62 protein-coding genes and 3 tRNA genes (2 of these 65 cut by a window edge) are annotated in these 53,574 nt (G+C 64.6%); 43 read left to right on the forward strand and 22 right to left on the reverse strand.

What is annotated here, in order from left to right:
• Together minD and ABY42_RS19675 are read left to right on the forward strand one after the other, a co-directional pair.
• Positions 1-1,412 carry the 3' portion of a cell division ATPase MinD gene (gene minD / locus ABY42_RS01450; protein ID WP_050458517.1) on the forward strand. It extends 433 nt beyond the left edge of the window, so the window shows 1,412 of its 1,845 coding nt (coding positions 434-1,845); the start codon falls outside the window, past its left edge; its stop codon occupies positions 1,410-1,412.
• Between the two features lie 39 nt (positions 1,413-1,451).
• Positions 1,452-1,589: a hypothetical protein gene (locus tag ABY42_RS19675; protein ID WP_193492883.1), complete on the forward strand. Its 138-nt coding sequence runs from the start codon at positions 1,452-1,454 to the stop codon at positions 1,587-1,589.
• A 45-nt stretch (positions 1,590-1,634) separates the two neighbouring features.
• On the opposite strand, the gene argS is transcribed toward ABY42_RS19675, so the two are convergent.
• Complete coding sequence (gene argS, locus ABY42_RS01455; protein ID WP_050458518.1) at positions 1,635-3,398, reverse strand: arginine--tRNA ligase; 1,764 nt, start codon at positions 3,396-3,398, stop codon at positions 1,635-1,637.
• 211 nt (positions 3,399-3,609) lie between these two features.
• On the opposite strand from argS, the gene ABY42_RS20160 reads away from it, so the two are divergent.
• From ABY42_RS20160 to ribB, 3 genes are all read left to right on the forward strand, one after another.
• Positions 3,610-3,762 (forward strand): DUF7563 family protein, encoded by a 153-nt coding sequence (locus ABY42_RS20160; RefSeq protein ID WP_425492066.1) that lies wholly within the window; start codon positions 3,610-3,612, stop codon positions 3,760-3,762.
• A gap of 331 nt (positions 3,763-4,093) precedes the next feature.
• A complete protein-coding gene (locus ABY42_RS01460) occupies positions 4,094-4,834 on the forward strand; it encodes a DUF120 domain-containing protein (RefSeq protein WP_004973619.1) in 741 nt (246 codons plus the stop codon).
• The gene (gene ribB / locus ABY42_RS01465) at positions 4,831-5,520 is read left to right on the forward strand and encodes a 3,4-dihydroxy-2-butanone-4-phosphate synthase (protein WP_004973617.1); all 690 of its coding nucleotides are present in this window, start codon (positions 4,831-4,833) and stop codon (positions 5,518-5,520) included. Before ABY42_RS01460 ends, ribB begins: the two co-directional genes overlap by 4 nt.
• 33 nt (positions 5,521-5,553) lie before the next feature.
• Here the strand turns inward: ribB and ABY42_RS01470 are convergent, their stop codons facing one another.
• Entirely contained in the window at positions 5,554-6,444 is an 891-nt protein-coding gene (locus ABY42_RS01470) for an NAD-dependent epimerase/dehydratase family protein (RefSeq protein WP_050458519.1), read from the reverse strand.
• Positions 6,445-6,534: 90 nt separating this feature from the next.
• On the opposite strand from ABY42_RS01470, the gene ABY42_RS01475 reads away from it, so the two are divergent.
• Complete coding sequence (locus ABY42_RS01475; RefSeq protein WP_004044594.1) at positions 6,535-7,473, forward strand: branched-chain amino acid transaminase; 939 nt, start codon at positions 6,535-6,537, stop codon at positions 7,471-7,473.
• Positions 7,474-7,551: 78 nt separating this feature from the next.
• Here ABY42_RS01475 and ABY42_RS01480 read toward each other — a convergent pair whose 3' ends face one another.
• Both ABY42_RS01480 and ABY42_RS01485 read right to left on the reverse strand, forming a co-directional pair.
• A complete protein-coding gene (locus ABY42_RS01480; protein ID WP_050458520.1) occupies positions 7,552-8,196 on the reverse strand; it encodes a DUF502 domain-containing protein in 645 nt (214 codons plus the stop codon).
• 79 nt (positions 8,197-8,275) lie between these two features.
• Positions 8,276-9,115, reverse strand: a complete 840-nt coding sequence (locus ABY42_RS01485; protein ID WP_004973608.1) for a proline dehydrogenase family protein — start codon at positions 9,113-9,115, stop codon at positions 8,276-8,278.
• Between the two features lie 126 nt (positions 9,116-9,241).
• Here ABY42_RS01485 and ABY42_RS01490 point away from each other — a divergent pair, with 126 nt between their 5' ends.
• The 6 genes from ABY42_RS01490 (at position 9,242) to ABY42_RS01515 (ending at position 14,652) form a co-directional block, all read left to right on the forward strand.
• A complete protein-coding gene (locus ABY42_RS01490; protein WP_004973607.1) occupies positions 9,242-9,784 on the forward strand; it encodes a CDP-2,3-bis-(O-geranylgeranyl)-sn-glycerol synthase in 543 nt (180 codons plus the stop codon).
• 228 nt (positions 9,785-10,012) lie between these two features.
• Positions 10,013-11,209, forward strand: coding sequence for a glycosyltransferase family 2 protein (locus ABY42_RS01495; protein ID WP_004973604.1), 1,197 nt, complete (start codon positions 10,013-10,015; stop codon positions 11,207-11,209).
• 156 nt (positions 11,210-11,365) lie between these two features.
• Positions 11,366-11,896 carry an orotate phosphoribosyltransferase gene (pyrE, locus tag ABY42_RS01500; protein ID WP_004973603.1) on the forward strand — a complete coding sequence of 177 codons (531 nt, stop codon included), beginning with the start codon at positions 11,366-11,368 and terminating at the stop codon, positions 11,894-11,896.
• A gap of 74 nt (positions 11,897-11,970) precedes the next feature.
• Positions 11,971-12,684 carry a phosphoribosyltransferase family protein gene (locus ABY42_RS01505; protein ID WP_004969046.1) on the forward strand — a complete coding sequence of 238 codons (714 nt, stop codon included), beginning with the start codon at positions 11,971-11,973 and terminating at the stop codon, positions 12,682-12,684.
• Between the two features lie 189 nt (positions 12,685-12,873).
• Positions 12,874-14,286: an NCS2 family permease gene (locus tag ABY42_RS01510; RefSeq protein ID WP_050458521.1), complete on the forward strand. Its 1,413-nt coding sequence runs from the start codon at positions 12,874-12,876 to the stop codon at positions 14,284-14,286.
• A gap of 111 nt (positions 14,287-14,397) precedes the next feature.
• A complete protein-coding gene (locus ABY42_RS01515; protein WP_004973596.1) occupies positions 14,398-14,652 on the forward strand; it encodes a glutathione S-transferase N-terminal domain-containing protein in 255 nt (84 codons plus the stop codon).
• A 40-nt stretch (positions 14,653-14,692) separates the two neighbouring features.
• On the opposite strand, the gene ABY42_RS01520 is transcribed toward ABY42_RS01515, so the two are convergent.
• Together ABY42_RS01520 and ABY42_RS01525 are read right to left on the reverse strand one after the other, a co-directional pair.
• The gene (locus ABY42_RS01520) at positions 14,693-15,076 is read right to left on the reverse strand and encodes a hypothetical protein (protein ID WP_050458522.1); all 384 of its coding nucleotides are present in this window, start codon (positions 15,074-15,076) and stop codon (positions 14,693-14,695) included.
• Between the two features lie 70 nt (positions 15,077-15,146).
• Positions 15,147-16,121: a transcriptional regulator gene (locus ABY42_RS01525; protein WP_004973594.1), complete on the reverse strand. Its 975-nt coding sequence runs from the start codon at positions 16,119-16,121 to the stop codon at positions 15,147-15,149.
• A gap of 142 nt (positions 16,122-16,263) precedes the next feature.
• Here ABY42_RS01525 and ABY42_RS01530 point away from each other — a divergent pair, with 142 nt between their 5' ends.
• Positions 16,264-17,532 (forward strand): tRNA(Ile)(2)-agmatinylcytidine synthase, encoded by a 1,269-nt coding sequence (locus ABY42_RS01530; RefSeq protein WP_050458523.1) that lies wholly within the window; start codon positions 16,264-16,266, stop codon positions 17,530-17,532.
• Between the two features lie 24 nt (positions 17,533-17,556).
• Here the strand turns inward: ABY42_RS01530 and ABY42_RS01535 are convergent, their stop codons facing one another.
• On the reverse strand, positions 17,557-18,000 hold the full coding sequence (locus ABY42_RS01535) for a DUF7382 domain-containing protein (protein WP_050458524.1): 444 nt from the start codon (positions 17,998-18,000) through the stop codon (positions 17,557-17,559).
• A gap of 75 nt (positions 18,001-18,075) precedes the next feature.
• Between ABY42_RS01535 and ABY42_RS01540 the strand changes: the two genes are divergently transcribed.
• The 3 genes from ABY42_RS01540 to ABY42_RS01550 are packed head-to-tail and all read left to right on the forward strand — an operon-like array spanning position 18,076 to position 19,834.
• Positions 18,076-19,125 (forward strand): ATP-binding protein, encoded by a 1,050-nt coding sequence (locus ABY42_RS01540; RefSeq protein ID WP_004973587.1) that lies wholly within the window; start codon positions 18,076-18,078, stop codon positions 19,123-19,125.
• 20 nt (positions 19,126-19,145) lie between these two features.
• Positions 19,146-19,481 carry a CrcB family protein gene (locus ABY42_RS01545; RefSeq protein ID WP_050458525.1) on the forward strand — a complete coding sequence of 112 codons (336 nt, stop codon included), beginning with the start codon at positions 19,146-19,148 and terminating at the stop codon, positions 19,479-19,481.
• Entirely contained in the window at positions 19,478-19,834 is a 357-nt protein-coding gene (locus ABY42_RS01550) for a fluoride efflux transporter FluC (protein ID WP_050458526.1), read from the forward strand. Before ABY42_RS01545 ends, ABY42_RS01550 begins: the two co-directional genes overlap by 4 nt.
• A gap of 9 nt (positions 19,835-19,843) precedes the next feature.
• On the opposite strand, the gene ABY42_RS01555 is transcribed toward ABY42_RS01550, so the two are convergent.
• The 3 genes from ABY42_RS01555 to ABY42_RS01565 all read right to left on the reverse strand — a co-directional run bounded on the left by ABY42_RS01555 (position 19,844) and on the right by ABY42_RS01565 (position 21,162).
• Positions 19,844-20,635, reverse strand: coding sequence for an SDR family NAD(P)-dependent oxidoreductase (locus ABY42_RS01555; protein ID WP_082220632.1), 792 nt, complete (start codon positions 20,633-20,635; stop codon positions 19,844-19,846).
• A gap of 351 nt (positions 20,636-20,986) precedes the next feature.
• A tRNA-Asp gene (locus ABY42_RS01560) sits at positions 20,987-21,059 on the reverse strand.
• Positions 21,060-21,089: 30 nt separating this feature from the next.
• Positions 21,090-21,162 (reverse strand) — tRNA-Asp (locus ABY42_RS01565).
• A 267-nt stretch (positions 21,163-21,429) separates the two neighbouring features.
• Here ABY42_RS01565 and ABY42_RS01570 point away from each other — a divergent pair.
• From ABY42_RS01570 to ABY42_RS01610, 9 genes are all read left to right on the forward strand, one after another.
• Entirely contained in the window at positions 21,430-21,657 is a 228-nt protein-coding gene (locus tag ABY42_RS01570; protein WP_004044577.1) for a DNA-directed RNA polymerase subunit H, read from the forward strand.
• Positions 21,654-23,219 (forward strand): DNA-directed RNA polymerase subunit B'', encoded by a 1,566-nt coding sequence (locus tag ABY42_RS01575; RefSeq protein WP_004969057.1) that lies wholly within the window; start codon positions 21,654-21,656, stop codon positions 23,217-23,219. The genes ABY42_RS01570 and ABY42_RS01575 overlap by 4 nt, the downstream gene beginning before the upstream one ends.
• Position 23,220: 1 nt before the next feature.
• On the forward strand, positions 23,221-25,050 hold the full coding sequence (rpoB, locus tag ABY42_RS01580) for a DNA-directed RNA polymerase subunit B (protein WP_004973581.1): 1,830 nt from the start codon (positions 23,221-23,223) through the stop codon (positions 25,048-25,050).
• 12 nt (positions 25,051-25,062) lie between these two features.
• Complete coding sequence (locus ABY42_RS01585) at positions 25,063-27,987, forward strand: DNA-directed RNA polymerase subunit A' (protein ID WP_004973579.1); 2,925 nt, start codon at positions 25,063-25,065, stop codon at positions 27,985-27,987.
• Positions 27,980-29,239 (forward strand): DNA-directed RNA polymerase subunit A'', encoded by a 1,260-nt coding sequence (gene rpoA2 / locus ABY42_RS01590; RefSeq protein WP_050458527.1) that lies wholly within the window; start codon positions 27,980-27,982, stop codon positions 29,237-29,239. Before ABY42_RS01585 ends, rpoA2 begins: the two co-directional genes overlap by 8 nt.
• 2 nt (positions 29,240-29,241) lie before the next feature.
• A complete protein-coding gene (locus ABY42_RS01595) occupies positions 29,242-29,661 on the forward strand; it encodes a NusA-like transcription termination signal-binding factor (RefSeq protein ID WP_004973575.1) in 420 nt (139 codons plus the stop codon).
• A 54-nt stretch (positions 29,662-29,715) separates the two neighbouring features.
• Positions 29,716-30,609, forward strand: coding sequence for a mechanosensitive ion channel family protein (locus tag ABY42_RS01600; protein WP_004973574.1), 894 nt, complete (start codon positions 29,716-29,718; stop codon positions 30,607-30,609).
• Between the two features lie 225 nt (positions 30,610-30,834).
• Positions 30,835-31,263 carry a 30S ribosomal protein S12 gene (locus ABY42_RS01605; protein ID WP_004044570.1) on the forward strand — a complete coding sequence of 143 codons (429 nt, stop codon included), beginning with the start codon at positions 30,835-30,837 and terminating at the stop codon, positions 31,261-31,263.
• A gap of 2 nt (positions 31,264-31,265) precedes the next feature.
• A complete protein-coding gene (locus ABY42_RS01610) occupies positions 31,266-31,880 on the forward strand; it encodes a 30S ribosomal protein S7 (RefSeq protein WP_050458528.1) in 615 nt (204 codons plus the stop codon).
• Between the two features lie 105 nt (positions 31,881-31,985).
• On the opposite strand, the gene ABY42_RS01615 is transcribed toward ABY42_RS01610, so the two are convergent.
• Complete coding sequence (locus tag ABY42_RS01615) at positions 31,986-32,741, reverse strand: DUF5781 family protein (RefSeq protein WP_004973570.1); 756 nt, start codon at positions 32,739-32,741, stop codon at positions 31,986-31,988.
• Positions 32,742-32,931: 190 nt separating this feature from the next.
• Here ABY42_RS01615 and ABY42_RS01620 point away from each other — a divergent pair, with 190 nt between their 5' ends.
• From ABY42_RS01620 to ABY42_RS18930, 9 genes are all read left to right on the forward strand, one after another.
• Positions 32,932-35,115, forward strand: a complete 2,184-nt coding sequence (locus ABY42_RS01620) for an elongation factor EF-2 (protein WP_004973569.1) — start codon at positions 32,932-32,934, stop codon at positions 35,113-35,115.
• Positions 35,116-35,455: 340 nt separating this feature from the next.
• Positions 35,456-36,025 carry an amino acid-binding protein gene (locus ABY42_RS01625; protein ID WP_050458529.1) on the forward strand — a complete coding sequence of 190 codons (570 nt, stop codon included), beginning with the start codon at positions 35,456-35,458 and terminating at the stop codon, positions 36,023-36,025.
• Entirely contained in the window at positions 36,022-36,975 is a 954-nt protein-coding gene (locus tag ABY42_RS01630) for a homoserine dehydrogenase (protein WP_050458530.1), read from the forward strand. The genes ABY42_RS01625 and ABY42_RS01630 overlap by 4 nt, the downstream gene beginning before the upstream one ends.
• A gap of 190 nt (positions 36,976-37,165) precedes the next feature.
• The gene (gene tuf / locus ABY42_RS01635; RefSeq protein WP_004969067.1) at positions 37,166-38,431 is read left to right on the forward strand and encodes a translation elongation factor EF-1 subunit alpha; all 1,266 of its coding nucleotides are present in this window, start codon (positions 37,166-37,168) and stop codon (positions 38,429-38,431) included.
• A gap of 2 nt (positions 38,432-38,433) precedes the next feature.
• Positions 38,434-38,742, forward strand: a complete 309-nt coding sequence (rpsJ, locus tag ABY42_RS01640; protein WP_004044563.1) for a 30S ribosomal protein S10 — start codon at positions 38,434-38,436, stop codon at positions 38,740-38,742.
• A gap of 252 nt (positions 38,743-38,994) precedes the next feature.
• Positions 38,995-39,066: transfer RNA gene (locus tag ABY42_RS01645), tRNA-Ala, on the forward strand.
• Between the two features lie 308 nt (positions 39,067-39,374).
• A complete protein-coding gene (locus ABY42_RS01650) occupies positions 39,375-39,557 on the forward strand; it encodes a hypothetical protein (protein ID WP_050458531.1) in 183 nt (60 codons plus the stop codon).
• A complete protein-coding gene (locus tag ABY42_RS01655) occupies positions 39,554-40,219 on the forward strand; it encodes a hypothetical protein (RefSeq protein ID WP_050458532.1) in 666 nt (221 codons plus the stop codon). Before ABY42_RS01650 ends, ABY42_RS01655 begins: the two co-directional genes overlap by 4 nt.
• A gap of 294 nt (positions 40,220-40,513) precedes the next feature.
• The gene (locus tag ABY42_RS18930; RefSeq protein ID WP_082220633.1) at positions 40,514-41,326 is read left to right on the forward strand and encodes a toll/interleukin-1 receptor domain-containing protein; all 813 of its coding nucleotides are present in this window, start codon (positions 40,514-40,516) and stop codon (positions 41,324-41,326) included.
• Positions 41,327-41,460: 134 nt separating this feature from the next.
• Here ABY42_RS18930 and ABY42_RS01660 read toward each other — a convergent pair whose 3' ends face one another.
• The 9 genes from ABY42_RS01660 to ABY42_RS01700 are packed head-to-tail and all read right to left on the reverse strand — an operon-like array spanning position 41,461 to position 44,672.
• Positions 41,461-41,652, reverse strand: a complete 192-nt coding sequence (locus ABY42_RS01660) for a hypothetical protein (protein WP_050458533.1) — start codon at positions 41,650-41,652, stop codon at positions 41,461-41,463.
• Positions 41,645-42,085: a hypothetical protein gene (locus tag ABY42_RS01665; protein WP_050458534.1), complete on the reverse strand. Its 441-nt coding sequence runs from the start codon at positions 42,083-42,085 to the stop codon at positions 41,645-41,647. The genes ABY42_RS01660 and ABY42_RS01665 overlap by 8 nt, the downstream gene beginning before the upstream one ends.
• On the reverse strand, positions 42,082-42,645 hold the full coding sequence (locus tag ABY42_RS01670) for a hypothetical protein (RefSeq protein ID WP_050458535.1): 564 nt from the start codon (positions 42,643-42,645) through the stop codon (positions 42,082-42,084). The genes ABY42_RS01665 and ABY42_RS01670 overlap by 4 nt, the downstream gene beginning before the upstream one ends.
• A 3-nt stretch (positions 42,646-42,648) precedes the next feature.
• Entirely contained in the window at positions 42,649-42,867 is a 219-nt protein-coding gene (locus ABY42_RS01675; RefSeq protein WP_050458536.1) for a hypothetical protein, read from the reverse strand.
• Positions 42,867-43,175: a hypothetical protein gene (locus ABY42_RS01680; protein ID WP_050458538.1), complete on the reverse strand. Its 309-nt coding sequence runs from the start codon at positions 43,173-43,175 to the stop codon at positions 42,867-42,869. Before ABY42_RS01680 ends, ABY42_RS01675 begins: the two co-directional genes overlap by 1 nt.
• Positions 43,172-43,516, reverse strand: a complete 345-nt coding sequence (locus ABY42_RS01685; RefSeq protein WP_050458539.1) for a hypothetical protein — start codon at positions 43,514-43,516, stop codon at positions 43,172-43,174. Before ABY42_RS01685 ends, ABY42_RS01680 begins: the two co-directional genes overlap by 4 nt.
• A complete protein-coding gene (locus ABY42_RS01690) occupies positions 43,516-43,941 on the reverse strand; it encodes a hypothetical protein (protein WP_050458540.1) in 426 nt (141 codons plus the stop codon). The genes ABY42_RS01685 and ABY42_RS01690 overlap by 1 nt, the downstream gene beginning before the upstream one ends.
• A gap of 18 nt (positions 43,942-43,959) precedes the next feature.
• Complete coding sequence (locus tag ABY42_RS01695) at positions 43,960-44,469, reverse strand: hypothetical protein (RefSeq protein WP_050458541.1); 510 nt, start codon at positions 44,467-44,469, stop codon at positions 43,960-43,962.
• 2 nt (positions 44,470-44,471) lie between these two features.
• Entirely contained in the window at positions 44,472-44,672 is a 201-nt protein-coding gene (locus tag ABY42_RS01700; RefSeq protein WP_050458542.1) for a hypothetical protein, read from the reverse strand.
• Between the two features lie 454 nt (positions 44,673-45,126).
• On the opposite strand from ABY42_RS01700, the gene ABY42_RS01710 reads away from it, so the two are divergent.
• The 4 genes from ABY42_RS01710 (at position 45,127) to ABY42_RS01725 (ending at position 47,945) form a co-directional block, all read left to right on the forward strand.
• Positions 45,127-45,441: a hypothetical protein gene (locus ABY42_RS01710; protein ID WP_082220683.1), complete on the forward strand. Its 315-nt coding sequence runs from the start codon at positions 45,127-45,129 to the stop codon at positions 45,439-45,441.
• Positions 45,434-45,844, forward strand: a complete 411-nt coding sequence (locus ABY42_RS01715; protein WP_050458545.1) for a hypothetical protein — start codon at positions 45,434-45,436, stop codon at positions 45,842-45,844. Before ABY42_RS01710 ends, ABY42_RS01715 begins: the two co-directional genes overlap by 8 nt.
• The gene (locus tag ABY42_RS01720) at positions 45,844-46,482 is read left to right on the forward strand and encodes an ATP-binding protein (protein WP_050458546.1); all 639 of its coding nucleotides are present in this window, start codon (positions 45,844-45,846) and stop codon (positions 46,480-46,482) included. The genes ABY42_RS01715 and ABY42_RS01720 overlap by 1 nt, the downstream gene beginning before the upstream one ends.
• 773 nt (positions 46,483-47,255) lie before the next feature.
• Positions 47,256-47,945, forward strand: coding sequence for a hypothetical protein (locus ABY42_RS01725; protein WP_050458547.1), 690 nt, complete (start codon positions 47,256-47,258; stop codon positions 47,943-47,945).
• An 18-nt stretch (positions 47,946-47,963) separates the two neighbouring features.
• Here the strand turns inward: ABY42_RS01725 and ABY42_RS19315 are convergent, their stop codons facing one another.
• Positions 47,964-49,079, reverse strand: coding sequence for a hypothetical protein (locus ABY42_RS19315; RefSeq protein WP_156224343.1), 1,116 nt, complete (start codon positions 49,077-49,079; stop codon positions 47,964-47,966).
• A gap of 74 nt (positions 49,080-49,153) precedes the next feature.
• Here ABY42_RS19315 and ABY42_RS19320 point away from each other — a divergent pair, with 74 nt between their 5' ends.
• The 5 genes from ABY42_RS19320 (at position 49,154) to ABY42_RS01750 (ending at position 52,289) form a co-directional block, all read left to right on the forward strand.
• Positions 49,154-49,306, forward strand: a complete 153-nt coding sequence (locus ABY42_RS19320) for a hypothetical protein (protein WP_156224346.1) — start codon at positions 49,154-49,156, stop codon at positions 49,304-49,306.
• Between the two features lie 152 nt (positions 49,307-49,458).
• Positions 49,459-49,644: a ribbon-helix-helix domain-containing protein gene (locus ABY42_RS01735; protein ID WP_050458549.1), complete on the forward strand. Its 186-nt coding sequence runs from the start codon at positions 49,459-49,461 to the stop codon at positions 49,642-49,644.
• Positions 49,645-49,736: 92 nt separating this feature from the next.
• The gene (locus ABY42_RS01740; protein WP_050458550.1) at positions 49,737-50,744 is read left to right on the forward strand and encodes a tyrosine-type recombinase/integrase; all 1,008 of its coding nucleotides are present in this window, start codon (positions 49,737-49,739) and stop codon (positions 50,742-50,744) included.
• Positions 50,745-51,608: 864 nt separating this feature from the next.
• On the forward strand, positions 51,609-51,983 hold the full coding sequence (locus tag ABY42_RS01745) for a hypothetical protein (RefSeq protein ID WP_004973561.1): 375 nt from the start codon (positions 51,609-51,611) through the stop codon (positions 51,981-51,983).
• Between the two features lie 66 nt (positions 51,984-52,049).
• Positions 52,050-52,289, forward strand: a complete 240-nt coding sequence (locus ABY42_RS01750) for a DUF7385 family protein (RefSeq protein WP_004065334.1) — start codon at positions 52,050-52,052, stop codon at positions 52,287-52,289.
• Between the two features lie 138 nt (positions 52,290-52,427).
• Here the strand turns inward: ABY42_RS01750 and ABY42_RS01755 are convergent, their stop codons facing one another.
• Positions 52,428-53,574, reverse strand: the 3' portion of a protein-coding gene (locus ABY42_RS01755) for an RNB domain-containing ribonuclease (RefSeq protein ID WP_004973558.1). Its footprint extends 173 nt past the window's final position; only the last 1,147 of its 1,320 coding nucleotides appear in the window; its start codon lies off the right edge, out of view; its stop codon occupies positions 52,428-52,430.

The raw sequence follows: 53,574 nt of genomic DNA on the forward strand, positions 1-53,574 counted from the left end.
AGTCGCTCGGGGACACCGAGAAGACCCGACAGCTCGCAGAGCGCATCGGCGCCGACGTGGTCGGCGTCGTCCTCACGCGCGTCAACCAGTCGAACCCGAACGCCGACGTGGTCGCCTCGCTCCTCGACGCCGGCGTCATCGCCGTCGTTCCCGAGGACCCGGCCATCCGCGAGGCGCTCAGCACGCAGATTCCGGTCGTCGCCCGCTCGCCCGACAGCATCGCGGCCGCGGGCTACCGCGCCCTCGCCGAAGCGCTCACCGGCAAGCCGGTGCCGATTCCGGACGACGCGGTCGACTCGGCCGACTCCGAGGTCGCGGCGGACGAGTCGGACACGGAACCCGAACCGGCGGCCACCGCGGAACCCGCTTCCGACGCGGCCAGCGACGACGGCCGAGTCGACGACGAAGCGGACACGCCGGAGGCGAGTGAGCACACGTCGGTCGTTCAGGTCGACGCGGACCCCGAAGCGGACCCCGAGCCGAACCCGGAACCCGAAGTCGAAGCCGAGACCACTGACACGGACCCGGACCCGGCGGTCGAGGACACTGACGCCGACCCCGAACCGGATGACGACCTCGCGGCGTCGATTCCGTTCTCCGGTGGCTCCGTCGAGGCGTCGGACGACTCCACCGAACCCGACGCGGACCCCGCCGAGGACGCGGGCGAACCGGCGGTCGAAGCGGACGCAGTCGCCGACCCGATAGATGGTGACGACTCCGCCGAACCCGACGGTGTCGTCGAAGCCCCAGACGCTGGTGCGGCCGCCGTTGAAGCCGGTGATGACGACGCGCCGGCCGACCCGTTGGCGGCCGACGCGTCCGACGACTCGATGGTCGCCGACCCTGAATCGGTCGGCGACGAGGAACCGGAGAGCGACCCGCTGGCGGCGGACCTCGAAGCGGTCACTCGCGGCACCTCGACCGCCGACGACGAGGCCCTCGGTGACGCCGACGACGAGGCCGCCCTGGATGTCGACGCCGACGCCGGTGCGACGGGCGCGGACCCGCTCGCCGAAGGGGCGGTCGAAGAAGAGTCGGTCGGCGACCTGTCGCCAAGTTCACCGTCCGACGACCCCGCCGAGGCTTCCGAGACGCCGGCGGACGATGCTGACCCGGTGACTGCGGGTTCCGACTCTGAGGGTTCCGAATCCGCGGAGTCCGTCCCTGCGGACTTCGACCCCGCCGCCGAGGAGGCGGACGCGCACGGCGCGGACGAACCCCTCGTCGCCGAGGCCGAGCCGAGTACCGCCGACGCTGAGGCTGATGCGGACGCCGACGCCGACGAATCGCCCGAAGCCGGCGGCGACGAGGAGGGCGTCTACACCACTTCGCTCGTCGAGGAGGTCGAGTCGTTCGACGACGACGAGCGCGACGAGAAGAAAAAGGGATTCTTCAGTCGTTTCCTCGGCTAAACGGGAAGGCCTTTTACTCGCGTCTGCGGAAAGCCCTCTATGGCAGACTCTGAGTCCGTTCCCTTCTGGTGGATAGTCCTGTTTCTCGTCCTCGCGCTCGGCAGCGGTGCCGCCGTCGTCTTCTCGGTCGGCGGGTCGCTCATCGCCGGGGCCGCGGCGCTCCCGCTTTTCTTCTGAACCGCCGGAAAAAAGCCGTCTCCGAAGAACTCGCTCAGCCCGCGGTCACATCGACTCGGGCGCTTCCACGCCCACGATAGCGAGTGCGTTCGCCACCGCGTTCCGCGAGGCCTCCACGAGCGCGAGGCGGGCCGCGCCGACCTCCTCGTCGGCGTCGAGCACGGGGCACTCGCGGTAGAAGGTGTTGAACACCTCGGCGAGTTCGCGGGCGAACGTCGCCACGGTGTGGGGTTCGAGGTCGTCGGCCGCGGCCTCGACGACGGCGGGGAACCGCGCGATGGTCGCCAGCAGGTCGCGCTCGGCGTCGGTCGTCAGCACGGTCGGGTCGACCTCGCTCGCGTCGAGGCCGGCGGCGGCCGCCTCGTCGGCGATGCCGCAACAGCGCGCGTGGACGTACTGGATGTACGGCGCGGACTGCGCCTCGAAGTTGAGCGCCTGGTCCCACTCGAAGGTGATGGTCTTCGTGGGCTGTTTGGAGACGATGTCGTAGCGGACCGCGCCGATGCCGACCTGCCGGGCGATGCGGTCGATGTCGGCCTCGCCGAGGTCGTCGTCGCGGGTGCGGCCTTCGAGGCGGGTCTCGACCTCGTCGCGGGCGCGGTCGATGGCCTCGTCGAGGAGGTCGTCGAGCATGACGCCCGTCCCCTTGCGGGTGGACATCGTCTCGCCGCCGGGGAGGTTGACCCACGAGTAGATGACGTTCTCCAGTTTGTCCACGTCGTTGCCGAGGATGTCCAGCGCGGCGCGGAGCTGTCCGGACTGGAGCTTGTGGTCCTCGCCGAGGACGGTCACGGCGCGGTCGTAGTTGTCGAACTTCCACTCGTGGTGGGCGAGGTCACGGGTCGTGTACAGCGAGGTGTCGTCCGACCGCAGGAACACGAGGTTCTTCTCGAAGCCGTAGTCGTCGAGTTCGAGCTGCCACGCGTCTTCCTCGTAGACGGCGTGGTCGGTCTCCTTGAGGCGCTCGGCGAGGTCGCGGGTGCTCCCGTCGAACATGAACCGCGTCTCCTTGACGAACTCGTCGAACTCCGCGGGGAGGCGTTCGAGACACTCGCGCATGCCGCCGAGCACCTGGTCGACCACGGTCTCGACGCGGGCGTAGGTCTCCTCGTCGCCCTCCTCGATGCCCTGGAGTATCTCGGTGATTTCCGCTTCGGCCTGTTCGACTTCCTCGGGTTCGGCCTCTTCGAGGAACGCGTTGCCCTTGCGGTAGTAGCGGACGAGGTCGTACTCGACGCGCTCGCGCGCGGGTTCGCTGTCGAGTTCCGCTTCGTCGAACGTCTCGTAGGCCCACGTGAAGACGGCCATCTGGCGGCCGGCGTCGTTCACGTAGTAGTGGCGGTCGACGTCGTTGCCGGCGAAGTCGAGCAGGTTGGCGACGGCGTCGCCGATGACCGGGTTGCGGGTGCGACCGACGTGGACCGGACCGGTCGGGTTCGCGCTCGTGTGCTCGACGACGACGCTGTCGCCGGTCGCGGGCAGGCGACCGTACTCCTCGTCGGCCGCGGCGGCTTCGAGGGTGTCGTCGTAGTAGGCGTCGGAGACGTGGAAGTTGACGTACGGGCCCTGCGTGTCGACCGCGGCGAGGTAGTCGTAGCCCTCGACGGAGAGTTCGTCTGCGATGTCGACGGCGATTTTCGGCGGCGGCGCGCCGACGACCCCGGCGAGTCTGAAGGCGACGCTGGAGGCGAGCGTCGCGGGTACGTCCTCCGGCGGTTCCTCGACCCCGAGGTCGTCGGTGGGCAGGTCGAGCGACGAGAGCGCCGCAGAGAGCGCCGTCTCGACCTCCTCACGGAACTGTCTGAACATGTACGCGGATTCTCGATAGGCGGCTAAAGGCCTTTCCGAACCGTCCGAGCGACCGCGCGCCGCATCGAACGGTGACGCTCGCTTCCCCGGTCGACGGGGTGGTCTCACCGCCGCTCGCTCCGATACCTTACTGGTTAGGTAATAGTGGTATATCGTAAGCGGACGACATTCAAATCACGGGCGGCGACCCGCCGCTCTCACCACCCCACCCATGAGTCAATGCAACCACTGCGATGCGTTCGTGTCGAACAACTTCGTCCGAGTCTTCGGCGACCAGGACGGCAACGTGTACGCGTGTCCCAGTTGCTCGGCGAACGCGGGTATCTCACAGGTCAGCACCGAGCGGAGAGCGTCCTCCCTCTGAAGTCGCCACCCGGCCGCTGACCTTGACAGGTCCGACGCACGCGGAAGCACGCGCTCGCCACACCACCCACCGCACTACCCACCACACACCCACGGCGCTTTCCGCGTCTCAACGCACCCCCACACCGACCACAGCGGCCGGCACCGGTTCCCCGAATCGCGAGGTTCGGACGCGTTGACCCCGGACAACACCCTTTTCGCCGCGATAGACTGACCGACGGACTTACCCGTCCGCGATTGGAACTGTCGCGTATCCACGGCGGTCGCGCCCCGCCGCTTCTCTCCCCGCAACCCATCTCATTTTTGGAACGCATTCCACTTACGATACGCTTATGGGGCGCGCGTTCGAAGCCGAGGGTATGTCAGAATCGGCAGTCGCCGCGGCGGTCGGGTACGACGAGTTGGCCACGCTCAAACTCGTCGCGCTCGACGGCGGGCGCTCCGGCCCGGTCAAGCTCTCCTGTTCCGGCGTCGCGAACCGACTCGACGTGTCGAACCAGACGGCCTCTCGTCGCCTCCAGCGCCTCGAAGAAGCCGACTTCATCGACCGCGAGGTCGTCGCCGACGGCCAGTGGATAACCATCACCGACGCGGGCGAGTCCGCGCTCAGACAGGAGTACGCCGACTACCGACGCATCTTCGAGACGCCCTCGGTTGTCGTCCTCGACGGCGAGGTCACCGGCGGGATGGGCGAGGGTCGCCACTACATCTCGCTTTCGGGCTACATGGAGCAGTTCAAAGACCGGCTCGGCTACGAGCCGTTCCCCGGCACGCTGAACGTCCGCCTCGACGACGACGCGGTCCGCGCTCGCGCCGGCATGACCGCCCTCGACGCGGTCCCGATAGACGGTTGGGAAGACGACGAACGCACCTTCGGCCCGGCGACGTGTTACGCCGCCTCGGTCGCGGTCGGCGACGAGTCCTACGAGCCGGTCCACATCATCGTCCCCGAGCGAACCCACCACGACGAGTCGCAACTGGAGATAATCGCGCCCGATAAGCTCCGCGACGAACTCGACCTCGACGACGACGACGAGGTCACGGTCCGCGTCGAGGAGGCGGATTACGAATGAGCCGCACCGCCGAGTCGACCGGCGACTTCGACGCCGTCTCGCGCGTTCTCGACGCCTTCCGCGCCGGCGAACCGGTGCTCGTCCACGACTTCGACGACCGCGAGGGAGAGACCGACCTCGTCTACCCCGCGGGCGCGGTCGGCCCCGCCGACGTGGCCCGGATGCGCAACGACGCCGGCGGCCTCGTCTGCGTCGCTCTCCCGAACGACGTGTCAGAGTCTCTCGGCCTCCCGTTCATGGACGACGTGCTCGACCACCCGGCCGCGTCGTCTCACGACCTCGCCTACGACTCTCGGTCGTCGTTTTCCTTCACCGTGAACCACCGCGACTCGTTTACGGGCATCACCGACCGCGACCGCGCGATGACCATCTCTCGACTCGCGCCCGTCGCCCAAGCCGCCCGCGCCGGCGACTACGACGCCGACGACTTCGGCGGCGAGTTCCGCGCGCCCGGACACGTCCACCTGCTCCGCGGCGCGCCGAACCTGCTTTCTGACCGGCAGGGCCACACCGAACTCGGCCTCGCGATGGCCGACGAGGCGGGTATCCCGCCGGCGGTCGTCGTCTGCGAGATGCTCGACGACGAGACCGGCGCGGCCCTCTCGAAGGACGCCGCCCGCGACTACGCCGACCGACACGGCTTCGCCTTCGTCGACGGCGACGGCCTCATCGACGAACTCGTCTGAGCGGTCGAGGGGGGTCCACCCCGGTTTACCTTCTCACGCGCGCCCGTCGCGCCACGACCACGTCGGTTCCCAGCCGAGCAGCCGCTCCGCCTTCTCGGTCGAGACGAGCGCCTCGTGGCCCGAAAAGGTCGTTCTCACCTCCGCGCCGGGGTAGACCTCGCGGGCGACCCTCGCCGACTCGACGGTCGTCGAGGTGTCGGCGGCCGCGGCCCAGAACACCTCGTGGCCCGCGAAGTCGGCTTCGAGCGCCCGACGGACGAGTCGCGCGGCGTCCTCTCTGCCGAGGTACGAAAAGAGCGTGTTGCGCGCGGTGTGGAAGTGCCCGGCGTCCCGCAGTCCCGACAGCGAGCGGTCGGCCTCGGCGAAGGTCCGGCGGGCCTCCTCTTCGCTCGGCATCCACGGGAACCGGAGGCTGGCGACCGTTTCGGGGGCGTCGTCGCGGCGGACGAACCCCGCGGCGGTCTGCTCGGCGACGTACTTCCCGAGGCCGTAGGGGTTCGAGGGCGTCGCGCGGTGGGTCTCGTCCACCGGGAGGAAGTCGACGCGGGCGGGGTCGGGTTCGAAGCTCCCGCCGATGGCGCTCATGCTGGAGGCGACGACCACGCGGTCGATGCCGAGCGCGGCGGCGACTTCGAGGACGACGTAGGTCGACTGGACGTTGCTCTCGAAGACGCGGTGGCCGGGGTCGTTCGTCGGCGTCGAGATGGTTCCGAGGTGGACGACCGCGTCGGCGTCGACGTCGCTGAGCGCCGCGGTGAGGTCGCCTGGGTCGAGCGCACTCACGCGGTAGTCGCGGTCCGCGAGCGACGACTCGCTGTGCCGCGAGAGATTCGTGACGGTGTAGCCGCTCGCGCGGAGGTGGGCGACGACGGTCGGCCCGAGGTTTCCGGTCCCGCCCGTGACGGCGACGGATTCGAGGCTCATACCCCGTCATGGCGGCCCGCGGACAAAACCGCGGGGGACGCGGTGGTCGGGTCGTCATGATTTTAGAGGGGGGCCACCGAAGGCCACTACATGGGATTTGACGAGATGGATGTCTCGACGATCTGGCAGAGTGGAGAGTACAAGGACTGGGAGGACGCGACGGTGCACGTCCTCACCCACGGTCTCCACTACGGGACGGGCGTCTTCGAGGGGGTTCGCGCCTACGACACCGACCGCGGCCCGGCTATCTTCCGCTGGGAGGAGCACCTCGAACGGCTCTATCAGTCCGCGAAGCCCTACGACATGGAGATTCCGTACACGCGCGAGGAACTCACCGAGGCGACCCTGGAGGTCATCCGGCGCAACGACCTCGACGGCGGATACATCCGCCCCATCGCGTTCTACGGCTACGACTCGCTCGGCGTCAGCCCCAAGGACAACCCGACTGAGGTCGCCATCGCGGCGTGGCCGTGGGGGACCTACCTCGGCGAGGACGCGCTCGAAAACGGCGTCGACGTGATGGTCTCGTCGTGGCGCAAGCACGCCTCCAGCCAGATTCCGACGAACGCGAAGACGACCGGTCTCTACGTGAACTCCATGCTCGCGGGCGAGGAAGCCCGCCGCAACGGCTACGTCGAAGCCATCGTCCTGAACAAGGAGGGCAACGTCGCCGAGGGCCCCGGCGAGAACATCTTCATGGTCCGCGACGGGAAGATTTACACCCCCGGTCTCTCCCAGAGCATCCTCGACGGCATCACCCGCGACACCGTCATCACGCTCGCCCGCGAGCGCGGCTACGAGGTCGACGACAGCGCGACCATCAGCCGCGGCGAACTCAACACGGCCGACGAGCTGTTCTTCACCGGCAGCGCCGCCGAAGTGACCCCCATCCGCAAGGTCGACAACGTCGTCATCGGCGAGGGCACCCGCGGCCCGGTCACGGAGGAACTGCAGTCCGCCTTCTTCGACCTCGTGGAGCGCCGCACCGACGACCACGAAGAGTGGTTCACCTACGTCGACGAGCAGTAGACGCCCGCGAAAACGAGCTCCCTTTTCACGTCACTGTACCGCCGCGTCCCGATAGCGACGGCCGCCGCCGCCGAATCCTTACTCGTTGCTGGGGACGCGCCCGTCGCCGGACTCCTCGGTCACTTCGATGTTGAACTCGTCCACGTGGTCCTGTTCTGCGAACCCGGCCGAGAGGACGCGCGTGAGTGCCTCTTCGACCTTCTCGCCGGTCTCCTCGATGTCTTCGGGGTCGACTTCCATCACGAACCCGGTGGTGATGTTCGGCGCGGTCGGCATGAAGACGATCTCCTTGCCGTCTTTGGTCGTCTTCCCGGTCTTGAACGCGGTCATTCGGATGCCCGGCCACGTTTCGAGACGGACCGGCTTCTGGAGGTCTTCGGTACCAGTGAGAGCGGTTTCGACCGCGAGCTTAGAAGCGTTGTAGATGACGCGAACGAGCGGGACCTTGTTCATGGCGCCGTCGAGGCCGGATTCGAGCAGGCGACCGGCCGTCGTCCGCATCAGGTAGCCGACCGAGAGGACCAACAACAGGAAGATGATGATGGCGACGAAGAACCCGAACACCTCCGAGAGGTAGGTGTACGGCTCCGGAAACTCCAACAGGCGGTCGACTCCCGGTATGCGGACGATTGCGCCGTACAGAATGGAGAGGACGTACAGGATGACGATGAGCGGAACGAGGACCACGAGGCCGCTGGCGAAGTCGCGTCTCCACGAGGACATTGATATCGGGTACGTGAACCCGCGGGCATAAGGGGATTTCTAGTGCGGGACGGGGGCGTACCCGCACCCCACCGCCCTCTCAGACGCCGACGACGGCCCGGAGCGCGAACAGGGCGTTTTCCTTGCGCTCGCGGACTCGGCGGTAGAAGTAGGAGAACCACTTGTCGCCGTAGGGCGCGTACTGCCACACCTCGACGCCCTCGGCGGCGAGTTCGCGCTGTGCGTCCTCGCGCACGCCCATGAGCATCTGCACCTCGTAGTCGCGGTCGTACTCAGCGCCGAGGTCCCGGGCGTAGGCTATCATCTCGGGGTCGTGGCTGCCGACCGCGATGCCGCCGTCGTACTCCCGAAACAGGTACGCGAGGAGTTCCTTGTACGCCTCGTTGACCGCCGATTTCTGCTTGTGGGCGACCGCCGCCGGCTCGTCGTACGCGCCCTTGACGAGGCGGATTTTCCCCGGCACGTCGGCGAGGCGTTCGAGGTCCTCGGGGGTGCGCTTGAGGTTCGCCTGCACGCACAGCCCCATCCCGCCGTCGAACTCGCGGGCGAGTTCCTCGAAGGCGTCGAGGGTCACGTCGGTCGTCTCGTGGTCCTCCATGTCGCACCACAGGAAGACGCCGTGTTCGTCCGCCGCCTCGGCGATGCGCCGGTAGTTCTCCTCGAACACGCGGTCGCCCGCGTCGAGGCCGATTTGGGAGGGCTTGACCGACACGCAGGCGTCGATGCCGGTCGAGGCGATGTCCTCGACGAGGCTGACGTACGCCGCCGCGTCCTCGTCCGCGGGGCCGCGTTCGCCGTAGTGCTCCCCGAGGAGGTTGAGGATGACCGCCACGCCGTCGTCGTTCATCCGTCGGGCGTGGTCGAGCGCTCCCGCCGCGGACTCTCCCGCGACGAACCTGCTCGCGATGGGCGGAATCATAACGAACGATTGCGACCCTCAGCTATTGAGGGTTATCATCGGTTCGGACGCGAAATCGAACGACCCCGGCGCTTCGAACGGCGACGAACCGTCGGAACTTACATTCTTCGCCGCCGACGGGTCGGTATGGTCGTCTCTCTCGTCGCCACCGCCTTCTGGGCGATGCTGCCCGCGTACGTGCCGAACAACGCCGCCGTCCTCGCCGGCGGTGGCCGCCCCATCGACGGCGGGCGCACGTGGGGCGGCCGGCGCGTCCTCGGAGACGGAAAGACGTGGCGCGGCACCGCCGCCGGGACGCTGGCCGGGACGCTCCTCGCCGTCGTCCTCAACGCCGTCGGGCCCGCGGTCTCGGGCGCACTCGGCGTCTCGCTCCCGACGTTCCCGCTCGCCGCCGGGTTCGGCCTCGCGCTCGGCGCGATGCTCGGCGACATCGGCGCGTCGTTCCTCAAGCGTCGGTCGGGCCGCGAGCGCGGTGCCGCCTTCCCCGGCCTCGACCAGCTCGACTTCGTCGTCGGCGCGCTCGTCCTCGCGCTCGTCGCCGCGCCCGGCTGGTTCTCGGCGACGTTCACCCTCCCCGTGCTCGCGGTCGTGCTCGTGATGACGCCCGTGCTCCACGTCGTCACCAACGTCGGCGCGTACCTGCTCGGGCTGAAAAACGAGCCGTGGTAGGCGGCCGAGCGTCCGCGCGCCGGGTCGCCAACCGACGCGCGCGAGTCGACGAGGTCGGTCCCGCGGTCGCTCGCGCCGCCGCCCCTTCGGTCCCCGCTCGTTCCTGTTACGAAGCCGATATCACCGCGAGACACCGCGATTAACTCGGGATAATCCGGGTCAAACGTCCCGTACTGCGCTGGACGGACGCCTCGGTTCAAGTCCCTCCGACGGTTGCGACTCGGCCAGATGAAGACAGAACGAATCTCACTCATCGTCGGTGGACTCGTGGCCGTCCTCGCGGCCGTCGGGACGGCCGCGCCGTGGCTCGCACCCGGCGGGGTCGACTGGACCGCCGCGGGCGAACTGCTGGTCGTCGGAACGACGGCGCTTTTCACCCTCACGGCCCTCGTCTGGGTCGTCCTCACCTACGTCGTCGGCGCGGGCTACGAGCCCCCGGCCCCGGAGTACGGCCCCGACGAGATTCAGGTCCGCATCCTCACCGTCGACGCCGAGTCGGTCGTCCAATCGACCGTCGACTCGCTCCCGGCGTCGTTCGACGAGGTCCACGTCGTCGCCGAGACCGACATCGACGTCGCGGGCGCAGCGGTCCACGCCGTCCCCGACGAGTTCGACTGCGACGCCGTCCGGAAGGGTCGCGCAATCGAGTGGGCGCGGCGGAACCTCGAAACCGACCGCGAGTACGTCCTCTACCTGGACGAGGACAGCCTGCTGGAGTCGTTCGACGGGCTTCCCGGCTCCGACGTGGTCCAACTGCGCGAGCGGCCGCGTCGGACCGACTCGCTGTTTTCCTACCTCGCCGACGTCTACCGGATGGGCGTCCAGATAGAACAGCGCGCCTTCGCGCGCCTCTCGATTCCGCTGTTCGCGTGGGGCGGCGGTATCGCCGTCCGCCGAGAGGTCGAAGAGGCGGTCACGTGGGACCGCGAGACGCTCGTCGAGGACACCGCGTTCGTCTGGGCGGCCGCACAGGAACTCGACGACTTCACGTTCGACCTCGCGACGGCGACCTGCGCCAACGAGGCCCCGCCGTCGCTCACCGAGATTCTCCAACAGCGCCGCCGCTGGGCCGCCGGTAACCTCGACGCCGCGACGGCGCTCCCCGCTCACTATCAGCTTCTCACTCGCGTCCGCAACTACGCGTGGGCGCTCTCGCCGGTGGTCACGGTCGTCGCCGTCCCCCTGTCGGTCCTCGGCGTCGGCCTCGTCGCCAGCGGCCTGTTCGCGCTCGCGTCGCTCGCGCTCGGCGCGCTCACGGCGTTCTGGTACCTCCGGGGCGTGGTCTACTACGGCCGCGACAAGTTCTCGTGGGCGCTCGCGGTCCCGCTCGCGCCGGTCGTCACCGTCGTCCACTCGATGGGGACGGTCGCGGGCATCCTCGACCCGCCCCGCGACTTCCGCGTGACGAAGAAGACCGGAAAGTAGGGGTCGCCCACAGTTCCGCGGTCGCGGGGGTCGCCGCGTCCGAACCACCCTGAGCATCGCGAACCGCCTCGAACCGCTCCGAACTTCCTCCGGACCGGTCCGAACCGCCCCCGAACCGTCCCGCTTAAGCGCCTCCCTGAACCCTCTCGAAACAAGATGGCGAACGCAGCACTCATCGAGGCGCTTCGAGCCGCCGACGCGGTCCAGTTCGGCGAGTTCGAACTCTCCCACGGCGGCACGTCGAGCTACTACGTGGACAAGTACCTCTTCGAGACCGACCCCCGGTGTCTGAAGCTCATCGCCGAGGCGTTCGCGGAGCGCGTCGCGGACGACGACAAGCTGGCGGGCGTCGCGCTCGGCGCGGTCCCGCTCGTGGCCGCGACCGCGGTCGAGACGAACAAGCCGTACGTCATCGCCCGCAAGAAGGCGAAGGAGTACGGGACCGCGAAGCGCATCGAGGGCGCGCTCGACGAGGGCGAGGAGGTCGTCGTCCTCGAAGACATCGCGACGACCGGCCAGAGCGCCGTCGACGCCGTGGAGGCGCTCCGCGAGGCCGGCGCGGTCGTCGACCGCGTCATCGTCGTCGTGGACCGACAGGAGGGCGCAGCGGAGCTGTTAGCCGAACACGACATCGAACTGGAGTCGCTTCTCACCGCCGAGGATCTGCTGGCTGACGCCGACCGCTAATACACGCTTGTGACTAATTCACTCGGAATCGGCAATCGAAGTATTCATTTTTGTGCAAGTACGAAGGCGGAGGCATGAACAGAGCAGAGAAGGCCGCACTCCAGTTGCAGGCTGTCTCCGTGCTCCGGATGCTCAAAGAGACCCGGACGTACGACGAGCTGGCCGAACTCACGGGACTGCCGGCCGGCGACCTCAACCGCTACGTCAACGGGCACGTCCTGCCCGGGGTCGAACGCGCCCGGGAGGTCGTCGAGGGCGTCGGCCGCGACGCGCTCGCCGACGAACTCGAAGCCCGCGTCCGATTCGACGACGAGGGCTACGTCGACAACTCCGGCGTCGTCTTCGACCAGTCGTTCCTCGACCTCGTCGCGCCCGTCGCGGCGAACACGCTGAACCTCGAACGCCCCGACGTGATTCTGACCGCGGCGACCGACGGCATCACTCTCGGCGCGGCGATGGCGAGCTACTTCGGCGCGCGACTCGCGTACGCGAAGAAGTCGAAAGAGACCGCCGTCGAGGACTTCATCGAGTCGCGCCAGCGCCTCGCGTCCGGCATCGAACTCACCTACTACCTCCCCGCCAGCGCCATCGACGACGGCGAGCGCGTCCTCGTCGTCGACGACCTCATCCGCTCGGGCGAGACGCAGGAACTCCTCTTGGACATCGCGCTGCAGGCCGACGCCGACATCGCCGGCGTCTTCGCGCTCATCGCCGTCGGCGACGAGGGGACGAACCGCGCCCGCGAACTCACCGACGCCCCGGTCGGCGCGCTGAGCAGTTTCGACTGAGGCTCCCCCGCGGCCGCTCGGATAAACGGCTCTAAACTCGTTAGTTCACTTACAACTGGTGGGAAAATAGGCACTTCTGTGCCGTTCTCACACGTCGAATGGGTCGTTTAACTCACGTTCGTGGGTAATTCTCCCCGGGAGGATGGTAATGCTTATGTGTGCAATCGTGGGTATGCTTAGTCGTGCATCATGGGGCTCTCTGAAACCCTCGCAAACTACTTCGACGTGCATAAACACGGGTCCACGGTCAGGACCGAGATTCTCGCGGGCATCACGACGTTCCTCACGATGTCGTACATCGTCGTGGTCAACCCGTCGCTTCTCACAGACCAACCGTACATCGAGGGCGTCGACGGCATCGCCATCGCCGGGTACACGCCGGGCGAGGTCCAGTCCATGCTCGCCGTCGTCACCATCCTCGCGGCCGCAATCGCGACCACGGTCATGGCGTTCTACGCCAACCGACCCTTCGCGCAAGCGCCGGGCCTCGGCCTGAACGCCTTCTTCGCGTTCACCGTCGTCGGTGCGTTGGGCGTCCCGTGGCAGACGGCGCTCGCGGCCGTCTTCGTCGAGGGCATCATCTTCATCGCGCTCACCGCGGCCGGCGCGCGGGAAGCCATCATCAAGGTGTTCCCCGAACCGGTCAAGATGGCCGTCGGAACCGGTATCGGGCTGTTCTTAGCGATTATCGGGTTGCAGGCGATGGGCATCGTCGTCGACGACACCGCGACGCTCATCACGATGGGTGACCTCGCGTCGAACCCCGTCGCCATCGTCTCCATCGTCGGCCTGTTCTTCACGTTCGCGCTCTACGCGGCGAACGTCCCCGGTTCCATCATCATCGGCATCGTCGGCACGTCGCTTCTCGGCTGGGGCCTCACGGTCTCGGGCGTCGTCTCGTCTGAGGCCAGTCTCGTCGCCGGTTCCTCGGCGGCCACCTACGACATCACGCCGCTGGCCGGCGCGTTCATCTCCGGCTTCGGCAACGTCGAGGCGTTCAGCTTCGCGCTCATCGTCATCACGTTCTTCTTCGTCGACTTCTTCGACACCGCCGGCACGCTCGTCGGCGTCGGCCAGGCCGGAGACTTCCTCGACGAGAACGGCGACCTCCCCGACATCGACAAGCCGCTCATGGCCGACGCGGTCGGTACCACCGCGGGCGCGATGCTCGGCACCTCGACGGTCACGACCTACATCGAGTCCGCCACGGGCGTCGAAGAGGGCGGCCGCACGGGCCTCACCGCGCTCGTCGTCGCCCTCCTGTTCCTCGGCTCGCTCGCCATCGTCCCGCTCGCGACGGCCATTCCGCAGTACGCCTCCCACATCGCGCTCGTCGTCATCGGCGTCGTGATGCTCCGCAACGTCGTCGACGTCGCGTGGGACGACATCACCGTCACCATCCCCGCCGGTATGACCATCCTCGTCATGCCCTTCACGTACTCCATCGCATACGGCATCGCGGCGGGCATCGTCTCGTACCCGCTCGTGAAGGTCGCCGCCGGCGAGTACGACGAGGTCAGCGCCGGCCAGTGGGGACTCGCCATCGCGTTCTTCCTCTACTTCGTCATCCGCACCTCGGGCATGCTGCAAGCGCAGGTCTGAGACGCCGACCCGCGACCGCTCGGTTCCCCCGCGGGCGTGCGTTTCTCTCCGATGCGTCCGCGACACACACCACCGCCGCGTTTTTCCGCTCGGACTCCATATCTCCGAGCGATGTCTCAACTCGTCCTCTACGAACTGCAGGGCTGTCCGTACTGCGCGAAGGTGAAGAACAAGCTCGCCGAACTCGACCTCGAATACGAGTCGCGGATGGTTCCCAGCGCCCACGCCGAGCGCACGGAAGTCGAGGAGGTAAGCGACCAGACCGGCGTTCCCGTCCTCGTCGACGAGGAACACGGCGTCGAGGGGATGCCCGAGAGCGACGATATCGTCGACTACCTCGAAGAGACCTACGGCTCGGCGGCGTAACCCCCTCCCTTCCCTCTCGCGGCGGCCGTCGGGCTCCCGCTTACTGTTCTCGTTTTCGACCGCACGCGGTCTCGTAGCTCGCGCGGAGCGCGTCCGAGAGTTCGGTGATTCGGCTCGGCTCGATATCGACGGTCGCCCACGACCCGACGATGCGACCGTTCGCCTCGAACGGCAGGACGCGGTGTCGTTTCGCCACCGCCGCCCGCGACTCGGCCGACAGCGACGTGAGCGAGAGCCCCTGCTCGGAGACGACGGCGAAGAGCGTCCCGTTCGCCCGAAACGACGGGCAGCCGAAAAGCGCCGTCCGCTCGACCGCCGGCCACGAGGCGGCCTCGCGCCACACCGCGGCCGCGAGCGTTTCGACGGTGGCCCGCGATTCCTCACTCACGCCGTCGTTCCCGTTCGGCCCTCGCACGTTCGACATAGCAACCGCTACGCTGGCGACGATGATAACCATAGTAGCAACCGCACGAGAGCGTGCCGCGACCCTGCGGTTAGCTCTCTGCTGGGTCGCGGGTCCGCTCTCGAATCAGGTCGCGAATCTCGTCGGGGTCGTCGATGGCGGCGAGTTCCTCGCAGCTGACGATGCCGGTTCCGTCGACCGACTCGCGCTTCTGCTGTTCCTCGACGAAGTAGACCGAGCGCGTCCGCGTGATTTCGCCGAGCGAAGACATGATTTGGGCGCGCTTTTCGGCGCTGCGGGTGAACGACGAGTGGCCCGTGAGGACGTTCGTCTCCTTCTTGCGTCCGGCGTCCTCGCTGACGGCCTTGAACGGTGCGCGGGCGGTCGGGTGGACGGTGAAGCCGGCGCGCGTCAACACCGACAGAACGTGTTCGTCGTCGGGGTCCACGTCCGGGTCTTCGGGAGTCGGCTCGGCGTCGCGCACGTCCTCCGCGCCCGTGAGCACGTCGACCGGGCTCGAGAAGGGCCGGTCGAACAGCTCTTCGAGGTGAATCGCCACTTCGATGCTCGCGTTCATGCCGTTTTCGTACTTCGAGACGGTGCGCCGCGAGACGCCGAGCTCGGTCGCGAGCTGTCCGAGGCTCCACCCGCGTTCTTGCCGCTCTTCGGCGAGCACGTCGCCGTCGAGGCTCACGTACAGACCGCCGGGGGCGGCGTAGATGAGCGGGGGAACCTCCTCGACGAACAGGTCCATGGCGGTGTCGGGGTTCAACACCGGCACGCCGTGACGGAAGTAGACGACTCCGGGTTTGAGGTCCTCGTCTCGAGTGCGAAGCCCGACGACCAACGGCGTGGCGTCGAGGTACGAGCCGAGGCGTCGCATCTCGGAGCCGGTGACGCCGTCGAACGCGTCGATGTTCCCCAGTATCTTGAGGAGCAACAGGTCCTCACCTCTCCGGGCGGCGAGGTCGAAGCTCTTCGGCCGGATGGCGATGCGGTCGCTCACGACGAAGCCCGCGTCTTGGAGCATCGCGGCGACATTACCAACCAGCGCTGACCGGGACATAGGGGGCAATAAGCGATTCGGCCCATAAAGCGTTTTCCCCGGTATCGCCGCCCTCGCCGACGTGTATCCCTTCTCGATGCCGCATTTATATAGCCGCGACCGACCCGAAAGGCGTTACTGCGCCCTCCGGCAATCTCCGGCGATGACCGTCATCGGCCTCGACGACACCGACTCCCGCACCCTCGGGATGTGTACGACGTACTTGGCGACGCTCGTCGCAGAGGCAGTCGAGGCCCGCGGCGGGACCGTCGAGCGGCGACTCCTCGTCCGCTTGAACCCCGCGGTCGAACACAAGACCCGCGGGAACGCGGCGCTGGCGCTTCACACCGACCTCCCCGCGGGCGCGGCGCTCGACGTCGCCCGCGACGAGCTCGACCGCTGGGCCGTCCTCGACGACGACCGAACCAGTCCGGGCCTCGTCGTCGCGCCGGGGTCGCCCGACACGGTTTCGACCGCCGTCGCCGACTTCGCCCGCGACGCCGTCCGCGACTTCCACGACCTCGACGACGCGGTCGACCTCGCGGAGCGCTCCGGGTTTCTGACCGAGGGTTGGCACGGCGGGCGGGGTCGTATCGGCGCGCTCGCGGCCGTCGGCGCGTGGGCCGCTTTCGACGAGTGGACCTACGAACACATCTCCTACCGCGAGTTCCACCGCTGCGGGACGCCTCGCGAGGTCGATTTGGACTCCGTCTTCGGCGCGGCCGACGCGGCGTATCCCGACGCGTGGGACACCGTGGACCGCGAGGAGGGCGAGGCCGTCTGCGTGCCGAACGCGCCGGGACCGATTCTCCACGGCATCCGCGGCGACGACGCCGACACCGTCCGCGAGGTCGCCGCCGCCATCGACTCCGAGCCCGTCGACCGCTCGGCGACGTTCCTCACGAATCAGGGGACCGACGCGCACCTCCGCGACGGCGTCGTCTCGGACCTCCGCGACGGCCGCGCCTACCGCGTCGCCGGCACCGTCGCCTCCGACCCGGAGACGCGCGCCGGCGGCCACGTCTTTTTCGACCTCGAAGCCGGCGACTCGACGGTCTCCGTCGCCGCCTTCGAACCGACGAAGCGCTTCCGGAACCGGGTGCGGGCGCTCCGCGTCGGCGACGCCCTCACCGCCTGCGGCGAGGTCGGAGACGGGACGCTCAAACTGGAGAAGTTCGCGGTCCGCGACCTCGTGCGCACGGAGCCCGCGACGCCGGTCTGCCCCGACTGCGGGCGGACGATGAAAAGCGCCGGGCGGAATCAGGGCTACCGGTGTCGCGACTGCGGGACCGACGCGCCCGGCAAAGTCGAGCGGGCGGTCGACCGCGACCTCGAACTCGGCTGGTACGAGGTGCCGCCCTGCGCCCGCCGACACATCGCCAAACCGCTCGTTCGCGGCGGCTTCGACGCGGCGACGCACCCCGAACGCTGAGCCCGCGGCTCGCGGCCGTCTCCCTCAGTCTTGGACGACCAGCACGTTCGTGTTCTCGCGGCGGTCGACGAACGACCCCCCGGCGGGCGGCTTCACGTCCACGACGAGCGTCCCGTCTTCGCGGTTCGCGCCGAGTTCGGCGTCGACCCGAATGGTCGCGGACCCTCCGTCGCCGGTCTTCGCCGCCGCCACGCCGTCGATTTCTGCGGTTCCAGATTTCACGATGACCGTCGCGCCCTCGACCGGGTCGCCTTCGTGGTCGACGACGGTGAAAGAGAGGTCCTGTGCGCCGGGGCCGACCACGTCGGGCGTCGGCTTCACGTCGAGTTCCGAGGTGGCGAGACCCTGCACTCCCGAGAGCATGTTGAGCATGACGCTCATGCTGGCGACGCCGACCACGAGGGCGACGACGAGGCGGACCGGGAGACCTTCGATGGCGCGCGTGTCTGACCGAAACGTATCGAGCATGGGCCGTCTGGCCGCGGGTTCGTATATAAACTCTCGCCCGGAGGTTCAAGTCGCATCGCGGGACCAGTCCGCGCCATGCACACCATCGGCCGCGACTCGGACGAAGAAGGCCCCGTCTGCCGGTTCGGGAACTACCGCGCCCGCGACGGGAGCGAGGGCGCGGCCGTCGGCCTCGACGTGAACCGCCCGCACGCGGCGGTCGTCGTCGGCAAGCGCGGAAGCGGGAAATCCCACACGCTCGGCGTCATGGCCGAGGGTCTGGCGCGCGCCGCGGGCGTCGCGCCGGTCGTCATCGACCCGATGGGCGTCTTCGGTGGCCTCGAAGCGTCGCCGATAGACGGGACGGTCCACGACGCGCCGAGCGTCCGCGCCGACGCGCTCCCGCCGAGCGCGTGGCCGGACCTGCTCGGTCTCGACCCGACCGCCCCCGCGGGGTCGCTCGTCTGGCGACTCGCGGCCGAGGAAGACTCGCTCCTTGCGATGCGCGGGGCGGTCGACGACGCCGACGCCGCGCCCGAGACGCGCAGAGCCGCGGCGAACCACCTCGCGCTCGCCGACTCGTGGGGCGTGTTCCACCCCGACGGGCTCGACCCGCGGTCGCTCTGCGGTCCCGCGCCCGACGTGCTCGACCTCTCGGGACTGGACGAGACCCCCGCGAGCGCCGTCGTCCGCGTCGTCGCCCGCGGTCTCTACGACGCCCGCGTCGCGGACGCTGTCTCTCGCATCCCGTGGGTGCTTCTCGACGAGGCCCACGCGTTCGTCGGCGGGCTCGCAGACTCCGCGCTTCGGACGCTTCTCACGCGCGGGCGAGCCCCCGGCGTCGGCGTCGTTCTCGCGACCCAGCGGCCCTCGGCGCTCCCCGAGGTCGCCGTCTCGCAGGCCGACCTCCGGGTCGTCCACCGACTCACCGCCGGTCCCGACGTGTCGGCGATGGCGGCCGCAGACCCGACGTACTTCGACGAATCGCTCCGCGCTCGGCTCCCGCGGGAACGCGGGTGCGCGCTCGTCGTCGACGACACCACGGAGACGGTCCACGACGTGCGGGTGCGTCCCCGAGAGACGCCGGACGGGGGCGCGACGCCGCGGGCGGTTCCAGACCGTGACCGTTCCGAAACCATCGAGTAGTCCGGCCGGAGAAGAGCCGTATGGACCGCTCGGAACTGGCACTGGTCGCCTTCGGCGGCTTCGCCGGGGCGCTACTGCGCTACGGCGTCTCCGTCGCGATTCCCGGCGCGGGCGGTACCCTCGCCGTGAACGTCCTCGGGAGCTTCGTCCTCGGGACGTTCATCACGTCGGTCTCCTCCCGCCGGGCGCAGTTGTTCTTCGGGACCGGGCTGCTCTCGTCGTTCACGACGTACAGCACGTTCGCCGTCCAGACCGCGTCGCTGTCGCCGATGGGCGGCGCGCTCAACGTCGGCGCGAACTACGCGCTCGGTTTCGCCGCCGCCGCGCTCGGCCTCGCGTTCGGAGGACGGCGATGAGTCTCTCGCTTCTCTCGGCCGTCCTCGTCGGCGTCGGTGGGATGGCCGGCGCGGTCTCTCGGCACACCGTCGACCAGCGAATTGTCGGCAAATGGAGCACCGCCACCGTCAACGTCCTCGGGAGCGTCGCGCTTGGATTTCTCGTCACTGCGCCCGTCGGTGACGCGGCGGTGGCGCTCGCCGGAACCGGATTCTGCGGGGCCTTCACGACGTTCTCGTCGTTCGCGGTCGGCGTCGCGGAACTCGCGGATGCGGGCGACTACGACACGGCGGCTCGGTACGCGTTCGGGACGCTCGTGGCGGCGTTGGTCGGGGTTGCGATTGGCGGGGCTGTGGGCGGGACGGTCGGGTGAGTCCGGCGCTCACCGCCCGCCCGATTCGACGGCCGCCTCGCGCTCGTCGAGGAACCGTTTGGTCCCCCGCCTGACGATGAACGGGAAGCGGCGGGCGAGATACAGCCCGACTCTGGTCGTCAGGTCGGCGGTGACGACGAGACGGGTCGACTCGATTTTGTCGGCGAACTTCCGCCCCACGTCTTCGGGGTCACTCATCATCGACGACGGGAGTCCGAGTCGGGCCGCCGACCGGGTGGCGGTGTAAGGCGGGTGCATCACCGAACAGGAGACGTTCTCGCGTTGCAGTTCCATCCGAAGCGAACGGGTGAACGCCTCGATTGCGCCCTTCGTCGACGCGTACCCCGATAGTCCCGGCGTGCCGACGAGTCCGACGCCGGAACTCACGTTGTGGATGTGCCCCGAGTTTCGGGCCCGCATGTGCGGCAGGACGGCCCGTATCATCCGAAGGTAGCCGAAGTAGTTCACCTCGAACTCCTCGCGCGTGTCGTCGAGCGTTCGGTCGTCGAACAAGCCGAAGTTGAATATCGCCGCGTTGTTGAGGAGGATGTCGATGTGTCCCCACTCGTCCAGGAGTCCAGCCACCGCCGCCTCCACGTCGTCGTCGTTCGTCACGTCGCACTCGTAGACGCGGACGCGGTCGGGATACGCCTCCTGAAGCGGCCGGAGATTATCCACGTTGACGTCGAGCCCGGCGACTCGGTAGCCCTTCTTCAGGAGCGCCACTAGCGTGTGGTAACCGATTCCCTCGTTCGCGCCGGTCACCACGACGACCCGCCCGTCGGTTGTCCCACTCGTCATACTGTACCGACGTCACGCGAGAATATGGCGGTGTTGACGCTCCCTTACGGCGCTCTTCCGGTAAGGGTCGGGGATTTGAACCTCAGTCGCTCCGCTCGCTACCGCTCGCTTCGCTCCTTGGTTCAAATCCCGCCTGTCGTCGCTTACAGATTTCACTCACTGTCGCTCGGCGACGAGACGCCTCGCTGGAGGAGTTGAAATCAGAGAAGCGCCCGAGGCGGGATTTGAACCGTGCCGACGTCACTCGCTACACTCGCTCGTCGTCGGGTTCAATCCCTTTGGGGTATTCACGAGAATTACGCTCGCGCCGAGACGAGACTCGGCGCTCAGAGAGTAATTCATCGAAAAGTACGCCCGAGGCGGGATTTGAACCCGCGTCACGACCGTGACAGGGTCGTATGATGGGCCACTACACCACCCGGGCTTACTGAAGTGAGTTTTGCGGTACGGAGAGCGCCCGAGGCGGGATTTGAACCCGCGTCACGACCGTGACAGGGTCGTATGATGGGCCACTACACCACCCGGGCCCTCCGTCTGCACTCATCCGTAGCCGAGGTTTATAGATAAGACTTACCATCTGGGTTGCCCTTGGCCCGCGGTACCGCGATTCTTGCCCCGAAGACATTTATATCGCGATACCCCATGCCAACACGTGACGATTCGCGCATCTCCGGTGCGTGACCTCCGATAGCGTCGCCTTTCTTCGACGCAGTTGGCAAGTGTTAAATGGGTGCGTCCCAAAATCAGCCGTAGTATCCCGTGACAGCTTCTTCCAGCACCCAGCAGCACCATACATGGTAGACGTAAGCCAACACAAACTGGTTCCGGAACACACGAAACTCGACGACGAGGCCGTCGAGGACGTGTTACAGGAGTATAACGTCGAGAAGACGAACCTCCCGAAGATCAAGCTGAAGGACCCGGCGCTCCCCGAGGACGCAGAGCCCGGCGACGTCATCAAGATCGTTCGGAACTCTCGAACGACAGACAAAGCAGTCGTATACCGACTGGTGATCGAATGAACCGACAAGCGCGACGCGAGGTCTCTCGCAAGTACTTCTCCGAAGAACGGCTCGCTGAACACCACTTCCGCTCGTTTAACGCGTTCCTCGAACGCGGCATGATGGACGTCGTCGAGGAGAAGGCGACCATCGAGACCGACATCGGCGACAAGGAGGGCGAGGAACCCGTCTACGTCGAACTCGGTGGCGTCCGCGTGGAGACGCCCCGCGTCCGCGAGGCCGACGGCTCCGAGGAACTGCTCTTCCCGCAGGAAGCGCGCCTGCGCAACATCACCTACTCCGCCCCCGTGTTCATGGAGATGTCCATCGTCCGCGGCGGCGAAGAAGAAGAGGAGGTCGTCGTCGACACTGCGGAGACGAAGGTCGGCCGGATGCCCATCATGGTCGGCTCCTCGAAGTGCAACATCGCCGAGCTCTCCGACGAGGACCTCGTCGAAATCGGCGAAGACCCCGTCGACCCCGGCGGCTACTTCATCGTCAACGGCTCCGAGCGCGTGCTCATGACCTCGGAGGACCTGGCGCCGAACAAGATTCTCGCCGAGTACGACACGAAGTACGGCGACGAGATTCAGGTCGCGAAGACGTTCAGCCAGCGCCGCGGCTACCGCGCGCTCGTGCTCTGCGAGCGCAACCGCGAGGGACTCCTCGAAGTGTCGTTCCCGTCCGTCTCCGGGAGCGTCAACTTCGTCACGCTCGTCCGCGCGCTCGGCCTCGAATCCGACGAGGAGATCGTCCACCGCGTCTCCGACGACCCGGAGATTGTGAAGTTCATGCTCGAGAACCTCGAGGAGGCCGAGGTGCAGACCCAAGAGCAGGCCATCGAGGCGCTCGGCAAGCGCGTCGCCGGCGGCCAGGGCAAGAACTACCAGCTCAAGCGCGCCAACTACGTCATCGACCGCTACCTGCTCCCGCACCTCCACGAGGAGGGCGCGGAGGAAGAGGAAGTGCGCATGAACAAGGCGTACTACCTCTGTCGCATGGCCGAGGCGTGTTTCGAACTCGCGCTGCAGCGCCGCGACTCCGACGACAAGGACCACTACGCCAACAAGCGCCTGAAGGTCTCCGGCGACCTCATGAAGGACCTCTTCCGGACGGCGCTCAACAAGCTGGCACGCGACGTGAAGTACCAGCTCGAGCGCGCCAACATGCGGAACCGGAACCTGACGGTCAACACCGTGGTCCGGTCCGACGTGCTCACCGAGCGGCTCGAACACCCCATCGCGACGGGTAACTGGGTCGGCGGCCGCTCCGGCGTCTCCCAGCTCGTCGACCGCACCGACTACATGGGTGTGCTGTCGCACCTTCGCCGCCTCCGCAGTCCGCTGTCGCGGTCGCAGCCGCACTTCGAGGCGCGCGACCTGCACGCGACCCAGTGGGGTCGCATCTGTCCCTCCGAGACTCCCGAGGGACCGAACTGCGGTCTGGTGAAGAACTTCGCGCAGGCGATGGAACTCTCCCAGAACGTCGAAGACGAACAGTCGCTGAAACGAGAACTCGCGTCGATGGGTGTCGAGGGTATCCCCGGCATCGACAGCGTCGACGCCACACCCGCGGACGACTAACATGGCTCAGGCACAGCGAGAAGCGAAAGTATACGTCAACGGTAGTCTCGTCGGGACCCACCCGGACCCCAACCAACTCGCGGCACAGATCCGAGAGGCGCGCCGCCGCGGCGACGTGAGCCAGATGGTGAACGTCTCCGTCAAAGAGCGCACCCGCGAAGTCATCATCAACGCCGACGCGGGCCGCGCCCGCCGTCCGCTCATCGTCGTCGAAGACGGCGAGCCGCTCCTCGACGACGACCACGTCGAGGCGCTCGACAACAACGACCTCGACTTCGACGACCTCGTCGAGCGCGGACTCGTCGAGTTCATCGACGCCGAGGAGGAAGAAGACATCTACGTCGCGGTCGACGAGGACGAACTCAACGAGGACCACACGCACCTCGAAATCGACCCGCAGCTCATCTTCGGCATCGGTGCCGGGATGATTCCGTACCCGGAGCACAACGCCTCGCCCCGCATTACGATGGGTGCAGGGATGATGAAGCAGTCCCTCGGGCTGCCCGCGGCGAACTACCGCATCCGCCCGGACACCCGTCAGCACCTCATGCACTACCCGCAGCTCTCGATGGTCAAGACGCAGACCACGGAGCAGATCGGGTTCGACGAGCGACCCGCGGCCCAGAACTTCGTCGTGGCCGTCATGTCCTACGAGGGCTTCAACATCGAGGACGCGCTCGTCATGAACAAGGGCTCCGTCGAACGCGCCCTCGCCCGCTCGCACTTCTTCCGCACCTACGAGGGCGAAGAGCGCCGCTACCCCGGCGGTCAGGAAGACCGCTTCGAGATTCCGTCGCAGGACGTGCGCGGCGCGCGCGGTGAAGACGCCTACTCGCACCTCGACGAGGACGGCCTCGTCAACCCCGAGACGGTCGTCGACGAGAACTCCGTGCTGCTCGGCAAGACCTCGCCGCCGCGGTTCCTCGAGGAACCCGACGACATGGCGGGGCTCTCGCCGCAGAAGCGCCGCGAGACCTCCGTCACGATGCGCTCGGGCGAGTCCGGCGTCGTGGACACGGTCACGCTCATGGAGGGCGAAGACGGCTCGAAGCTCGCCAAGGTGTCCGTCCGCGACCAGCGCGTTCCGGAACTCGGCGACAAGTTCGCGTCCCGCCACGGACAGAAGGGCGTCGTGGGCCACCTGGCACCCCAGGAGGACATGCCGTTCACCGCGGATGGCGTCGTTCCCGACCTCGTGCTTAACCCGCACGCCCTGCCGTCGCGGATGACGGTCGGCCACGTGCTGGAGATGCTCGGCGGCAAGGTCGGTGCGCTCGAAGGCCGCCGCGTCGACGGCACCGCCTTCCAGGGCGAAAACGAAGAGGAGCTCCGCTCGGCGCTCGAAGAGCGCGGCTTCATGTCCTCCGGCAAGGAGGTCATGTACTCCGGCGTCACCGGCGAGAAGATCGAGGCCGAAATCTTCGTCGGCATCATCTTCTACCACAAGCTGTACCACATGGTGAGCAACAAGCTGCACGCCCGCTCGCGCGGTCCCGTGCAGGTGCTCACCCGCCAGCCGACGGAGGGGCGCGCCCGCGAGGGTGGCCTCCGTCTCGGGGAGATGGAGCGCGACACCGTCATCGGCCACGGTGCCGCGATGGTGCTCCAGGAGCGCCTGCTCGACTCCTCCGACAAGGAGAAGGTCTACATCTCCGCCGACACCGGCATGGTCGCCGTCGAGGACCGCGACCAGCGCCGCATCTACGACCCGGTCACCGGCGACGAGGACAACATCCACGAGATCGAGATCAGCTACGCGTTCAAGCTGCTCCTCGACGAGATGGTCGCGCTCGGCGTCCGGCCGCGAATCGAACTGAAGGACGCGGTCTAACCACTCATGTCAATGCAGACACCCAAAGAAATCGGCAGCATCCAGTTCGGGTTGATGGACCCGGAGACGTACCGAGACATGTCCGCGACGAAGGTCATCACCGCGGACACCTACGACGACGACGGCTACCCAATCGACATGGGTCTCATGGACCCGCGGCTGGGCGTCATCGACCCCGGCCTGCAGTGCCGCACCTGCGGCCAGCACTCCGGGTCGTGTAACGGGCACTTCGGCCACATCGAACTGGCCGCGCCCGTCATCCACGTCGGCTTCACGAAGCTCATCCGCCGCCTGCTCCGCTCGACGTGCCGCGAGTGCGGTCGCCTCTCGCTCACGGACGAGGAAGCAGACGAGTACCGCGACAAGCTCGGTCGCACGAAGGAACTCGGCGACGACTGGAGCGACGTGATGAAGTCGGCAGTCCGGCAGGCCCGCAAGGCCCACCGCTGTCCCCACTGCGGCTCGCCGCAGCACGACATCAAACACGAGAAGCCGACGACCTACTACGAGGTCCAGAACGTGCTCGCCGGGGACTACTCCGAGCGCATCGCCGAAGCGATGCAGCCCGACCCCGACGACGAGGACGACGAGGGCGTCGACCCCGTCACCCTCGCTAACGAGACCGGCCTCGACGCCGAGCGCGTCAACCAGGTGCTCGCCGGCGAGTTCCGCCCGGTCGGCGACGACCGCAAGGCGCTCGAGAAGGCGCTCGACCTCGACCTCACGGAAGAGGACATGAACAAGCTGATGCCCTCGGACATCCGCGACTGGTTCGAGGACATCCCGGACGAGGACCTCATCACGCTCGGCATCGACCCCGACCGGTCGCGCCCCGAGTGGATGATTCTGACCGTCCTCCCCGTCCCGCCGGTCACGGCGCGTCCCTCTATCACGCTGGACAACGGCCAGCGCTCCGAGGACGACCTGACCCACAAGCTCGTGGACATCATCCGCATCAACCAGCGGTTCATGGAGAACCGCGAGGCGGGTGCCCCGCAGCTGATTATCGAGGACCTGTGGGAGCTGCTTCAGTACCACGTCACCACGTTCATCGACAACGAGATTTCGGGCACGCCGCCGGCGCGGCACCGCTCCGGCCGCCCGCTGAAGACGCTCAGCCAGCGCCTGAAGGGCAAGGAGGGTCGCTTCCGCGGTTCCCTGTCCGGAAAGCGCGTCAACTTCTCGGCTCGTACCGTCATCTCGCCGGACCCGACCCTGTCGCTCAACGAGGTCGGCGTCCCGGACCGCGTCGCGTCCGAGATGACCCAGACGATGAACGTCACCGAGCGCAACATCGACGAGGCTCGCCAGTACGTCCGTAACGGACCCGAGAGCCACCCCGGCGCGAACTACGTCCGCCGTCCGGACGGCCGCCGCCTGAAGGTGACCGAAAAGAACTGCGAGGAACTCGCGGAGAAGGTCGAACTCGGCTGGGAGGTCAACCGCCACCTCGTCGACGGCGACATCGTCATCTTCAACCGACAGCCGTCGCTGCACCGGATGTCCATCATGGCGCACGAAGTCGTCGTGATGCCGTACAAGACGTTCCGCCTGAACACCGTCGTCTGTCCGCCGTACAACGCCGACTTCGACGGCGACGAGATGAACATGCACGCCCTCCAGAACGAGGAGGCCCGTGCCGAGGCGCGCGTCCTCATGCGCGTCCAAGAGCAGATTCTCTCGCCGCGCTTCGGTGAGAACATCATCGGCGCGATTCAGGACCACATCTCGGGCACCTACCTGCTCACCCACGACAACCCCGAGTTCGTCGAGACGCAGGCGCTCGACCTGCTCCGCGCGACGCGCGTGGACACCCTGCCCGAGCCCGCGGGCGAAAACGAGGACGGCCAGCCCTACTGGACCGGCCAGCAGATCTTCTCCGAACTCCTGCCCGACGACCTGAACATGGAGTTCACTTCGAAGGTCGGCGACACGGTCACCATCGAGGACGGCCAGCTCACTCAGGGCACCATCGACGAGGACGCCGTCGGCGCGTTCGGCGGCGAAATCGTCGACGCCCTCGCCAAGGACTACTCGAAGACGCGCTCGCGCATCTTCATCAACGAGATCGCCTCGCTCGCGATGCGCGCCATCATGCACTTCGGGCTCTCCATCGGTATCGACGACGAGTCCATCCCGGACGAGGCGACGGCGCAGGTCGACGAGGCCATCGACGCCGCCTACGACAAGATTCAGGAACTCATCGAAATCTACGAGGCGGGCGAACTCGAGTCCCTGCCGGGTCGCTCCGTCGACGAGACCCTGGAGATGAAGATCATGCAGCGCCTCGGCAAGGCGCGTGACTCCGCCGGTGAAATCGCGGAGGACCACTTCGAGGAGGACAACCCCGCGGTCGTGATGTCGAAGTCCGGCGCGCGTGCGTCCATGCTCAACCTGACCCAGATGGCCGGCTGCGTCGGCCAGCAGGCGGTTCGGGGCGAGCGCATCAACCGCGGCTACGAGGGTCGCACCCTGAGCCACTACCAGAAAGGCGACCTCTCGGCCGAGGCCCACGGCTTCGTCGAGAACTCCTACCGCGCCGGCCTCACGCCGCGTGAGTTCTTCTTCCACGCGATGGGTGGCCGCGAAGGGCTGGTCGACACGGCAGTCCGGACCTCGAAGTCCGGGTACCTGCAGCGTCGGCTCATCAACGCCCTCTCCGAACTCGAAGCGCAGTACGACGGCTCCGTCCGCGACACGTCGGGGACCATCGTCCAGTTCGAGTTCGGCGAAGACGGCACGAGCCCGGTGAAGGTCTCGTCCGACGACGAGACGCCGATCGACGTCGAGAACATCGCCGACCGCATCCTCACCTCGGAGTTCAGCTCCGCCGAGGAGAAGGAACGCTTCCTCGGCGAGCGCGAACCGCCGACCAACCTCTCCGAGCACGCCGAACCGCGTGTCGACGCCCGTGCGGGGGTCGAATCCGATGACTGAACACGACGCAACCGACGACTACGAGTTCGTCGACGACGCCATCGTCGACGTCGTCGAGTCCAAAGAGCTGTCTCGACGCCTGAAGGACCGCATCTACCAGACCATCGAAGAGCGCGAGGGCGTCTCGTTCGAACAGGCCGGCGAAATCGCGCAGGCCGTCGAGGCGCGCTACCTCGACACCCGCGTCGACCCGCTCGACCCCGTCGGGACGGTCTCGGCGCAGTCCATCGGTGAGCCGGGGACGCAGATGACGATGAACACGTTCCACTACGCGGGCGTCGCCGAAATCGACGTCACGCAGGGGCTGCCGCGCCTCATCGAACTGGTGGACGCGCGGAAGACCCCCGACACGCCGATGATGACCGTGTACCTCGAAGACGAGTACGCGAACAACCGCGAACTCGCCCACCAGGTCGTCTGGAACATCGAGTCCACGAAGATTCTGGCGCTCGGCGACATCTCGACGAACGTCGCCGACATGGTCGTCCAGATCAACCTCAACGACGAGACGCTCCTCGAACGCTGGCCGACCTACGACGACGAGGGCGTCGTCGCGAGCGAAATCGCGGAGACCATCGAGGACGCGCTCGGTATCAAGACCCGCCGCGAGGGGACGCTCATCGAGTTCGGTCCCGAGAGCCCGAGTTACCGCCGACTCCTCCAACTCGTCGAGGAGCTTCGCGACATCGTGTTCAAGGGCATCGAGGAGGTCTCCCGCGTCGTCATCCGCAAGGAGAACAACGAGGACACCGACGAAGAGGAGTTCGTCCTCTACACCGAGGGTTCGGCGTTCGGCGACGCGCTCGCCATCGAGGGCGTCGACGCCTCCCGGACCACCTCGAACAACATCCACGAGGTGCACAAGCAGCTCGGCATCGAGGCCGCCCGCGAGGCCATCATCGACGAGACGATGAACACGCTCCGCGAGCAGGGTCTCGACGACGTGAACATCCGCCACCTGATGCTCGTCGCGGACATCATGACGAACGACGGGACCATCGAGTCCATCGGTCGTCACGGCATCTCCGGGTCGAAGGACTCCGTCCTCGCCCGCGCCGCGTTCGAGGTCACGGTCAACCACCTGCTCGACGCCGCCATCCACGGCGAGGAAGACGACCTCGACGGCGTCATCGAGAACGTCATCGTCGGCAAGCCGATTGCGATCGGCACCGGCGACGTGGACCTCCGCATGGGCTCGCTCGACGTCGAGGACGCGGACGCCAACGCGGCACCCGAACCGTCTGACGACTGACGATGAAAGTTACGCTGTCGGATACGGCCCGGCGCTTCATCGCCCTCTTCGAGGAGGAGACGGAGGCGACCGCCCACGACTGCCTCGTGTTCGAGGACCGCGTCGTCTTCCTCGTCGCCGCGGGCGACATGGCGACGGCTATCGGCCCCGGCGGGCGGACCGTCCAGTCGGTCGAGCGACAACTCGGTCGGTCGGTCGAACTGGTCGAGGACGCCGACACGCCGGAGGCGTTCGTCGCGAGCGCGCTCGCGCCGGCGGCCGTCCGACACGTGACTCTCTCGCGGCAGAACGACACCGTCGCGTACGTCGAGGTCGCCGAAGCCGACCGCGGCGTCGCCATCGGCGCGAGCGGAAAGACCATCGACACCGCGCGCGAGCTGGCGCGTCGTCACTACGACATCGACGACATCCAGTTGACGTAGGGCGGCGGTCGACTCGACCACACGTTTTTGTCCTCACCGAACGGCGAGCTACGCATGTCGCCGATACGACAGTCTGTCGGAGTCGCGGTCGGACAACTCGACCCGACGGGATTCGCCGAGTACGAGGAGCTCGCGAGCGCGACCGTGGGGTTCGCCGCCGCGGCGGTCGTGGTCTATCTCGTCGGTCGGCTCCTCGTCGTCCCGGGCGTGACGAGGCTCGTCAGCGCCCGGAACCGGAACAACCCGACGCTGCAGTCGGCGACGGAGACCTACGCGCACGCGTTCGTCATCGCGCTCGCAACGCTCGCGGGCGTCGTCGGCGCGGGCTACGCGTCGGTGCTGACCGACACCGCGCTCATCGTCGCGGCGCTGACGCTCGTCGTCGGCGTCGCCGGGCAGGAGGTCATCGGCGCGCTCATCAGCGGCCTCTTTCTCGTGGCCGACCCGGACTTCAACGTCGGCGACTGGATATCGTGGCCCGGCGGCGAGGGCGTCGTCGAGGCGGTCGACTTCCGGGTCACGCGCGTGCGGACGGTGAATAATGAGACTATCTCCGTGCCGAACACGGAACTCACGACGAACGCGCTCACCCGCCCGTACGGCCGAGAGCGGTACCGAATCACCGAGCGCGTCGACGTCGCGTACGCCGACGACACGGAGTTGGCGCTCCGCGAACTCGTCGAGACGGCGCGGGAGGACGACCGCGTGCTCGACGACCCGGAGCCGACCGCGCGCATCCTCGAGTTCGCCGGGAGTTCGATCGGCCTGCAGGCGGAGTTCTGGGTCGAATCGCCGATGGACGTGAGTCTCGTCGACGTTCGCTCGCAGTACCGGCGTCGAGTCAAGCGGCGGTTCGACGAGGAGGGGCTGACGCTGGGCCCGGCGTCGGGCCGGGAGGTCAGCGGCCGCCTCGACGTGGACCTCGTCGGGGAGCGCGGCGGCGAGTGACCCGGTCAGACAGGCGCGTCACCCCGCGTGCGTGTCGTTCGCACGGGTGGACGAAACGACACCATCTCCGGGCGGTTTAGTCCCTCTTCGCCGCGGAGGGGGCGTCGTTCGAATCGGAGAAACGACCTCAGATTCCTCCTTAGGGGTCGCTAATCGCTCCTGAAGCCGTCTCGTCGGATTCGAAAAGGGAGGCTTAAGTAGCTCCATCTGGAACTGTTGTTCACTATGGCGAACGGCAAATACGCCGCGCGCAAGCTCAAGCAGGACCGGCAGAAGCGCCGCTGGTCCGACTCTGAGTACGCGCGCCGTGAGCGCGGTCTCGGCAAGAAGTCCGACCCGCTCGAGGGTGCTCCGCAGGGTCGCGGCATCGTCCTCGAGAAGGTCGGTATCGAAGCGAAGCAGCCGAACTCGGCGATTCGGAAATGCGTCCGTGTTCAGCTCATCAAGAACGGAAAGCAGGTCACCGCCTTCTGTCCCGGTGACGGCGCGATTTCGTTCATCGACGAACACGACGAAGTCACCATCGCCGGTATCGGCGGCGCGAAGGGTCGCGCGATGGGTGACCTTTCGGGTGTCAACTACAAGGTCGAGAAGGTCAACGGCGTCTCGATGATCGAACTCGTCCGCGGGAACGCTGAAAAGCCGGTGCGCTAACCATGTCGGAAAGCGACGCACCCGAGCCCGAGTCCCCCGCGAGCAGCGAGGAAGCAAAGGAGAACGCGCTTCTGTTCGGCGTCTGGGACGTCTCCGAGATGGAGTACACCGACCCCAGCATGAGCCGGTACATCAAGGCGACGCCTATCGCCCACACGATGGGTCGTCACGCCTCGAAGCAGTTCCAGAAGTCCGAAATCAGCATCGTCGAGCGGCTCATCAACCGCCTGATGCAGACCGAGGACAACACGGGACACAAGCAGAAGACGAGCAAAATCGTCAAGGAAGCGTTCGAAATCGTCAACGAGCGCACCGAGGAGAACCCCGTGCAGGTGCTCATCCGCGCGGTCGAGAACGCCGGTCCCCGCGAGGAGACCGTCCGCCTCAAGTACGGCGGTATCTCGGTCCCGCAGGCCGTCGACGTCGCCCCGCAGCGCCGCGTCGACGAGGCGCTGAAGTTCATCGCGCGGGGTACGCTCAGCGGCTCCTACAAGACGACGACCACCGCCGCCGAGGCGCTCGCACAGCAGCTCATCGGCGCGGCCGACTACGACGTCCAGACGTACGCTATCTCCCAGAAAGAGGAGAAAGAGCGCGTCGCCGAAGCGGCCCGGTAATCTCTCCACTCTCTTTCGTTTTTCACTGCGCCGAGTGACGACGCTGTACGGTCGGCCCGTGGGACCACAGCGTTCGCCTGACGCCTCGCGGCCGGCGCGCGTCGCTCAGTCGGCGGCCATCCCCGGATTGACCACGTAGTGTTTCACCACGTCGACGAGCGTCCGGCGGTACTCGCTTTTCGAGGGGTCGTCGGCGAGCGTTCGGAAGTGCTCTTTGAACGTCTCGAGAGACACCGACGGCGCGTCGTCGCCCGCGGCGTGGGCGAGGTCGTACAGCCGGTGGTCGGACTCGACGAGGTCGTGTCGCTCCACGAGCGCGAGGGCGAACGCGGCGTTCACGGCCGTGATTTCGGGGTCCGAACCCGCGGTGACGAGTCGGGAGCCGGGGCGGCCGGACGCCTGCGGTCGGTCGGCGAGCGCCGCCGCCAGTTGCGACTCGAGGAACTGGACGAGCTTGTCCGCGGGCGCGACAGACAGCGTCAGGTCGTCGGCGTAGATGTCCTTGCAGTGGTTGGCGATTTGATAGCAGTGCGCGAGCTTTCGGCGCTCGACGGTGCGCCCCGCGAGCGCGAGAAAGACCGCCTCGCGCGTGGACTGGTAGTGCGAGACGTGCCCCTCTTCGTTTCGGGCCATGTGTGAGAGTTCGTGGAGCGCGAGCTCGCGGGCCATCGCGCTGGTGGCGGCCTGTCGGGAGATGTTGAGGACGTGGCGGTCCTGATAGTGGCCGGCCCACGTGCGGGAGTCGGGATCATCGCGAACGCGCACGTACACGGGGTACGAAAGCTCGAACTCGGTTTCGAACAGGTCGGCGGCGCTCAAGAACGGGTCTGCCGGTGCGCCCCCGACGACTCGGAGGTCCATTCGACTTGAGAAATGTTATCAATCGACATGACTCTTACGCCGACCCCGGCACCGAGATTCGCGTCCGGCGGACAGTCTCGCCTATCGTGACAAAAATGCTCATACCCCGGCGGTAGGACGGCTGAAAATGGGAAATCCGCTCGGCAAAAACACTACTCTTTTGACCCTCCTGCCGGTAGACCCCTGTATAATGGGCCGACGAAAGAAGATCGTCCAGGAATGTGAGAAACTGATGGACAAGCCGGAGCAGATCCGGAACATCGCCATCGCCGCTCACGTCGACCACGGTAAGACGACCCTCTCCGACAACCTCCTCGCGGGTGCGGGCATGATCTCTGACGAGACTGCCGGCCAGCAGCTCGCGATGGACACGAAGGAAGACGAACAGGAACGCGGCATCACCATCGACGCCGCAAACGTCTCGATGACCCACGAATGGGAAGACAAGAACCACCTCATCAACCTCATCGACACGCCGGGCCACGTCGACTTCGGTGGCGACGTGACGCGCGCGATGCGCGCCGTCGACGGTGCGCTCGTCGTCGTCGACGCCGTCGAGGGTGCCATGCCGCAGACCGAGACGGTCCTGCGTCAGGCGCTCCGCGAGGGCGTCAAGCCGGCGCTTTTCATCAACAAGGTCGACCGCCTCATCAACGAGCTGCAGGAAGGTCCCGAGGAGATGCAGAAGCGTCTCGTCGACGTCATCTCCGACGTCAACGAACTCATCCGCGGGATGACCGAGGAGAAGGACTACGACTGGACGGTCTCCGTCGAAGACGGAACCGTCGCCTTCGGGTCCGCCCTCTACAAGTGGGGCGTCTCCATGCCGTCGATGGAGGAGACTGGTATCTCCTTCGGCGACATCATGGAACTCGAGCGCGGTGGCGACCGCCAGGAACTCCACGAGCGCACGCCGCTTTCGGACGTCGTCCTCGACATGGTTGCGGAGCACTTCCCCAACCCGCTCGACGCCCAGCCCCGTCGTATCCCGACGGTCTGGCGCGGTGACTCCGAGTCCGACCTCGCGCGCCAGATGCGCGAAGTCGACGACGACGGCGAAGTCGTCTTCATGGCGACCGACATCTCGATGGACCCCCACGCGGGCGAAATCGCGACGGGTCGCCTGTTCTCCGGCACCATCCGCAAGGGGCAGGAGCTCTACGTCTCCGGGACCGCGGGCAAGAACCGCGTCCAGTCCGTCGGTGTCTTCATGGGCGGCGAGCGCGAGGAACTCGACCGCGGCGTCCCCGCGGGGAACATCGCGGCCGTCACGGGTCTCCGTGACGCCATCGCCGGTTCCACCGTCTCCTCCGTCGAGATGACGCCGTTCGAGTCCATCGAGCACATCTCCGAGCCCGTCATCACGAAGTCCGTCGAGGCAGAGCGCATGGACGACCTGCCGAAGCTCATCCAGACGCTCCAGCAGGTCGCGAAGGAAGACCCGACCATCCGCATCGAGATTAACGAGGACACGGGCGAGCACCTCATCTCCGGTCAGGGCGAGCTCCACCTCGAAGTCATCACCCAGCGTATCCGCGACAACCAGGGCATCCCGGTCCGCACCGGTGAGCCGATTGTCGTCTACCGCGAGCAGGTCCAGGGCAAGTCCCACGAGGTCGAGGGCGTCTCCCCGAACCGCCACAACAAGTTCTACATCACGGCGGAACCCCTCTCGCAGGACATCGTCGACTCCATCAAGCTCGGCGAAATCTCGATGGACATGCCCGAACTGGAGCGCCGCGAGGCCCTCCAGGAAGCCGGCATGGACAAGGACACGTCCCAGAACGTCGAACACATCCACGGGACGAACATCCTCATCGACGACACGAAGGGTATCCAGCACCTCAACGAGACGATGGAACTCGTCATCGAGGGTCTCGAAGAGGCGCTCGACGACGGTCCGCTCGCCGCGGAGCCCGTTCAGGGGACGCTCCTGCGCCTCCACGACGCGCGACTCCACGAGGACACCATCCACCGCGGTCCCGCCCAGGTCATCCCTGCGACGCGTGACGCGGTCCACCGCTCGCTCATCGCGGGTCAGGTGAAGCTCCTCGAACCCATCCAGAACGTCCGCATCGACGTCGCCTCCGAATACATGGGCTCGGCCTCCGGCGAGATTCAGGGTCGCCGCGGCCGCGTCGACGACATGTACCAGGAAGGTGACCTCATGGTCATCGAGGGCATCGCGCCCGTCGAAGAGATGATCGGCTTCTCGTCGGACATCCGTTCGGCCACGGAAGGTCGCGCCTCCTGGAACACGGAGAACGCCGGCTTCCGCGTGCTCTCGGACAACCTCCAGCGCGAGAAGATCATGGAGATCCGCGAGCGCAAGGGCATGAAGCTCGAGCTCTCGCAGGCTATCGACTACATCTAAGCGCGAACCTTCGCGCCTTCTTTCGTTTTTTCACCCGGGCAGCGATGGCCCCGGTCCGTCGGCCCGCCACCGTGCCGCGCCCGACGGCCTTCCCGCGTCGTCTCCCGGTGGCCGAGACCGTCTTCGAGCGCTCTGTCGCGGTCGACCTCTCCGTGACACATGCCAGCACGCTGTCGACGTCGGCAAACCGTGTCGGCTGCGAAGGCTTATACCACGTGGCCGAATCACGGATACGTATGCGTAAGGGTACGTCTCTCGACTCCTGGCGCGACGACGCGAAACCACGACCGAACCGCGCGTCGCGGACAACAGCGTCGGGACGGCCCACGGGGGTGGGGCGATGAGCGCACAGGACCTCGACGGCGGGAGCGACGGCGAGACCGACGGGAGCGGCGAGATGCCGAAACCGCACACGATTCGGCTCGAACTCGTCGACGAGCCCGGACAGCTTTTAGCCGCGCTCAAGCCCATCTCCGACAACGGCGGTAACCTGCTTTCCATCTTCCACGAACGCGGGAGCCTGACTCCCCGGGGGCACATCCCCGTGGAGGTCGACCTCGAATGCCCGCCCGACCGCTTCGAGCGAATCGTCGAGGCGCTCCGCGAGGCCGGCGTCAACGTCATCCGCGCCGGCGCGGAGCACTTCGGTGAGGAGGTAATGGTCATCCTCGTCGGCGACATCGTCGATTCCGACCTCTCGGACACGCTCCACCGCATCGAGTCCTCGGCGGACGCGACCCTGCAGGACCTGTCGCTGTCCGCCCGCGAGGGGACCGACGAGGCGTCGAGCGCCCGACTCCGACTCGCGGTCCGCTCCGGCCGCGTCGACGAGACGCTGTCGGTCGTTCGCGACCTCGCCGCCGAGAAGGGACTGCACGTCGTCGAACCGCTCGCGGAGGGGTCCCAATGAGCCTCAGACTCGCCGTGCTCGGCGCGGGCGCGGTCGGCGGCTCGGTTCTCGATCTCGCGGGCGACTACGGTCACGACGTCGTCGCGTTCGCGGACTCGTCTTCCTCCGCGGTCGACCCCGCCGGACTCGACCCGAGCGCGGTCCACGACCGAAAGGAACGCGACGGCGTGGTCGGCGAGGCGCCCCCCGAGGCGGTGTTCGACGCCGACTACGACGTGTTGGTGGAGGCGACGCCGACGACGCTCGGCGACGCCGAGCCCGGCTTTTCGCACGTCGAGCGGGCGCTGGCGGACGACCGCCACGTCGTGCTCGCGAACAAGGGTCCGGTCGCGGAACGCTACGCCGACCTGCGCGCGCTCGAAGCCGAAAGCGAGGGGACCGTCCAGTTCGAGGCCGCCGTCGGCGGCGCGATTCCCGTCCTCTCGACCATCTCGGACCTCGGCGCGCCCCACGTGACCGCCGCCCGCGGCGTGCTGAACGGGACGGCGAACTTCATCCTCTCGCGGATGGCCGCCGAGGGACTCGACTACGAGCACGTGCTCGCGGAGGCCCAGGACCTCGGCGTCGCCGAGGCGGACCCGACGTTCGACGTCGACGGCATCGACGCCGCGCTGAAGTTCGTCATCCTCGCGAACGTCCTCTCCGACGGCGAGACCGAGTACGCGCTCGACGACGCCGAGGTCGAGGGCATCCGCAACGTGCCGGGAACGGCGCTCGACCTCGCCGCCGAGGACGGTCGGACGGTCCGCCTCATCGGCGAGGCGACGGCCGACGGGGTCCGCGTCGCTCCGCGGCTGATTCCACAGGGCTCCGCGCTGTCGGTCACGGGCACGCAGAACATCGTCCAGTTGGAGACCAAACACGCGGGCCAACTGAATATCAGCGGCCGCGGGGCGGGCGGTCCGGAGACGGCGACCGCCGTCCTGTCCGACGTTTCACGCCTCGAATAGCGGCACAGGCGGCCCGTACCCCTGTTTCTTTCGACTGTCGGTATCCACCGGACACGCCGTTTCCGGGACCATGGTATGGTTCCGCAAATCGCAGTACGGCGGTTAGACGGCCCGTAGCGCGTATCGAAATCGTTTTAGGGGTTTCAGCAAAAACATTCCCCACAGAGCGCCTTAGCGCGTGAACACACCAATGAGCGACAAACCCCACCAGAATCTGGCCATCATCGGCCACGTCGACCACGGTAAGAGTACGCTCGTCGGCCGACTCCTGTTCGAGACCGGCTCCGTCCCGGAGCACGTCATCGAGCAGCACCGAGAGGAAGCCGAGGAGAAGGGCAAGGGCGGATTCGAATTCGCCTACGTCATGGACAACCTCGCCGAAGAGCGCGAGCGCGGTGTCACCATCGACATCGCCCACCAGGAGTTCGACACGGACGAGTTCTACTTCACCATCGTCGACTGTCCTGGCCACCGCGACTTCGTCAAGAACATGATCACCGGTGCCTCGCAGGCTGACAACGCGGTCCTCGTCGTCGCCGCCGACGACGGTGTCGCGCCTCAGACCCGCGAGCACGTCTTCCTCGCCCGCACCCTGGGCATCGGCGAACTCATCATCGCGGTCAACAAGATGGACGTCGTCGACTACAGCGAAGACAAGTACAAGGACGTCAAGGAGCAGGTCAACAAGCTCCTCAAGCAGGTCCGCTTCAACTCCGACGACGCGACCTACGTCCCGATTTCGGCCTTCGAAGGCGACAACATCGCCGAGCGCTCCGACAACACGCCGTGGTACGACGGCGACATCCTGCTCGAAGCGCTCAACAACCTGCCGGCACCGCAGCCGCCGACGGACGCGCCGCTGCGCCTGCCCATCCAGGACGTCTACACCATCTCCGGCATCGGTACGGTCCCGGTCGGCCGTATCGAGACGGGTACCCTCAACCCCGGCGACAACGTGAGCTTCCAGCCCTCTGACGTCGGCGGCGAGGTCAAGACCGTCGAGATGCACCACGAGGAAGTCGATCAGGCCGGACCTGGCGACAACGTTGGTTTCAACGTTCGTGGCGTCGGCAAGGACGACATCCGCCGCGGCGACGTCTGTGGCCCGGCTGACGACCCGCCGAAGGTCGCCGAGACGTTCAAGGCGCAGGTCGTCGTCATGCAGCACCCCTCGGTCATCACCGCTGGCTACACGCCGGTCTTCCACGCCCACACGGCGCAGGTCGCGTGTACCATCGAGTCGATCGACCAGAAGCTCGACCCCGCGTCGGGCGAGGTTGCTGAGGAGAACCCGGACTTCATCAAGTCCGGCGACGCCGCCATCGTGACCGTCCGTCCGCAGAAGCCGCTCAGCATCGAGCCGTCCTCCGAGATTCCGGAGCTCGGCAGCTTCGCTGTCCGTGACATGGGTCAGACCATCGCGGCCGGCAAAGTGCTCGAAGTCAACGAGCGATAACGATGCAACAGGCACGCGTTCGGCTCGCCGGCACGAGTCCGGAAGACCTCGACGATATCTGCGACGACGTCCGCGAGATCGCGAACAAGACGGGCGTCAACCTCAGCGGGCCGATCCCGCTGCCCACGAAGACGCTCGAAGTCCCCGCCCGCAAATCGCCTGACGGCGAGGGGACGGCGACGTGGGAGCACTGGGAGATGCGCGTCCACAAGCGTCTCATCGACCTCGACGCTGACGAACGCGCTCTGCGCCAGCTGATGCGCGTTCAGGTTCCGAACGACGTCAGCATCGAGATCGTCCTCGAAGACTAACGACGGCGCTGTCCGGACTCCCGGATCGCCCGTTCGTGACGGCCCGCCCGTCACACTCGCGGTTGTCGAGGCGCGCGTCCGGAGGACTCTGCCTCCGAGCTGACTTTCAGCGCTAAGGCGCGTGTCATCTCACTTCCGTTCGACACGCGAGCAGACGCCCGTAGAATCACCCGACGGAACGGGATGCTATCGCATGCCCGACCGCGGACAAAACATAGGGTATAAGTGTATCCCACGACTCCGTGGGAATGAGGGCTCGTAGATCAGTGGCAGATCGCTTCCTTCGCAAGGAAGAGGCCCGGGGTTCAAATCCCCGCGAGTCCATCCACGTTTTCACAACGTTTCTAAGGCCCGCAAGACGCTTCTCTTGCGGTCTCACGCTGTAACGTTCATCGGCCAGCGGCCGCACAAAACGTCCGCCGCGTCGAGAGTTACTGATTACTCGGCATCCGCCCCGACCATGTCGGGCGATTTTTGGGAGGGAATTGCGGCATGAATTTCCTCCCAACGTGTCGCGACTGCGACGCCGAGATGCCGGAGCCGGTTGAGTCCGAACAGACTGCTCAGAACCTCGCTGCGTTTCACGCAGATCGGTCCGGCCACCGCGCCTACGTCGAGGAGGTCGATGAGCCATGAGCGGCGAGAAGCTCCACGCCAAGTGTCTCCGATGCGGCTGGCACGTTCGCGCGGGCGACTGGCTCGCCGCGGACCTCGTCTCTGGCGCGCACGAAGACGAGACGGGTCACGAGACGACGACCGTCGCTGACGGGGAACTGGAGTTTTCGAAGGCATCCGAAGTCGGAGGATCGGCATGAGCGCGGACGAACCCTCGGGATCGAAGGGTGCAGGACCGGATCTCAGTCACCTCGAAGTCGTCGCGTTCCGGAAGTTGCTCAACACACTCGCCGTCCCGGACGACGAAGAACGGATGGACACGGACCTCGGTCCCATCGACGCGGCCAACCGCATCGTCGACCGGCTCGACCGCCTCGAACACGAACTCGAACAGGAGCGGGAAGCTCGGAAGCGTGCAGAACAGCTTGCCGAGGACGCGCTGGCGATGGCCGAACAGATCGACGACGGTCGACGCCCGGACGGTGGTCCGTCGAAGAAAGAGGTCGCCATGCGCATCTCTCGTGACGAGGTTATCGTCCAGACTGCGAAGGGGAAGAACGCGGGTCCACGAAACGCGGGCGGGAAGCGCGCGGACCAGATCGGGTCGGTGTCGAACTCTGAGGTTCAGGCGATGGCTCGGCCGCAGCACGACCTCCGCTGGCAGTCCGTCGACGACGCTTGGACTGACCTCGTCTCGTCTTTTGAGGCGTTCCACGTCGACGAGTCGGGCGAGGAGAAGCGACTCACGGTGAACCCCGAACTACTCACCGGGTCGCTGGTTCGGACGGTCGAACGCTCTGTGGGTCGGAGTGACCTCGCCAAGCGACTTGTTGGTGACTCCGAGACTGCCGGGGGTCGATAGCCGATGAAACACGCCTCGGACCGGCCACCACCAACTCAATAAGTAAGAATACAGCAGTACAGCCTCTCGTAAGCAACTATTCATTAGTCGTAGGTACGTCGGTCGGAGCGTCGTCGGAGCGTCGACGGTGCGGGTTTTCTGGGGGCTTGGTGGCTTCGAGGCCGCCAACAAGTCTCTTGGTGAGTCTATGTTTGAATCCAAATTATACTGGCCCGGTTCAGACGTGATGTACATACATTAGGTTTACCCCCTCACCCTGGTCAGGTTTTAGACTCTGGGGGATCACGTCATTGTATGAGCAATTCCAGTACCGAGGACGATTCGAATCACGACGTGATGATATCTTACTCTCATTCAGATTCTAAACAGGTTGCCGAACTACTCTATGAAGAATTGACTGCCTACGGTTTGGATGTCTGGTATGATGGTGTTGAATTAACTATTGGGTCCAATATCAGAGACTCAATTGATAAGGCGCTAACTTCGTCAGACCATGCGGTGATACTGATCTCACCGACGTACTTTGAAGGAATGTCTCAATGGGAACTAGACGGCATAGTTCAAAGGCATAATTCGTCGGAGCATGATGTGATTCTCCCTCTACTACACGAACTTGAGTTTAGTGAGGTTAGAGAGAAGAGTCCCAGTCTGGCCAATATTATCGGTGAGAAAGTAACTGATGACAACATCGACGACATCGCTGCAAAGCTCTATACTGCAATCCAGTCTTCAGATGCTAACGATGAACCCGATATAGGTGATATCGATAGCGGGAGTAGAGTAGATATCCAAGTAAGTCTAGAAGACCTCGCAGATATCTCAAAAGGTTCCAAAGTCACGATCAACGAATGGAGGACAGAAGGGACGCCACACGACAGAGGTGTCCGTGCGGTGAAAATGACCGTAGATGAGAGCGGTCTGTCTTATACTGGCTCAAACTTTGTCGGTACAAGCAGAGTAGTGAAAGATGAACCTCTGGAGGGCCATGTCTCGGACATTTCACAGAAGTCTTCGAAAAAGACTGAGTTCACGCTGAGAATCCCTCAAAGTCGACTGGACGACCTCTCTGATGACCCTAGTGATTACACATCTGGGTTCGTGAGATAGGTGTGTGGTTCGTATAGGGCGTTTTCTCAATCTATCTGTCTTGCCTCTTCTGACGAGATAAGGCGAACACCCGATGATATCCCGCCAGCGTCAGTACTAGCCACAACGGCAAGTTGACCGTCTGCGTCAATGCCTCAATCATCGTCGAGAACCTCACCGCCGTCAGGGATGTAGACGTTCTCTAGACGACCGATTCGCGAGCGAACGCCACGGATATCCTCGTGTAGCGACGCTTTTACCTCGCGAACGTACAGGCCGAGAACGACCAGGAGCAACGCGACAACTGGGTCAGTCGTCTGCAAGAGCAAGTCGGTGAGCTCACTCATCGCCACCACCGACCGCGAGGATCAGTTCGAGGAGCGGCGCGACCAGGTACAGAACGACGAGCGCTGCGAGGAAGACGAACAGGAGCTTCGTCTTCGTTTCCGCGGTGCCGTGTTCTTCTCCATCGCGTTCGACAACCACGTCGACGGCGCTTCCTTCCGAACCCCACAGGCCGGGACCGAGGAGGTCGACGGTATCCTCCTGTCCGTTCAGCGTGCCGTCGTACTCCATCACCGTGTCGTAGAGCGACCGAGCGGAGTCTCCGCGGAGATACCTGTTGTTGTAGGTGTCCGTCTCGGAGTCGTTCGTCTCGCCAGTACGCCCGACGTCGGCGAATCCGCCGCCGGGTTCATCGTCGAACTGCCGACCGATGGATTCGTCGACGGAGCCGGCCAGGTGATCGAGGCCGCCCGCGACGGAGCCGAGGAGGCTCACCGCGACTCACCACCACCAATGGCGGCCGCGAGTGCCGCGAAGAGTCCGATGATGAGGGCCGTAACCCCAAGGGTTCCGAGGTTGAAACCACCCTGCGCACCGGACTGAACCTCGCCCATCCCGGCGAGGTCCTCACGGAAGTCGCGGATGGCTTCCTCGACGTTCCCGAGTTCGTCGACGGCGGACCCTGATTCGCTTCCGCCGACGAGATCCGAAACGTTCTCTCGGATTTCGTCGATGGTCCGACTCGTCCGGTCGGTGTCGACCGAGGCGGAACCGTCCGGGTTGATCGTCACTTCGTCGCCGTCGCTGTTTTCGTTCGGGTCAGGACTGACGATGTCGTTGGTCGGCGTCCCCGCGCCCGGCATGCCCGACTCGGAGTTGTTGAGGTCCTCGTCGTCGACGATGTCCGAGTAGGTTTGTCGGTCGTCGTCATCGTCGTCATCATCACCGCCACCACCGCCGAGTTGGTTGGCGAGGCGTTCGCCCGCGGTGAGGTCCTCACGCGGATCGTACGTCTCCCCGGCGCTCGGCGAGTCGTCTGGTGCGACGTACACCATCGGTCACGTACCCCCGCTCGTCTTTTCCGCCAGCAGCTGACGGTAGCGTTCTGTGACGGCGCGAGCGACTTCCTTCCCGAGTTCCAGCGGTGCGTTCGCCGAGACCTCCGACTTGGAGGTGACTCCGGTTCCGTCCGTCTCCGATAGTGCTTGCTTTGCCAGTTCCGTGTCGTTGGGCGTCCATTCGATGACTGCGCCCGTGTCGTGCGTTCTCGTGTACATTAGATTACTGTGTGGCCGGACAGCGTCACAGAGCTCACCGCGTCGTTGGCCGCGAGCGTATCGCTGTCCGTGAGATAGATTTCGACGAGCGTTGCGTCTGCCTCGTTGCTTCCCGAGTTGCTTCGCTTGATGACCGGTGCTCCGTTCAGATCCAGCGTCGCAGTCGCGGAACTCGACTCATCGAACCCGAGCATGGTGAGTCGCCAGACCTCGCCACTCGGTGGACTGATGTTCTCACTCGCGGCGAGCGAGACGTTCACCGGGTCGCCGATCTGACCGCCGGTCGCAGAGGGTGCGATGCCGGTCATTCGCCAGCCCACCCTCCAGCGAGCGTCGACGCGGTCGCGTCCGGGTCACGGAAGGTCACGGTGTCGATCTCCCACTTGTCGAACGAGCCGACGTTCCCGGCGAGGGGGATCGTGAATGTGTCACCCCCGGTGGTTGTGACCTCCATATCGATGTTCCCGGACTTCGTCAGGACGAGTTCTTGAATCGTCTCGGCGGGATTCAGCATGTAGGGGTACTCGGTGCCGTCGAAGTCGAAGCCGTCGCCGTGGGCGTAGTTGTCCGTCTCGACGGTCCCTTGCGTGCTGGTGGCGAGGGTACCACCGGAGCCGCGGACCTCTTGGCTGAACTGGTCAACACCCATCAGAACAGCCTCCGTAGCTGGCCGAGAAAGGAGTCGACCGGGCGGGCCACACCTCCGGCTCTATCGACGACCATGTCGACGGCGTAGTCGTAGGTGTTCGATCCGTCGATGTTGCGGACCTCAACCCCGAGGAGTTCGCCCTCGTGAACCGATTCGCTGGTCGGGAAGATCCAGTAGTCGTCGTCGCCGTCGACGTACTCCTTCCCGCGGAGTTCGACCAGCGGGATACGCTCTCTGTATCCTGGCTCACCCCGTTCGACGAACGGGACGATCTGGAGATCGAGGCGCGGCCCCTGGTAGATTCGAACGGCGACTTCCTCGACTGTCGCGTCTTTCTGCAGGGCGTACGTCTCGGTCTCCACGTCGTCAGGACCGACGTTCCCGGCGAAGCGAAGGCTACTCTTGCGCTCTGAGTTGGTAGACATGAAAGAGGGACCTCCGGGTTAGTTGAGCTTCCCGTGGTAGATACGGGCGCTCGACGCGCTCGGGTCGATCTCGGCACCGTCGGACTCCTCGTCCGCGACGATACGAAGCTGAATCCGCTGGTCTTCCCGTGCGATGGGCGCGAGGGCCGGCATGATGGGTCGCTCAGTACGTGGGTCCGCCGCGGCGTCGGCGAGGGTTTCGAGGTCGCCGATGTTGTAGCGGTGGAGTACGTCGCGACCCTCCGAGTCGGTGACGACCGCGATGAGGTCACCCTTGATGGCGTCCCCAGCGTCGGCGCTTCCGTTACCGCTGGCCTTCAGCTGGGCGTAGATGTGCGAGGCGTTCCCCGCTTGCTTGTTCCGGTAGCCGAAGCCCCAGAACAGGTACTTGTCGGCGGGACACGACTCCTCGTAGACGACGATCTCGTTGCCCGCGCGGAGCGTCGTCTGCTTGAGCATCGCGCCCTTGACCGGCTTCGAGTTACCAGCCTCCGCGAGTTCGGTGTTGTAGGTGAGTGGCGTCGACATGCTTACTCACCTGCCACCGGGATACCGGTCCCCTGGTCGACGCCAGTCGTTTCCTTCAGCTTGTTGTACGCCCACGTCGCCGCGCCCATGATGGCGAGGAAGATCATCACGCCGATAGTGGCGAGACCGAGGTTCTGTGCCGATTCTCCGGGTTCGTCCGTGTCGACTTCGGTGTCGAGGAACGGAACTCCAACCTTTGGCATTGCATTCGAGTCGATGGCCGGGTGTTCAAAAGCCGAAAGTGGAGTGTACAGCACTCAACGCTCAATAATTGAGTGTCGAGGCTCGTTGATGTTTCATATAGTCACGTCGATAAGAACGTCTCATGCCTGTGCTTGGCTATCCGACACTCGTTTTGGGTGCTCTCGTTGCCCATCTCCGGGCTTCTGAGAGCTCCCGCCCGTTCGTCAAGAACGCCTTTCTCCTCGGCGTCGCGGGCGAGTGTGGCGTACTCAGCGGTATCGTACACTTGTCTGGTTCGGCGGGCGCGAGTATCGCCTCGGCGCTCAATTTCGTCGCGGGGGCAGTCGCATGAGCGGTGGAACCTACGAACCCCAATCGGCGACTGACCAGCAATGTGAGCACTGTGGGCTGTATTTCCGCGCTCAGGGAATCCACAATCACGAGACCTCATGCTACCTCCGAGACCACGACACGATGATTCAACCGCTCGATGACCCGGTCTCAGTCCGGGAGACTGAGTCCGGCACACAAGACGAATCGGCAGACGCGGAAGTGCCAGACACTCAACCCGAGGTTGAGGCGGTGACTGACGGCGGGAACCCGGCACTCGATGCGCCTGACCCAGTTGAGGGCGTCGCTACCGACGGCGGAGAGCCGCAAGACCCTGAGTGCCCCGACTGCGGAAGCGACCGGTACGGTATCGTCGACGAACACCGCCGGGCGCTTCCCACGTGGGCGCACGAGTACGACTACATCTGTGCCGACTGCAAGGAGGTCTACAATGGCTGAGGGGCCGCCGTCTCCCGGTGAGTCCCTCACGCCGGAGGAAGGCGTCGCGCCGTCTCACGCCGCGGCAGAGGGCGCTCCTGCAGAGGAAGCGATGGGGTCGGAATCGACAGCGCGGGAGATGCTGTTCGCCACCGAACCGCACCAGTCGCTCGACGGGATGGAATCGCCGTGGGACCCGGACCGTGGTGGTCCGAAGCGACTCGTCCGCGGGTTCCAGAAGATGATCGACGTTGACGGCGTCCCGGCTATCGTCGACGTGACTGTCGGGACGCTGGAGACGCTGGTCGTCATGCGCAAGAACATCGAGAAGGCGCAGCAGGCCGGTGAGGACGACGCGGGTCACGACGAGGGCGATGGCATCGACCCGGACCTCGCGTCGCTGGTGAGTACGGAGGGCCGGTAATGGACCGGTATCACGTCACGGTCGTCGGTGACTCCGGCTCCGGGAAGACGACGTTCCTCCGGGAGATGCACGACACGTTCCCGGGTCTCTCTATCTGGATCGACGATACGGACGCCGGTGGCATCTCCGGGCGCGACCTCGACGACGCCACGACCGTCTACTCCGCAGCTGAAGCTCGCCGGGCGACTGCCTCCCGCATCCGGTGGGTGTGCGACGACGCGATGGAGGTGATAGAGCATGTACGCGCCATCGCGCACGACTACCACGAGCGCACCGGCTATCCCGTCCAGGTCGTCGTCGACGAGGCCCATCGGCATCTCCCCGATTCCGAGAGTGAGTCCAGCGCGAAGGTCAACACGCTGGCCGCGATGCTCCACGAGGACCGAGACAAGGGCGTCAAGGTCGTCATCGCTTCGCAGGACCCACAGGACTTCTACTACCCGCCGGTCAAGCAATGCAAATACCTCGTCTGGGTTGGTCCGCCGTCGACGTTCCACCGGGGTTTCATCCGCTACTACAACCTGAAAGACCTCGACGGCGAGGGGCTTCCATCGGAGCGGTGGGAGTACGTCGTGATTCGCCCGACTGAGCCACCGAGAGCCGTCTATCACGGGGAGACGCGGGAGGTGTACGGATGAGTCCTGACGAAATTTTATATGCGAAAACGGGACCTCCCTTTAGCGAGCCATGATAGGTTCTAGAAAACTACGGTATGTGGCATACGGGGTTGGATTTGGCGTGTTCCTCGTCGGTGCGCTTATCCTTGCTCTAATCACCCCTGCACCAAACGAATCAATCTGGACATACTTACTGCCTCCCTCGATGTCTGGGAGCTTCATCACAGGCGGCGCCGCACTCATCGGAATAACGTACTTTGGAGGCTCGTTACAACAGTAGTTATCACCACAGCTAGAGACTGCAAAGACCAACTTCTCTTTTTGGCGGCTGATGCTTGAGAAAGTCTATAACCTGTTTACATCTACAACTGTCTGTTTTCTTAACTGGTCAAAGAATATCAACCCGAAAAGAATATATATGTGTCTGGTTTCCTGGCTTTCCGGACACTTCTACGGACAGTTTGAGTAATCACACCCCATATAATACATTTATATCGGTTCCCTTACCTAAGAGATTGAAATTAAAAGGCTCTAGAACAAGGTTTAAGTCAATAGAGGGCAAGGCACTAGCCAGTAAACGATGTAGTCACGAATACTTGACTTTCGGCCGGTCAGGACAGTTTCTGGCCGCGGAACACAAGATCAATTGGTACTTGGCTGGTGTTCCGCGGACCGAGAAGCACCCTCTACGGACCGGGGTACTCCCCCAACCTTCGAAGGTGTTCATCTGGACTCTTTGTTTCTGGGGTCTTAGACTTTGCCTTCGTTGGTAGGTCCTACAGAAGCGTCTGCGTATGAAAAAAGGCAAAATCGCAATCACCGAAGCACAGATCTCCGATATTGATACCTCCGTCTTCCCGACGGAGCGGTCGAAAAACGGGAAGAATATCAAAAAGAGCCTCAAGCTCGGCAAAACCAAGACTGACCTCTCGGGTAACGAAGTCACCCGAGGTCGTGCGGCTGTTGAGGACGCTGTCGAAGAACAGGGCTTCCGGATCAATGACGACGGAGATATTGAGGCCGATGAGCCCATCGTTCAGGTTGTCACTGAAGTCGCGGATTTCTTCACCGTCGACGAGGAGTACGTGGTGACCCAGAGCACCAAGAAGACATTCGTCTTCGACTTGCTTGAACGATCTAGCGGCACTCCCGTTCGTTCGGTCACTCTTGATCTTGAATCGTTTATCGAGGGGAACCCAGATGCTGGCTACTGGCTGGCCGGCGTCTACAACCGTGATGAAGACGCTAACTCTGCGAACGCGTACGGAGAGGATAACGTCTTCAACGACGAGGAAATCGGAGATATCCTCCGAAACTCCGATAAGAACCGCATCGGGGTCAAATTCGTCTTCGAAAACTCCGAAGTGAAGATGCTCATCACTGAGTCGGGGTATGTCCAGGTTTACAGGCCAAGTGACTACGATACGCTCCAGTTCAAGCGGTTACTGGACGAGGTCATCCTCCCGCATGCTTACGTTTCGTAAGAGGGCCTAACGCTAGGTTTAGGCCTGACTATTTTTTTGTGGTCCCTTGCCTTGTTGTTCTTCTTCATCACGTTCCCAGACATATTCATAGGCGTATCTGAATATGAATAGTATCCAGGAATAGCAAGTTGCTAGCAGTAGCGCTGATATCGCAATAGCAAACGGAGCAAGCCAACTGGTTTCTTCTCCTGGGCTCTGAGTTAAGTAGTAGACTCCAGCAAAGACTAAGATTGAAACACTGGTTAGCGCCAAATTGCGAAGCGCAATCTTTTGTAGATTGTTTTTATTGATCTTCAGACTTCGTAGACTTGCAACCACAATTACAAAGAATATCACACCCATGATTAAATTGTAATTGCTGTCAACTCCGGCAAATGGGCGATAAATTGTCACTAACCCGTATGCGATGAATGAGAGTAGAGGAATATCGAATTTCGGTTCTATTATAGCGATCTTTGGTTTGATAGTCTCCCAAAAACGATCGTAAAGTACAGCCACCGTTCCCAGTATAGTTAACCCGAATATTAACAAAATCACTATTAGATCCTCGATGAGGAGTAAGTAGACCCCGTACATTATAGAAAATGTGACAAGTGATATCCCTACAGGAAGTGCCCGATAGGCAGTATTCCAACGGCGACTAGCTGTCTTTAGCTTTGATTCGTTACTTTCAATTATGTTTTCGTATTCAGTATATATTGAATTGAATTGGTTCCTGTTACTGACTTTGTCCAATTTTTCTATGTCAGGTGACGGTTCCAGCAAGGTCGGTGACAGAACTTTATATGCATTGATTGTAGAATGGATAAATATGTAATATATTGCACCTGATATCAAAATCAGTGTGACGACTACAAGGCCATCGGTGACTATTCTTGCACCAATCTCAGATACAAATGTAATTTTTTCTAATTGGGATGCCCACTGATCTGCATTCAAGCCTCGCCTTACCTCCTCAAAGGAAATCCGCGTCAACTGCGATTGAAAAGCTAAGAGGACAGATGAGACCAGACCAACGACAGTGAAAATTGTCCGTAAAAACGCAGTAGCTTTGGAGTCTAGTCGCTCTTTCTTTTGGATTTGATTATCAACTCTTCTTATAAGTTGGTCGTATAGAAGTTCTCTGTCATCCATCTATGACCCAAAAATCATCCGTTAGAACTTGTTCCAGTTTCACGCTTGCGTCGGTCAACCTCTTTCCTGACCGCGTGAACGACGAGGTCAATCCGTTCTTCCCGTTGGTACGACTCATAGACCTCGTCGAGGATCGGATCTACCTGCTGGCGCATCCGGATCGCGTGCCGAATCCATTGGCTCTTCGAGTCGCCGTAGGACAACTCGTTCTCGATTTCTTGGTTTAGCTCATCGGGGAGACTCAGGCTTGTTCGGGCCATTGGCAGGTAATCAGTTATTGAATGAATACTGGCACAGGCTATTAAGCGCATGGGCTAGCAAATCTGATTTTCATCAGGTAGTAATTATTAAGTTATTACGGTAATACAGTAGTATCTGTATGGCACTCAGCGTGAACGTCACCATCTCGATGCCGCCAGAGATGGTCGAGAAAATCGATGCTCAGAGCAAGAACCACAAAATGAGTCGGGCACAGTACGTCCGTCACCTCATCCAGCAAGCGCCCGACTCGCCATTCGATGAACCAGACCTGCGGCTCACCGAGAGTCCACAGGTAGACGCTTAGAACGGGGGACTGGAGGCCTTGGAAAGTACCCACTCCCCCACGAACAGACAGCGGCGCGAGGCACGTAAGACTGCCGTTCGGGAGGTATTCGAGTGACTGACCTCGAACCGCTCTCACCCGAGGACGGCGTTGAGCGATTCATCGCCTACCGTGAGCCGAGCGTCCGCGAGTCGACCCTGCAGAACGCGAAGACGCGGCTGAATCACTTCCTCCGCTGGTGCGAGGTCGCTGGCATCGACAACCTCAACGATCTCACCGGACGGAAGCTCAACGACTTCGTTACGTGGCGTCAGGGCGATATCGCGCCCATCACGCTCCAGAAGCAACTCAGTAGCGTCCGCATGGCGCTCGATTTCTGGAGCGATCTGGACGCCGTCGAGGACGGACTGCGCGAGAAGCTACACGCGCCGGAGCTGCCCGACGGTGCCGAGGCACGCAGCATCCACCTGGAGCCGGATACCGCAGAGACGATTCTGGAGTATCTAGACCGCTACCATTACGCGAGCCGGATGCACGCCGTCATGGCGCTCATCTGGCGGACGGGGATGCGCCGCGGAACTGTCCGCGGACTGGATGTCGGCGACCTCAACGAAGACGAGCACGCCATTCAGATCGTCCACCGACCCGAGTCCGACACCCCGCTGAAGAACGGGAACAAGGGCGAACGGTGGGTGTACATCGGTCCTGAATGGATGCGCATCCTGCAGGAGTACATCACCGAGAATCGGCACAAAGTCACCGACGACTACGGGCGTCGTCCGCTCATCACCACGAGCCACGGGCGTATCACGGGCGACACCCTGTACAAGATCGTCAACAAGGCGACCCAACCGTGCGAGTTCGGCCTTCCGTGCCCGCACGACCGTGACCCATCGGCCTGCGAAGCCCGCGGCACGCACGGGTTGCCGAACAAGTGTCCGTCGTCGAAGTCGCCCCACGCGGTTCGTCGAGGACACATCACGCACTACCTGTCGCGGGATGTCGAGCCGGAAATCATCTCGGAACGCTCCGACGTGTCGCTCGAAATCCTGTACCAGCACTACGACGCGCGCACCGCCCGCGAGAAAATGGAAGTCAGAAAAGAACACCTGCCATCATGAACCCGACTAACACTCCCCCGCGAGTCCACTACTTTCTCTCGACACCACGCCTTCGAGCAGTGGCTCCGTCAGGAGCCCTGCGAGTCACGTCGGTGTCGAGTGTAATCGTGCCTGTTCGAGCGGGGATTTGAGCAGCGAGCAACGCGGAGCGTTGCGAGTGAGTTCAATATCCCCGCGAGTCCATTTCCTTCTGTCACTTCGTTCCGTCAGTCAATAGACTCGCTTGCCCCCACTCGCAGGGCCAGCGAGACGACACGGTCGTCTCGCACTGCTCGTGGGGACCCCGCGAGTCCACTACTATTTTCGCGACGCGAGACTATGAGTCGTAACCTTAGGAGTCCGGCGATCACTACTGCGTTGCGGACAGATGCACGTCCAGTTTCTCATTTCTGTCCCATGCCGAGTTGATATGCCACAAAGTACGTACTGAACATTGATATAAGAAGTACGGTGCAGAACGTGCTTAGAAAATAGAAGAGTTCAACGATTGAATTTGGTGAGTTGACACCAAGAAACCGTGATACGACCGCAGAGAATCCAATAGGGGGTAGCGAAACAACCACCAGTACAAATTTACTGGACCATGCGCTGGACCGCCCCAGCATGAAGTCTTTTGGAGGGGTATCCATACTATAATCACACGCAAACAAATGTTTTTAAATCATCAATTTGTCTCACGGCCTGGGCTACTGCTATTTTCGTGACGCCACTCAACGTGGCGAGTCCCGAGTTTAGCGCTCGCGGGGGACGCGTCGTCGCCGCGGAGTCGGTTGGCTCGCTGACACGCCTTCACTTCCGCCGAACCCGACACTTTCACTCCGCTCATGGCGGACTCTCTTACCGTCTCGCTCCGAGGGCGTCGGTATGGAAACACGACGAGGCGAACCCCCGTCGGACCCGACGGCCCTCTTTCGAGCCATCGTCTCGAAACTCCGCGAGACGCGCCGGGGAGTCCACCAACACCGCATGGCGCAGGCGCTCCTCCAGAAGGACGCCAACGGCTCGCGGCTGGTCGGACTCGACGAGGACACCGAGCGGGCGGTCTTTTTCAATCCCGCGTCGCGGACGCTCGAACTGATACCGTTCGACCGGGAGGGGACTCACGAGGAGCGCGCGACGGTGCTGTCGCGTCGGCTGAGCGACCCGTCGTCGTGGGTCGAAGCCAACGCCGCGGGGCTGTCGTGGGTTCACCCGCACTTCCGGTGGGCCTGCGGGTTGGACGACGCCGGGCACTCGTGAGTCGTCAGACCGTAACCGGTGTCCGACCGTGAAGAATTATACGCACGCCGCGCGCACAACACGTCCATGAACGACGAGGAACTCGACGAACTCCGGTCGTCCCTCACGCCCTACGAGTCGAGCGGCGGCGTCACCACCTACCAGAACACCGTCTCCATCGCCTGTCCGGCCTGTGAGAAACCGTTCGACGACTTGGTCGTCTGCGAAAACGACTACAACAGTCTCGAACTGAGCATGATGCTCGACCTCTGTGTGACCCAGCACGACGGCGACGTGCTGCTGTTCACGCACAAACAAGAGGAGTAAGGGCCGCGGCGGTGAGCGCCTTTCGGTCGCTTCGCTCTCTCATTCGGTCGACTCCGTAGCTCCGCGGTCGTCTCGCCAGTCGCGGCTGGTGATTTTGTCGGTCGAAAGCGAGTCGGTCGAACGGGAGCGACCGCCCGGTTATTCGCGCGGCGGGAGGCCGTTTTCGTCGATCACCTCGCCGTCGTCGTCGACGGTGACGATGCCGCGGTTGTTGACCGCGTAGGGGTCCAAGCCGACTTCTTGGAGGAACTGCTTGTAGAGCCGCTCGGCCGTCTCGGCGTCCTTCTGACGGTCGGAGGCGCGGTCGCAGAGCTCGACGAGGTCTTCGGGCACGTCGTTTTCGTGGACGATCCAGTGGTTGATGAGGTCCGACAGCCGCCGGATGGGAGAGGTGAAGTGGCCGTAGATGTCGAAGTTGAGCGCGTAGTGGCCGCCGAAGGGGTCGTTCATGTACTTCGCGCGGGGCATGACCTTCAGCACGGCGCGCTGAATCTTGTTGAGCGTGCGGGAGTTCGCGCTCTCCAAGGCGTCGTTGACGGCCTTCCGGGGCTCGTCCCACGACGTGGACTGGATGCTCACGCCGTCGAGTTCGGTGATTTCGCGGAGCGCCTTGTCCCACTGGTCGGGAGTGGGTTGCGGGTGGACGCGGTACATCGCCTCGACGCCGCGGTTCCACATGAGTTCGTGCGTGACGGCCTTGTTCGCCTTCAGCATGCACTCCTCGATGATGGTGTGGGCGCGGTCGCGGCTCGGGTTGAGGACGAGCGAGCCGTCTTCCTTGCGCTGCTCGTGGAGCTGGTCCGCGAGGTCGAAGACCAGCGCGTTCTCCTCGTGGAGGGGGAGGTCGGGGTCTTCCAGCCGGTTTTCACACTGCGTGTAGGTGAGCCGTTCGTTGGAGTGGATGACGGACTTGTAGATGTCGATAGACTCGAACGAGAGCGTGTCCTTCTTGATCTCCATCTCGACGGTGTGCGCGAGTCGGTCCTCCTCGGGGACGAGAGAACAGACCGTCTCGGCCAGCGCCGGCGGGAGCATGTGGATGGTGTAGGCGGGGAGGTAGACGGTGTTGCCGCGCTTGACGGCCTCGGCCCACATCTCCGAACCGGGGTGGACGTAGTGGGTCACGTCGGCGATGTGGACCCACAGCGTGTACGTCTCCTCGTTCTCGCGGATGCTCAGGGCGTCGTCGAAGTCCTGGGCGTCGACGGGGTCTGTCGTCCACGTCGTGAGGTCTCGGAGGTCCTTGCGGTGTTCCAACTCGTCTTCGATCTCCTCGTGGACGCCG

The sequence above is a fragment of the Haloferax gibbonsii genome, from assembly GCF_001190965.1.
In the GTDB taxonomy this organism is placed as follows: domain Archaea; phylum Halobacteriota; class Halobacteria; order Halobacteriales; family Haloferacaceae; genus Haloferax; species Haloferax gibbonsii.

Bases quoted from the DNA above. Each gene is read 5' to 3' on its own strand.
- ABY42_RS01515 (WP_004973596.1), top strand. From the start codon at position 14,398: ATGTCTCAACTCGTCCTCTACGAACTGCAGGGCTGTCCGTACTGCGCG.
- ABY42_RS01720 (WP_050458546.1), top strand. From the start codon at position 45,844: ATGGACCGGTATCACGTCACGGTCGTCGGTGACTCCGGCTCCGGGAAG.
- ABY42_RS01490 (WP_004973607.1), top strand. From the start codon at position 9,242: ATGGTCGTCTCTCTCGTCGCCACCGCCTTCTGGGCGATGCTGCCCGCG.
- ABY42_RS01585 (WP_004973579.1), top strand. From the start codon at position 25,063: ATGCAGACACCCAAAGAAATCGGCAGCATCCAGTTCGGGTTGATGGAC.
- ABY42_RS01615 (WP_004973570.1), bottom strand. From the start codon at position 32,741: ATGGACCTCCGAGTCGTCGGGGGCGCACCGGCAGACCCGTTCTTGAGC.
- ABY42_RS01745 (WP_004973561.1), top strand. From the start codon at position 51,609: ATGGAAACACGACGAGGCGAACCCCCGTCGGACCCGACGGCCCTCTTT.
- ABY42_RS01575 (WP_004969057.1), top strand. From the start codon at position 21,654: ATGAACCGACAAGCGCGACGCGAGGTCTCTCGCAAGTACTTCTCCGAA.
- ABY42_RS01470 (WP_050458519.1), bottom strand. From the start codon at position 6,444: ATGAGCCTCGAATCCGTCGCCGTCACGGGCGGGACCGGAAACCTCGGG.
- ABY42_RS01520 (WP_050458522.1), bottom strand. From the start codon at position 15,076: ATGTCGAACGTGCGAGGGCCGAACGGGAACGACGGCGTGAGTGAGGAA.
- ABY42_RS18930 (WP_082220633.1), top strand. From the start codon at position 40,514: ATGAGCAATTCCAGTACCGAGGACGATTCGAATCACGACGTGATGATA.
- ABY42_RS01735 (WP_050458549.1), top strand. From the start codon at position 49,459: ATGGCACTCAGCGTGAACGTCACCATCTCGATGCCGCCAGAGATGGTC.
- rpsJ (WP_004044563.1), top strand. From the start codon at position 38,434: ATGCAACAGGCACGCGTTCGGCTCGCCGGCACGAGTCCGGAAGACCTC.
- ABY42_RS01530 (WP_050458523.1), top strand. From the start codon at position 16,264: ATGACCGTCATCGGCCTCGACGACACCGACTCCCGCACCCTCGGGATG.
- ABY42_RS01605 (WP_004044570.1), top strand. From the start codon at position 30,835: ATGGCGAACGGCAAATACGCCGCGCGCAAGCTCAAGCAGGACCGGCAG.
- ABY42_RS01595 (WP_004973575.1), top strand. From the start codon at position 29,242: ATGAAAGTTACGCTGTCGGATACGGCCCGGCGCTTCATCGCCCTCTTC.
- ABY42_RS01475 (WP_004044594.1), top strand. From the start codon at position 6,535: ATGGGATTTGACGAGATGGATGTCTCGACGATCTGGCAGAGTGGAGAG.
- ABY42_RS01535 (WP_050458524.1), bottom strand. From the start codon at position 18,000: ATGCTCGATACGTTTCGGTCAGACACGCGCGCCATCGAAGGTCTCCCG.
- ABY42_RS01680 (WP_050458538.1), bottom strand. From the start codon at position 43,175: ATGACCGGCATCGCACCCTCTGCGACCGGCGGTCAGATCGGCGACCCG.
- ABY42_RS01685 (WP_050458539.1), bottom strand. From the start codon at position 43,516: ATGGGTGTTGACCAGTTCAGCCAAGAGGTCCGCGGCTCCGGTGGTACC.
- ABY42_RS01495 (WP_004973604.1), top strand. From the start codon at position 10,013: ATGAAGACAGAACGAATCTCACTCATCGTCGGTGGACTCGTGGCCGTC.
- ABY42_RS01655 (WP_050458532.1), top strand. From the start codon at position 39,554: ATGAGCGCGGACGAACCCTCGGGATCGAAGGGTGCAGGACCGGATCTC.
- ABY42_RS01525 (WP_004973594.1), bottom strand. From the start codon at position 16,121: ATGTCCCGGTCAGCGCTGGTTGGTAATGTCGCCGCGATGCTCCAAGAC.
- ABY42_RS01660 (WP_050458533.1), bottom strand. From the start codon at position 41,652: ATGAGTGAGCTCACCGACTTGCTCTTGCAGACGACTGACCCAGTTGTC.
- ABY42_RS01505 (WP_004969046.1), top strand. From the start codon at position 11,971: ATGAACAGAGCAGAGAAGGCCGCACTCCAGTTGCAGGCTGTCTCCGTG.
- ABY42_RS01710 (WP_082220683.1), top strand. From the start codon at position 45,127: ATGATTCAACCGCTCGATGACCCGGTCTCAGTCCGGGAGACTGAGTCC.
- tuf (WP_004969067.1), top strand. From the start codon at position 37,166: ATGAGCGACAAACCCCACCAGAATCTGGCCATCATCGGCCACGTCGAC.
- ABY42_RS01540 (WP_004973587.1), top strand. From the start codon at position 18,076: ATGCACACCATCGGCCGCGACTCGGACGAAGAAGGCCCCGTCTGCCGG.
- rpoA2 (WP_050458527.1), top strand. From the start codon at position 27,980: ATGACTGAACACGACGCAACCGACGACTACGAGTTCGTCGACGACGCC.
- pyrE (WP_004973603.1), top strand. From the start codon at position 11,366: ATGGCGAACGCAGCACTCATCGAGGCGCTTCGAGCCGCCGACGCGGTC.
- argS (WP_050458518.1), bottom strand. From the start codon at position 3,398: ATGTTCAGACAGTTCCGTGAGGAGGTCGAGACGGCGCTCTCTGCGGCG.
- ABY42_RS01650 (WP_050458531.1), top strand. From the start codon at position 39,375: ATGAGCGGCGAGAAGCTCCACGCCAAGTGTCTCCGATGCGGCTGGCAC.
- ABY42_RS01550 (WP_050458526.1), top strand. From the start codon at position 19,478: ATGAGTCTCTCGCTTCTCTCGGCCGTCCTCGTCGGCGTCGGTGGGATG.
- ABY42_RS01675 (WP_050458536.1), bottom strand. From the start codon at position 42,867: ATGTACACGAGAACGCACGACACGGGCGCAGTCATCGAATGGACGCCC.
- rpoB (WP_004973581.1), top strand. From the start codon at position 23,221: ATGGCTCAGGCACAGCGAGAAGCGAAAGTATACGTCAACGGTAGTCTC.
- ABY42_RS01750 (WP_004065334.1), top strand. From the start codon at position 52,050: ATGAACGACGAGGAACTCGACGAACTCCGGTCGTCCCTCACGCCCTAC.
- ABY42_RS01625 (WP_050458529.1), top strand. From the start codon at position 35,456: ATGAGCGCACAGGACCTCGACGGCGGGAGCGACGGCGAGACCGACGGG.
- ABY42_RS01695 (WP_050458541.1), bottom strand. From the start codon at position 44,469: ATGTCGACGCCACTCACCTACAACACCGAACTCGCGGAGGCTGGTAAC.
- ABY42_RS01725 (WP_050458547.1), top strand. From the start codon at position 47,256: ATGAAAAAAGGCAAAATCGCAATCACCGAAGCACAGATCTCCGATATT.
- ABY42_RS01715 (WP_050458545.1), top strand. From the start codon at position 45,434: ATGGCTGAGGGGCCGCCGTCTCCCGGTGAGTCCCTCACGCCGGAGGAA.
- ABY42_RS01460 (WP_004973619.1), top strand. From the start codon at position 4,094: ATGGGGCGCGCGTTCGAAGCCGAGGGTATGTCAGAATCGGCAGTCGCC.
- ABY42_RS01545 (WP_050458525.1), top strand. From the start codon at position 19,146: ATGGACCGCTCGGAACTGGCACTGGTCGCCTTCGGCGGCTTCGCCGGG.
- ABY42_RS01570 (WP_004044577.1), top strand. From the start codon at position 21,430: ATGGTAGACGTAAGCCAACACAAACTGGTTCCGGAACACACGAAACTC.
- ABY42_RS01630 (WP_050458530.1), top strand. From the start codon at position 36,022: ATGAGCCTCAGACTCGCCGTGCTCGGCGCGGGCGCGGTCGGCGGCTCG.
- ABY42_RS01510 (WP_050458521.1), top strand. From the start codon at position 12,874: ATGGGGCTCTCTGAAACCCTCGCAAACTACTTCGACGTGCATAAACAC.
- ABY42_RS01555 (WP_082220632.1), bottom strand. From the start codon at position 20,635: ATGACGAGTGGGACAACCGACGGGCGGGTCGTCGTGGTGACCGGCGCG.
- ABY42_RS20160 (WP_425492066.1), top strand. From the start codon at position 3,610: ATGAGTCAATGCAACCACTGCGATGCGTTCGTGTCGAACAACTTCGTC.
- ABY42_RS01700 (WP_050458542.1), bottom strand. From the start codon at position 44,672: ATGCCAAAGGTTGGAGTTCCGTTCCTCGACACCGAAGTCGACACGGAC.
- ABY42_RS19675 (WP_193492883.1), top strand. From the start codon at position 1,452: ATGGCAGACTCTGAGTCCGTTCCCTTCTGGTGGATAGTCCTGTTTCTC.
- ABY42_RS19315 (WP_156224343.1), bottom strand. From the start codon at position 49,079: ATGGATGACAGAGAACTTCTATACGACCAACTTATAAGAAGAGTTGAT.
- ABY42_RS01480 (WP_050458520.1), bottom strand. From the start codon at position 8,196: ATGTCCTCGTGGAGACGCGACTTCGCCAGCGGCCTCGTGGTCCTCGTT.
- ABY42_RS01485 (WP_004973608.1), bottom strand. From the start codon at position 9,115: ATGATTCCGCCCATCGCGAGCAGGTTCGTCGCGGGAGAGTCCGCGGCG.
- ABY42_RS01600 (WP_004973574.1), top strand. From the start codon at position 29,716: ATGTCGCCGATACGACAGTCTGTCGGAGTCGCGGTCGGACAACTCGAC.
- ABY42_RS01610 (WP_050458528.1), top strand. From the start codon at position 31,266: ATGTCGGAAAGCGACGCACCCGAGCCCGAGTCCCCCGCGAGCAGCGAG.
- ABY42_RS01670 (WP_050458535.1), bottom strand. From the start codon at position 42,645: ATGGTGTACGTCGCACCAGACGACTCGCCGAGCGCCGGGGAGACGTAC.
- ribB (WP_004973617.1), top strand. From the start codon at position 4,831: ATGAGCCGCACCGCCGAGTCGACCGGCGACTTCGACGCCGTCTCGCGC.
- ABY42_RS01620 (WP_004973569.1), top strand. From the start codon at position 32,932: ATGGGCCGACGAAAGAAGATCGTCCAGGAATGTGAGAAACTGATGGAC.
- ABY42_RS01690 (WP_050458540.1), bottom strand. From the start codon at position 43,941: ATGTCTACCAACTCAGAGCGCAAGAGTAGCCTTCGCTTCGCCGGGAAC.